Consider the following 56,195-nt stretch of genomic DNA (forward strand, 5'->3'; position numbering starts at 1 on the left):
GGGCAACAACAGCGCATCGCGCTCGCGCGTTCGCTCGCGCCCGAACCCGATATCCTGCTGCTCGACGAACCGTTCTCGAACCTCGACGTGGACCTCCGGGTCGAGATGCGCGAGGAGGTCCGGCGGATCCTGACGGAGGCGGGCGTCACGGGGATTTCGGTCACGCACGACCAGGAGGAGGCCATGTCGATCTCGGACCGCGTCGCCGTGATGCACGACGGGGCGCTGATGCAGGTCGGCGACCCGGCGGAGGTGTTCCAACACCCCCAGTCCCGGTTCGTCGCCGGTTTCCTCGGGCACGCGAGTTTCGTTCCGGGGTACGTCACGGACGACCTGGTCGAAACCTCCCTCGGGAACATCGGCCGGGACCGGATCCACGGGCTCGCCCCCGAGTACGACCGAACGAGGATCGACGTGCTCGTTCGTCCGGACGACGTGCTCGTCAGGCCGGCCGACGGGGGCGAGGCCGACGGTCGCGTCACTTACCGGCGATACCTCGGCCCGACGGTGTTGTATCGGGTGGAACTCGAGGACGGGACTATCGTCGAGGCGATGCACAACCACGCTCAACGCGTCTCGCTCGATACACCCGTGACCGTGGAACTCGCGGCCACACACGACCTGTCGTGGTTCCCGACCGAGGATCACTAATCGCGTTTCTGTCCCCAGAACCCGCCGTATTTCGTGACCTCGACGTCGCCCTCGACCCGAGTCTGACAGGCCAGTCTGAGCCCCGAATCGAGGTTGTGGGGCCACTTCGAGAGCCGTGAGCGTTCCTCCTCGCTCATCTCGCTTACGGGCCCCTCGACCTCGACCGCACAGGTTCCACAGACCGCCCGGCCGCCGCAGTTCGCGTAGTTCGCCGCCCCGTTGTGTGGCGAGAGCCCCACTTCGAGGAGAGCCTCCCGGAGTTCGTCACCCACCGTACACTCGATGCGCTCGCCCTGATACGTGATCGTGGGCATAGATCTCATACGACACCGACCGACAAAACCGTTGGCACGCCGTCGATCGACGTGTTCGTATGGCTCGCCGCCGTCGGGACCGCTATGCAGGCAGTCGTCCTCGAGTCACACGGCGAACCGCTCGAACTCACCGAGGTGCCGACACCCGATCCCGCTCCCGACGGCGTGGTCGTCGACGTCGAGGCCTGTGGGATCTGTCGCTCCGACTGGCACGCCTGGAAGGGCCACGGCGAGTGGGTCGACGACGTCCCACCGGAGGGACAGATCCTCGGCCACGAACCCGCAGGGGTCGTCGTCGAGGTCGGGGACCGGGTCCGCACGCTCGAAGCGGGCGATCGCGTCGCGGTCCCGTTCAGTCTCGGCGACGGCACCTGCTCGCGGTGTCGAAACGGCCACGGGAACGTCTGTCCCAATGGAACGGCATTGGGGTTCGAACCCGCCGGACAGGGCGCGTTCGCTGACCGGGTCGCGGTGCCCCACGCCGACTACAACCTCACAGTCCTTCCCGAGGGACTCGACGCGACGACGATGGCCGCGCTCGGCTGTCGGTACATGACCGCCTACCACGGACTCGCCCACCGTGCGGACCTCACGCCCGGCGACTGGGTCGCGGTCCACGGCTGTGGCGGGGTCGGACTGTCGGCGATCCAGATCGCCCGCGCGCTCGGTGCGCGCGTGCTCGCGGTCGACATCCGAGAGGAGGCTCTCGAGAAGGCGGCGGAACTCGGCGCGCAGGCGACGGTTCACGGCGACGGAGACGTCCCTAGGACCATCCGCGAGCGGACGAGTGGCGGGGCGGCGATCTCGATCGACGCGCTCGGGATCGAAGAGACCTGTCGGAACTCCGTCGATTGTCTTGCGAGCCTCGGCCAGCACCTCCAGATGGGACTGACGACGGGGGCTGAACGCGGCGAGATCCCCCTTCCGACCGACTCGATGGTCGGCCGCGAGATCGATTTCCTCGGGTCGCGTGGCATGCCGCCGACCCGCTACGACGAACTCCTTCGATTCGTCGAGAGCGGCGCGATCGACCCCGCTGAACTCGTCACCCGGACGGTTCCGCTTCGGGAGGTTCCCGACCGAATCGCCGCGATGGACGAGTACGATGCCGTCGGGATCGAGGTGTGTGAGCCCTGATTCGAACGGCAATTTGATATACCATAATAGAGTTTAATTGGTGTGTGGTAAATTAACATTGGTATCAACCGCTGTAACTAGCCGTCTCCGATCGAAACGGTTCTACAGTCCCTCTCGCGGGCCACAGCGACTCAGGCTGCTCGGCCGCTGGTGTAATCGGTTCGGATCGGTTCCCTCGATTGTCTCCGGGAGGATAGCGACTACACCGAAAGACGGAATACTCGAGAGGACGAATATAATTATTTGGAGTCCAAGACGACGCTATGACCAAACTCGACGCGATCCCGGCCGCCGATCTCCGGGAGGCACTTTCCGAGACGACCGACCACAAGGCCGTCAGACGGTTAATGGTCGCCCTCGCATACAAGGACGGCGACTCGGTCGACCGACTGAGCGATCTGTACGGGATCCCCAGTTCGACGGTCTACTACTGGCTCGATCGGTTCGAAGAGCGCGGGATCGAGGGGGGTCTCGAGGACGAATCGAGGCCCGGCCGGCCACCGAAACTCGACGAGGGGGACCGGAAATCGCTTACGGCGGATCTCGCGTTATCGCCCACTGATCTCGGCTACGACGCCGACGAGTGGGGACCCAAACTGGCCAGAGACCACATCCACCGGGAGTACGGGATCGAGTACTCACTCGGTCACGTTCGACGCCTCCTCCGAGCGGGGGAGTAATTACAACGACTTCTGCTAGATCTCGGTGATCCGTGTGTACTTCTCGTCGAGGGCGGCGGCGTCCTCGGGGAGGAGTGCGACGACGATGTAGGGAGCGTACTGTTCGAGGTACTCGACGAGTGCGGCGATCCGCTCGGAGTCGAGCGCCTCGAGCGAGTCGAGCAGCATGAACGGAACGTGCTCGTGGACATCGTGGACGAGATACCCCGCGAGCGCAACGATCAGCCCGGTGACCTCGCGTTCGCTCTCGCTCAAATGGGCGACGGAGTCCTCGTATGTGGTGCCCGATTCGGTGCTGCGCGTGACGTGGAGTTCGAAGGTCGCCTCCTCGCCGGTCGCGAGGCGCTCGATCCAGATCCGCTCCAAGTTGGCGTATTCGAGCAACCCGAGGACGGTCTCCATGTGCTCGTTGAACGCACCGATCGCCTCGCGTTCGAGGCGCTCGATCCGGGTGCGCTGGGTCTCTAGCTCCTCGGTGATCTCCTCGCGGCGCTCCTCGAGGTCCTCCTGCGTCGCGAGTCGGTCCTCGATCTCCGCGAGGTCCTCGTCGATGGCGTCGAGTTCGCGTCGGAGTCGGTCGCGCTCGACCTCGTGTCGCGTGAGGGATTTCTGGGCGTCGAGCGTTTCGTCCTCGTCGGTTTCGATCTCCGTTTCGAGCTCCTCGACCGTCGAACGCAGGGACTCGCGGCGCGCTTCGAGGTCGTCGATCCGTGCACGGCGGTCCGCGAGTTCGTCCTCGATATCCGAGAGGGTACGTTCGAGGCGATCGCGCTCCTCGCGTCGCTGGCGGTACTCCGCGCGCTCCTCGGTCAGCGAGTCCAGTTCCGAGGAGACCCCGTTTCGCCGCTCGACCTTCTCGCGGCGCAGATCCCGGAGGCTCGACAGCGTCTCCTCGATTCGGTCGGTCTCGACGGTGCTCCCGCAGGTCCAACAGCTGACCTCGCGGTCGGCGAGCAGCTGGTCGGTGACGGGTCCGTCGTCCGAATCGAGCAGTTCGGGGTACTCGGCCTCGACCATGTCCTCGTTGAACTGGATCACGGTCTGGAGCTGCGAGACCGTCTCGTCGAGTTCCCGTTTCCGTCCCCTGAGTCGTTCGATCTCGCGCGCTACCTCGTCGATGTCGTCCGATTCGACCGAGAGCTCTGAGAGTTCCTCGCGGACATCCTCGCGCTCTGCTTCGAGGGACTCCACGCTCGCGCGCTCGGTGTCGAGGTCGAACGTGACGTCCTCGAGATCCGTTCGCGTCTCCCGAAGGCGGTCGAACCGGTCAGATCCCGTCTCGGTTTCCTCCTCTGACAGCGCCTCTCGGGCGGCTTCCAGCGCCTCCTCGGCGGATTCGAGCTCGTGTTCGAGGCGGGCGCGTTCCTCCTCGAGCGACCCGCGTTCGCGTTCGACCGCCGAGAGCTTCGAGAGCTCCTCGTCGATCTCGCGTTTCTCGGCCTGCAGGCGCTCGATCGTCGCCTCGATCTCGCCGACGTCGACGGGCCGGAGGATGAGCTCCCGGAGGTCGTCGTCCCGGACGACCGCACGACGGGCCTCGTTCGATTCGAGCAGGAACGCAAAGAGGTCCGCGAGCTGTGACTGATCGAGATACGGCTCACCGCCGAAGGCGAGCGTGCCGTTCTTCCTGGCGAGCGTCCGCGTGTAGGTCCGACCCCCGATATCCATCTCGACACGGCCACGTTCGGCATCACCCTTGAGCGAGGCCCGGTCGCTTCCGAGTGCGGCCATGATCGCCTGCAGGAAGGAGGTTCGGTTCGTCGCGTTGCGTCCGGAGAGGGCGGTCACGCCGGCGTCGAGTTCGATGCTCGTCGAATCGATCCCGCCGATCTTCTCGGCCCTGACGACGACGGACTCACCCGACGCTTCGACTGATGACATACGTCTCCTATCGCGGCGTTCGCTCATAAGCCTTCATGATCGCTGTCCCGCGGGTTACACACGTATTCGCGTAAACGTCAGTTTCGACAGGAACAGCCACCGTCCTCGAGGAAGGTCGTCACGGGGGTCGACCGGCCGCAGTTCTCACAGGTCACCTGCACGTCGACGAAGACGTCCGAGATCCCGCCCGAAAGCGCCTCGGAGTTGGCGAGACGCGTAATCGAGTCCTCGGTGACGACGCTGGTTCGGGTCATCAACGCCCCGATCTTGTCGAGTTCGCGTTCGCGCCGTTCGGCCGGGGTGCGCTCGACGCTCGAAGGATGGGTCGCCTCGCGGTACTCGGTCAGGTAGGTGTAGATCGACTGGTGGGAGACGAAGTCCGATTCGAGGTCCTCGACGTCGAGTCCGGCGCGGTCGAGTTCACGGTGTGTCTGTTCGCGCATCCCCGTACTGACCTCCTCGTCGGTGAGCAGTCGATACCGGTTCTCGACCTCGCCATCAAGCGAGCGCATCCCCGCCTCCTCCATCGCCGCCTCGAGTACGCGCCGGTTGAACAGGTCCGCGAGCGCACGGAGGCTGTACTGTTCGCCCCGATCGCCCGTCCAGTAGGCCTCTAACTCCGCGCCGAACCCGTCGAGACTGTACTTCTCGATGACGCGCCCGACCTTGCCCTGAGAACGTCCTTCGCTGGCCATCGAGTACCGGTTATCACCCCACACCAATAAACGCACGGCTCGACCCACAAGCGGGCGCGGATCGTCCGTCGGTCCTCGTCGGCCCGCTTACCATTCCGCGACGCTGCCATCGTCGTGGCGCCAGACGGGGTTGTGCCAGTCGACGGTCTTTTCGGCCTGTTGTTCGATGTACTCCTCGTTCAGCTCGATCCCCAGCCCCGGCCCGTTGGGTGCGGCGACGTACCCCTCCTCGTACTCGAAGACGCCCGGATCCGCGAGGTAGTCGAGTACGTCCCCGCCCCGGTTGTAGTGGATGTCGAGGCTCTGTTCTTGGATCAGCGCGTTCGGCGAACAGATATCGACCTGAATGCACGACGCCAGCGCGATCGGCCCCAACGGGCAGTGCGGCGCGATCGCCACGTCGTAGGCCTCGGCTATGTCCGCGATCTTCTTGACCTCCGTGATACCGCCCGCATGCGAGAGGTCCGGCTGGATGACGTCGACGCTGCCGGACTCGAAGACCTCCTTGAAGTCCCACCGCGAGAACATTCTCTCACCCGTCGCGATCGGGATCGAGGTGTGGGCGGCGATGGCCGGAAGGGAGTCGTTGTGCTCGGGAAGCACGGGCTCCTCGATGAACATCGGGTCGTAGGGTTCGAGTGCCTCCGCCAGTCGCTTGACCATCGGTTTCGTGACTCTGCCGTGGAAGTCGACCCCGATGTCGATCTCGGGGCCGACGGCCTCACGGACCTCCCGGAGCCGGTTTTCGGCCGCCCGGACGGCGGCGGGGGTATCGACCCGGCGGAGTTCGCTCGTCGCGTTCATTTTCAGGCCGGTAAAGCCCTCCTCGACCTTTTCTGCCGCTGCTTCGCCGACCTCGCTGGGACGGTCGCCGCCGATCCACTGATAGACCCTGATCCGGTCGCGCGCCCGGCCGCCCAATAGCTCGTAGACCGGCGCGTCGAATCGCTTGCCCTTGATGTCCCAGAGCGCCTGGTCGACCCCGGCGATCGCGCTCATGAGGACCGGGCCCCCCCGATAGAAGCCCCCGCGGTACATCGCCTGCCAGTGGTCTTCTATTCTACTCGGATCCTCGCCGAGCAGGTAGTTGTCGAGCAGTTCCTCGACTGCCGCGCGGACGGTCTTTGCGCGCCCTTCGACGACGGGCTCGCCCCAGCCCACGAGCCCGTCGCTCGTTTCGAGCCGGAGGAAGAGCCAACGCGGCGGTACTTCGTACAGGTCGTAACCGGTTATCGCTGTCATCGGGGTTCGGGGAGGTGTTCTCGGTTCGTCTGGATCAGTTCTTCGGTTCCCCTCAGAACGTCGTTCGATGGGAACCGCTACGTACCGAGCACGGTGGTCCCGATAGCAGGAACGCAGTGGAGCCCGTTGATAGGGTCCGGTCGACCGGAAGCGCTCGAAGGATAGTGTTCTACCGGATCTTCCCGCGAGGCTTCAACGACTCGACCGACGACGGTTTTCGGACTGTCGGTTCGACGGGAAAACAGGAACGTTATCGACTCCCGGGTGACGGGACCGGCGACATCGCTTCAGGCTTCGATCATCTCGACGAGGTTTCCCTCGGGATCGCGAACGAACAGGATTCGGGCTCCGCTTTCGGTCGTCCGGGGCTGGCTTCGCGTCTCGACGCCCTCCGGCAATCCCCGGTAGAATTCCTCGATGTCTTCGACTGCGAGTCCAACGTGTTTCGTTCCGGGCTGGTTCACGTCGTCGGTGTGGGCGCGTCCCGCGGGATCGTATTCGACGAGTTCGATACGGCCGTCGCCAGCGTCCAAGTGGACGAAATTCCCGGTCGCGTTCTCGATTCCGACGGCGACCGAGAACCCCTCCCCCGAGACGGTAAAGCGGTCGATAACGTCCAATCCGAGAACGTCGCGGTAGAACTCGACGGCCCGACCGAGGTCGGCTACGGTCACGCCGAAGTGGTGTGCGTTCATACGAACCGATGCCAACGCCACCACCAAATCCCTTCCGTCTCACTGGAACACGACCGAGCGAGGAGCCGACACGGTTAACTCCCGTCGTTGTGGGCGCTTTGACATGGCACGAACGGCGATCCAGTTATACACCCTCCGCGGGATCGACCAACCGTTGCCGGACGTCCTCAGGGCGGTCGGAGAGACCTCGTTCGACGCCGTCGAATTCGCCCACCGAGTCGGCGACGCCGACCTGAAAGCGGTCGTCGAAGCGCTCGAGGAGACCGACCTCGAAGTCGCTGCCGCCCACGTCGGCCTCGATCGGCTTGAGTCCGAGCACGAGGAGACGACCGCGTTCTATGCGGAACTCGGCTGTACGGACCTCGTCGTCCCGTGGCTCGATCCCTCGAACTTCGAAAGTGAGGAGGCGGTTGGAGCGGTAGCCGAACGCCTCAACCAGACGGCGGCGGCGCTCGATGGGAGGGGTTTTTGCCTCCACTATCACAACCACGATCAGGAGTTCGTCGACTGTGGCGACCGCACGGCGGTGGACGAACTGCTCGAGCGAACCGACGATTCGATCGGTTTCGAGATCGATCTCGGCTGGGCGAACGCCGCCGGTGGGGACCCGGTCGATCTGTTCGATCGGTACGGTGATCGGATCACCCACGTCCACTTTGCGGACGCCGACTCGGAGTCGATGTCGTGTGTCGAACTCGGCGAGGGCGACCTCGACCTCGACGCTTGTGTCGAGGCCGCCCACGACGCAAGTATCGAGTGGCATATATACGAACACGATGAACCGACGAACCCGCACGAATCGCTGCTCTACGGGGCCCAAACGCTCGACTCGTTCCGTTGACTCGAACGGGCGAACACGGGTTCGTGTCGGACACGAACCTTCGATATCGTACTTATCAGTTTATGTTGGTTATGGACGGACTCATTCATAGGGTTCAACTACGAACTCACAGGAACGTGAACAGACTGGATAGCGGCGCCTCGTTCCTTCCGAGGATACCATCGCTCGCAGCTTTTGATGATACTTATCGGAGCGATCGTAGCGAGGGTACACGACGGGATTCCCGGTTTTCGAGGAAGCCCTCGAAAACGCGAGTATCGCAGCCCTTGTCACGCTCGCAGTCATCGGCTTCAGTATCTCGGCTTCATCCGTGTAGCGATGATCCCCGACAGGAGCGTTTACTCTTCGTAGTTCCCGTGTATCGGATATCTGGCGTACAATGATCGTGTCCGAGCGTTCGATCGGGACCTGGTCCGTGTCAACGGGTAGCGATTCGTCCTTCTCCTGCATCCGCAGAAGTAGTCAGTACGACGAGAGGCGAGACGCTCGTCGATGTTCCTCCATTGCTTCCATCCAGCTGTTCGTGGCGAATCAAAGCGGGATTCCGTCGGATACGTCCCGCTGAGGGTCGACTCTCAACGAGAGACGAGCATCGTTCACCACGACTGATGATGGCACGACTCATTGAAATGTGTTCTCTCGCGAACGTAGTCCCGTGAGGAATCCGTAATGTATCGTCTCGGACACGACTATGCGTTTACCGCTGGACTCGGAGGGAGGTCTTTCGGGGTCTTACCCCCTGGGTAATCCAGCGAAGAGAGGTACCCGTAGAGAAAGGAGGTTCAACATTGACTGTCAGCGTGATCCCTACAGAATATGATTATTTTCATAACTAGGACAATACTGGTCTCAGTTGTGTACCGACAAAGAAGGTAATAGATCTCAACCACCGGGCTTGTAGTGCTTATTGTTCAAATAAATACTCTTATTTTCTCTGTTGGGGCATATTGAAGTGGGTGGGCCACGATCGGGGACATATGCCGGATCAGGACGGTGAGACCTCGCGGACGGTAGTGAAGACGCACGTTCCCGCGTATCAAAAGCGTATCTGGGTCGATCACGCCGACGAATTGGGGATGAGCCAAAGCGAGTTCCTCAGAACGATGGTGCAGGCGGGTCGTCGCGGATTCGATCCGGGTAGGACTGTAGAGGGACGCTCGTCGGAGTCCACGAGCGAAACCGGCGAGATGACCGGTGAACTCGCAACGCGGATCGAAGCCGTCCTCGCAGACTCCGGGCCGCTTTCGTGGGACGAACTCGTCACAGCCCTGACCGACGGCCTCGAGGACCGGTTGGAGGACACGCTCCAAACCCTCCAAGAGGAAGATCGCGTGCGTTACAGCGGCCGGGACGGTGGGTACACGCTGAACGAGGGTCGGTCGTGAGCACGACGGATCGGGAGCAGGTCGACGATCCCATCGCGTACTTCCTTCAGGACATCGAATATCAGGGGAAGACTGAGCGCACACGGTCGGCCTACGAGCGTGTCCTTCGGGATTTCGAGGCGTTCATCGAGGAGGAATACCCGCACGTGAATACGCTCTCGGGAACGACACATCGGGCGTGTATGGCTTGGATCCACGGCCAGCGCGGCGAAGTCGCCGACAGCACGCTTGCGACGTACGCCTCGTATCTCCACCGCTTTTACGCCTATATGGCTCAAGTCGGGGAGTTCGAGGAGAACCCAATGGCACTCGTCGTCGAGCAGATGGACGAGTCGATCGACGTCGATCCGACGCGCCGGGAGATCAGCGTCCCGGAGATGCGCGAGTTCGTCGCTTCGATCCCCCACCCGCTCTCACGGGCAGTGATCTTCACGCTCCTGAAGACCGGTATCCGTGCAGGAGAGCTGTGTAACCTCGATCTGCGCGACGTTCATCTCACGACCGATGCGATCGAGATCGAGACACCACCCCGTCCCCAACTCAACGGTAAGCCCGATTCGATCTACGTCTCACCCGAACCCGCCCGCGGGCAGACGGTAAACGGTGAGGAACGCACGGCATCGAACAAACGCCGTCGACCGACCGTCCTCCCGGTCGACGACGAACTCCGCGAGACGCTCGTCCGGTGGCTCGCCGTCAGACCCGACTGTCGATCCGATGCCGAGCCGTTTTTCGCCAACACGGCCCGCGAGTGGGGGAGTCGAATCACACCAACCGCGGTCCACCACATGGTCGAACGACACGCCCGTGAGCGAGGGTGGTACCGAACCGGCGGCGGCGCGAGCGAGAACGTCACTCCTCACTACTTTCGGCATTTCTTTACGACCTACCTCCGGGGCCAAACCGGTGAACGAGGGATCGTCAAGTACCTCCGAGGCGACGTCGCCGACGACGTCATCGACACCTACACCCACAACTGGGGTGATCGTGTTCGAGACACCTACGAAATGAATATCTATCGGCTCCTTTGATGCCCTTCTCAAAGGACATAAATTTCATACTGCTATATTAAATCGACCCCTCCAAAGGGAGTGGCGTTACAGAAGTACGAACGTAATATATCGGCCGTTCCTACGCGTAGGTACTGTTGATCTCGATTACGTTCGCCGTACTCACCGTTAGCGCGGGGAGCTCGTCGGTGTACCACTCGCCCGTCATCCGGCTTTTCGGGCCCGAGACGCTCACCGCACCGAGCACCTCGTTGTCGACGACGATCGGTGCGGCGATACACCGAAGCCCCTCGAGGCGTTCTTCGTCGTCGTAGGCGTATCCCTGCTGGCGGACTTCTTCCAGTTCGGCCATAAGCCGATCCCGATCCGTGATCGTATTCGGAGTGACGCGCGGAAGCCCGTGACGGTCGAGGATCGCCTCGACGCGCTCGTCGGGGAGGTGGGCGAGCATCGCCTTTCCGAACCCGGTCGTGTGGAGATAGACGCGTTTTCCGGCGTGGGTGTCCATGTGGACGGCGTCCGCCCCTTTCGCCCGGTAGAGGAACACCCCGCGGCCGTGTTCCTCGACCAGCAGGTTCGCCATCTCGCGGGTCTCCTCCGCGAGTTTGTCGATCTCCGGCGGGGCGATCGTCGCGACACCCCGTCTATCGCGTGCGTACTCGCCCAACTGGAGGAATCGCAGGCCGACGTCGTACTGCGAACCGTGTTTGGTGACGTACTCGTTCCGTCGGAGGGTCTGGAGGTGGTTGTGGACCGTACTCTTCGGGAAATCGAGGTGACTCGCGAGTTCGGTGACGCCCGCCCCGTCGAGGACCCGAAGCGCATCGAGGATCCGGAAACTCGTCTCGGTCGCCCGTACCGTCGTGGATTCGTCGGTAGTCATGGGAGGGACTATCGCGTCATAGATAATAGTTCTACAGGCCGGATATATATTCACTTCTACTGAACGTCCTGTTCTTTCGTGGGGACGAACGATCGGATTCGATTCTGAGACGACCATCGATCCGGTCTCCGGCCACAGTGTTCATTGAGAGAGCGATTACTTCCCATCTACAAAAGTATTTGTTCATGCAGACCGAACGAATTCTAGCTGTCATTCCGGTTCCGAATCACGCTCGAAATCGGGTGACGGACTACTTATCCAATATATATCGGATATTCAGTAACTAATATACCTCTTAGGAGGATATTCGACAGTATTTTCTGCGTTCCAGAGCCATGAATAGGGTAGAAGGGGACGAAAAACGTGTTTCTGCTGTGTTTCGGGGGATATCTTTATGGGTTGTCCTCGTCCAGTACCGAGTGGAGTGAACCAGCTATGAGCGACGTGACACTACGACGGACACAGTTAGCGACACCGGCGAGCGACGAGAAGTTCATGGAAAGCGCCTCGAACAGCGCCGCCGACGAGGTCTTTCTCGATCTCGAAGACAGCGTCGCACCGAACGCCAAACCCGACGCCCGCGAGCCGCTGATCAACGCGGCTCAGAACCACGACTGGAGCGGTAAGGTGCTCTCCTACCGGATGAACGGGATCGACACCGAGTGGTGGTACGACGACGTCATCGACGTCGTGAGCGCGGCCGGCGAGCATATCGACGACATCATCATCCCGAAGGTCAAGGGCGCAAGCGACATTCACACCGTCGAAAACTTGCTCGCGCAGGTCGAGAAGAACGCCGGCCTCGAGGTCGGCGCGATCGGCCTCGAACCCCAGATCGAGGACGGCGAAGGGATGCACAACGTCCACGAGATCGCCCACGCGAGCGATCGCCTCTCCAGCATCATCTTCGGCCCCGGCGACTACTCGGCGGCGATGGGCACACCGGGATTGGACATCGGGCAGTTCCCCGACTACCCCGGCCACTACTGGCACCACGCGCTCTCGGAGTGCAACGCCGCCGCCAAAAGCGCCGGTCTCCCCTGCTTGGACGGCCCGTACGCCGACATCGAGGACGAACAGGGCTTCCGCGACTCGTGTAACAACGCGAGTATGATCGGCTGTGACGGCAAGTGGGCGATCCACCCCAGCCAGATCGAGATCGCAAACGAGATCTTCGCGCCCGACCCGGAGACCGCCGAACGCGCCCAGCGCATCGTCGAGGAGTACGCCCAAGCGATGGAAGAGGGCAAGGGTGCAGTGAAAGTCGACGGCCAGATGGTCGACGAGGCGACCAACAAGATGGCCCAGGACATCGTCGACAAGGCGAAAGCCGCCGACATCCTCTAAGACGCGGCGTCCAGTTTTCGATTCTTTTAGCCGTCCTCAGTCCAGCGATTCGACGAGTTCGACGCGTCGACCGTCGGGATCGCGCACGAACGCGGTGCGAGCACCCGCTTCGGGCTGGTCGCCGGGCTCCTTGTCGACGCCGTAGTGGTCGATCCCCTCGAAGACCTTGTCGACGCTGTCGACGCCGATGGCGAGGTGGTCCCACATGCTGCCGGCGTCGAACTCCGCTTCGCCGTCGGTATCCGAGAGCTGGAGTTCGGTCCCGTTCTCGTCGGCGATATACCTGTTATGGGTCTCGCCGTCGGGCGTCTCGAACTCCCAGGACTTCTCGAAGCCGAACTGCTCGTAGAAGGCGATGGTCTCCTCTGCGTCCGCGACGTTGATATTGATATGGATGAGTTCCATGCCTTCTCTCGCGGCGAGGGCGCTATTAAAACCGTGGGTCACCGAGTCATGTGTGGGTTCATCGAACACAGTATTTATCACGATCAACCCCCGACCGGAAGCTAATGGCCGTCGAAAAGCCCCACGGCGATATGAGCAACTTCGAAGTGTATAGGGAGGCACGCGGGCACGACAATCCGGATGCGAGCGAGTACGAGGAACTCGCCGCGGACCTGCGTGCGGTCGTTGACGGCGAGGTCCGGTTCGACGAGTACGCACAGGTCCTGTACGCGACCGACGGCAGCATCTACAAGGCAAAACCCGCGGGAGCGGTGATGCCCCGCGATCGGGACGACGTCAGGAACGCGATCAAGATCGCCTTCGAACACGAGGTGCCGATCATGGCCCGCGGCGCGGGCTCCTCGCTGGGCGGCCAGGGCGTCGGCCCGGGCTGTATCGTCCTCGATATGACGACCTACATGGACGAGATCCTCGAGATCGACCCCGAGAACCGACGCGCGCGCGTCCAGCCGGGGGTCGTCCAGGACCACTTCGACGACGCTGCGAGAGAATACGGCCTGAAGTTCGCGCCCGATCCGGCCTCCTCGAACCGTGCGACCATCGGCGGCGGGATCGGTAACAACTCGACGGGGGCGCACTCGGTCCGGTATGGGATCACCGACGCCTACACCGAGGAACTCGACGTGATCCTCTCGGATGGCACCGAGATCCACACTCGCGAAGTCGTCCTCGATTCGCCGGAGTACCAGGGTATCGTCTCGAAGGACGATCGGGAAGCCGAGATTTACCGAACAGTCCGGGGACTGGTCGAGGACAACGAAGAGGAGATCGAGGACCGATACCCGAACCTCAAGCGGGTCGTCTCAGGCTACAATCTCAACCGAGTGATCTACGAGAACGAGGCCGGAGAGGAGGTCATCAACCTCTCGAAACTGCTGGTGGGTGCCGAATCCACACTGGGAGTCGTCGTCGAGGCCGAGATCTCGTTGGTGAGCGTTCCCGAGGAGACGGCGCTCGCGCTGTACTTCTTCGACGACCTCGTCGACTCGATGAAGGCGGTCCCGCAGGCCCTCGAATACGACGTCAGCGCCGTCGAGCTGATGGACGACGAGGTGTTCCGGATGGCCGCCGAATCGGATGGCTACTCGCAGTACGTCGAGCCGATCCCCGAGCGTGCGAAAGCCGCGATCATGCTCGAGTACGACTCGGAGATGGTCGAGGACTTCGAGGACGCGATCGGTGAGACCAACGACCGGTTCGTCGAGAACGGCGACGCCTTCGACGTGCTCGAAGCGTATACTGAAGAGGATCAGGGGAAGATCTGGAAGCTCCGCAAGGCAGCGATTCCGCTGCTGATGAGCCTGGAGGGCGACCCGAAACCGTACCCGTTCATCGAAGACGCGACGGTCCCGCCGGAGGAACTGGCCGAATACGTCCAGTCGTTCAAGGAGGTCCTCGAGGACCACGGCACCTCGGCGGCGTATTTCGCGCACGCGGGCTCGGGGACGCTCCACATCCGGCCGATCCTCAACCTCAAGGACGGCGAGGGCATCGAGACGATGCACTCGATCACCGACGAGATCACCGACCTCGTCGTCGAGCACCACGGCGCCTTCTCGGGCGAACACGGCGACGGGATGGCCCGCACGGAGTTCAACCCGAAGATGTTCGGCAACGATCTGTGGGGCGCGTTCAAGGAGCTGAAGACGGCCTTCGACCCCGAATGGCTGATGCACCCGGGCAACGTGGTCTATCGGGACGGTCCCGAGGACCCCGGCCCCGAGAACGAACGGGGCGTCGGCGCGGACAACCGCGAGCATCTCCGCTACGGCGCGGGCTACCAGTCGATCGAGCCCCAGACGAAACTGGACTTCACCGACGAGGGCGGGTTCTCCCATCTCGTCGAGCTGTGTAACGGCTGTGGGACCTGCCGACAGACCGACGACGTGATGTGTCCCACCTACCGGGGAATGAAGGACGAGATCGCGACCACCCGCGGGCGCGCGAACATGCTTCGGGCCGCGATTTCGGGGGACCTCCCCGAAGAGGAGCTGTACTCCGAGCAGTTCCAAGAGGAGGTGCTCGACCTCTGTGTGGGCTGTAAAGGCTGTAAGAGCGACTGTCCCACCGGCGTGGATCTGGCGAAGCTCAAAGCGGAAACCAAACACCAGTACCACGAGCGCGAGGGGGTCGGGATCCGCGATCGGGTCTTCGGCAACATCGACACGCTCTCGAAACTCGGCAGCGCGCTCGCGCCGGTCTCGAACCTCGGGACGAAGGTGCCGGGCGCGCGGAAAGCGATGGAGAAAGTCGCCGGGATCGCCCCAGACCGGGAGCTCCCGATGTTCCGCCGTGAGTCCCTCGAGGACTGGTACGACGCGCGCGGCGCGCGTGTCAGCGAGGCTGAAGCCGACCGGAAGGTAGTGTTGTTCCCCGACACCTACACGAATTACAGCTATCCCGAACCGGGGAAGGACGCCATCAGAGTGCTGGAGGCCGCAAACACCCACGTGAAGATCCCCGACGACCTCGGCCCCAGCGGCCGGGCGGCCTACTCGAAGTCGATGCTCGACAAAGCCGAGAAGCGCGCCCGGCACAACGTCGAGCGCTTCGAGGAGTACATCGACGACGGCTACGAGGTCGTCGTCGTCGAGCCCTCCGACGCGGTGGTCTTCCAGGACGAGTACCTCGACCTGCTCGCTTCGCCGGAAGCCGAGCGCGTCGCCGCCCACTCGTACGGAATCTGTGAGTACCTCGACGTCCACCGGCTGGTCGAGGAACTCGACCTGAACGAGAGCGGCGAACCGCTCACGTATCACGGCCACTGTCACCAGAAAGCCACGGGAAAGGACCACCACGCCGTGGGTGTCCTCCGGCGCGCGGGCTACGCGGTCGACCCGCTGGACTCGACGTGCTGTGGGATGGCGGGTTCGTTCGGCTACGAGGCCGAACACTACGACCTCTCGAGGCAGATCGGACAGCGCCTGTTCGACCAGATCGACGCGAGCGGCGGGACGCCCGTCGCGCCCGGCGGCTCGTGTCGCAGCCAGATCGGAGAGGAGTACGAGGGCAACCCGCCCCACCCTATCGAGAAGGTCGCGGCGGTCGTCCGATAGCGCGATCCCTCCCCTGTATTCGACAGACGGAGAAGCGAGTTTATCCATCATATTTATTAGCCACCGTTGAACACGTAGGCGTGAGTCGTTCACAATGATCACGAGGGTACGGAAAAACGGTGGTCGAGTATGGTATTAGAGATCGTCCTCGCGGCGTTGCCGCTGTTGGTCGTAGCGGTGTTGCTTGTCGGCCTGCTGTGGCCGGCGACGCGGGCGATGCCGATCGCGTGGATCGTCGCGCTCGGCGTGGGGTTTTTCGCCTGGAACATGCCACCGAACTGGCTCGCGGCGGCCTCGATTACCGGTGTAATGACCGCCCTCGAGATCCTCTGGATCGTCTTCGGCGCGCTCTTGCTCCTGTACACGCTGATGCAGGCCGGCGCGTTCGATCGGATCAACCGGGGATTCGCCACGATCAGCGACGATCGCCGCGTACAGATCGTTCTCTTGGGATTCTTCCTCGCGACGTTCATCGAGGGAGCGGCGGGCTTCGGGACGCCCGCCGCGGTCGTCGCGCCGCTGTTGCTCGGACTCGGATTTCCGGCGCTCGCGGCGGTCATCGCGGCGATCATCGGCCACGTCATCGCCGTCACGTACGGCGCGGTGGGGACGCCCATCATCGTCGGCATCCAGGACCCGCTGGCCTCGGCCGGCTTCCAGGACGAGATCGCCCAAGGGGGCTACACCGTGCCCGAGTACTCGACGGAGGTAGCTGCTTGGGCGGCGACCTATCACACGCTCGTCGGCTTCGTGATGCCGCTGTTCGCCGTGGGAATGGTGGTGTACTTCTTCGGCGACCGTGACGAGCGTTCGCTCTCGCCCGCCTGGGAGGTCGCGCCGTTGTGTCTGGCCTCGGGAATCGCCTTCGCGGTTCCGTACTGGCTGTCGGCGTGGTTCTTCACCGCGGAGTTCCCGAGCCTCATCGGGTCGATGGTCGGCGGGGCGATCATCGTCAGCGTGCTGAAGGCGGGCTACCTCCTCCCCGACTCCCACTGGGATTTCCCGCCGCGTAGCGAGTGGCCCGACCACTGGGTCGGAACCATCGAGCCCGGTGAAAACGGCGCGACGACGGGCCGGCCAGACAAGGCGACGGCCACCGACGGCGGTATCCCAAGCAGCCCGGAGATGTCGCTCGCTCGCGCGTGGTCGCCGTACGTCCTGGTCGTCGTGCTGCTCGTGGTCACCCGTGCGGTCGACCCGATCTCGTCGTTCATCAACCGACCGGCCTTCATCGTCGAGTGGCAGGAGATCCTCGGCACTGGGATCTCCGGTAGCATCGCGTGGATGAACGTTCCCGGGTTCTGGCTGATCGTCAGCGCGGTGCTCGCGATCCCGATCTTCGGCATGAGCGGCGGACAGGTCTCGGCGGCGTGGCGCGAGGCCGCGGAGAAGATCGTCTCGCCGCTCATCGCGCTGGTGTTCGTCATCGCGATGGTGCAAGTGATGATCAACTCCGGCGCCCACCCCGGCGCCCCGGAGGGCGGCAGCATGATCGTCGTGCTCGCGACGGCGACCGCGGACCTACTCGGCCCGGTCTACCCGGCGGTCGCGGCGCTGATCGGCGCGCTCGGCGCGGCGATGGCCGGTTCGAACACCGTCTCGAACATCACCTTCGGCGGCTTCCAGTTCGAGGCCGCCCAGCAACTCGGCCTGCCGACCCAGATCATCGTGGGTGCGCAGGCCGTCGGCGGCGCGATCGGCAACCTCGTCGCGATCCACAACGTCGTCGCGGCGCTGGCGACGGTGGGTCTGGTCGGCCAAGAGGGCCGCGTCATGCGCCTGAACCTGATTCCGCTGGTCTATTACTCGATCTTCGTCGGGTTCTGGGCGCTGCTGTTCTCGTACGTGCTGTTCCCGAGCGCCTTCTGAAACGCCGGCTCGCTGCCGGCGGTTTTTTATCCGAGGTCCGGCGCGATCAGTTCGATCGGATGATGCGGTTTTCGTTCCAACAGCACGTCCAACTGATCCGTACAGGAGGTACCGCTCGCCAGCACCGTTCGATCCCGTTGACCGGCCGCCTCGAACTCGTCTTCGAGTTCGTAGCCCACGTCCATCGAGAGCTCGTAGTACTGCTCTTTGTAGCCGAAGGAGCCGGCCATCCCACAGCACTCGACGGTCGAAGTCAGCACGTCGTAGTTCAGGTCCTCCAGTAGTGTCTCGGTGTACTCCCCGAGCCCCATCGTGCGCTGCTGGCAGTGGCTGTGGTACGCGACCCGGCCGGGACCCTCCGTAAGGACATCGGTCTTTTCGGGGTCGTTCGTCACCAGCCCGTAGACGTACTCGCAGATCTCGTAGCTGGCTGCCGAGAGTCGGTCGAACGAGGCCTCAGGCAGAAACTTCTCGTACTCGCCGCGGAACATCGCCAGGTCGCTCGGCTCGATGGCAATCACGTCCCGCCCGGCATCGAGGTGCTCGGCGAGGCCAGCGTAGGTTTCGTGAGCCTGCTCGCGCGCGGTCGAGAGCATCCCCTGACTAAGGGGGGCTCGACCGCTCTCGGGCAGGTCCGGAAGGAGGACCCGAACTCCGAGCGACTCCAGGGTGCGGACCGCGGCCTTCCCGCGTTCGGGACTGATGTAGTTCGTGTAGGTGTCGGGATACAACACTGCCTCGCGGTCGGCCTCCGTCGGGGAAAGCCCCTCGCGGGCGAGGAACCACTCCTGGAGGGTTTCGTCCGCGAATTTCGGGAGGTCACGACGTCTGTCGATCTGTAGTACCTTCTCCATCGCCCAGCGGCTCGGCGGCAGTTCCGCGAGCCAGTTCGAGACCGGAGCCGTCTTCGAGCCGAGTTTGGCGACCGTCCCGAAGTTGCCGAAGAAGCGTTTCTGGAGGGAAACACCACCGGGTTCGGCGTCCGGGGTCAGCCCCTCGACGAGGAAGTCGAACTCGCTGGGGGCCTCGCCGCGGTTGATCCGATCCCTGACTACCTCGTTGATCCACGGGATGTCGATCTTCACCGGACACTGATTGACACAGCGCGAACACCCGGTACAGAGGTCGTTGAACTCTCCTGCACTCTCCTGGCCGTGAACGCCGGCCTCCCAGCCCGTGGCGATACCCCCCGAGTAGGTCTCGCCGCCGAAGGCGTGGCCGCCGACGTGCTGGAAGTTCGCACAGACGTTCGCACACGCCCCACATCGGATGCAGTAGAGCGTCTCGCGTAGTTCGGGATCCTCCCGCATTGCCATCCGGCCGTTGTCGATCAACACGAGATGGAAGTCGCGGTCGCCGTCGGCCTCCGAGAGGGGCGCGTCGCTCCCGAACTCGATCGTCGGCGTCGAGACCGGCGGCGTGAGCAGCGACATGTAGGAGGTGAGGTCCTGACCCGTCCCCGACCGCGCGATCAGTTCGATGAACGGTTGGAGGTCCTCGAAGTTCGGGAGGACCTTCTCGACGCCCGATACGGCGATGTGGGTGTCGGGGGCGACCGCACACTTCCTCGCGTTGCCCTCGCTGGTAACGAGTAACATCGTCCCGCTCTCGGCGACGAGGAAGTTCGCGCCGGTCATCCCGACGTCGGCTTCTTTGACCCGTTCGCCGAGGTACTCGCGGGCGAACATGGTCAGCTCTTCTGCGGTTTCTAAGGGCTCGTCGGTCTCGAACTCCCGGTTGAACAGCTCGGCGATCTCCTCGCGAGACTTGTGGATCGCCGGCCCGACGATGTGGGAGGGTGACTCCTCTGCGACCTGGATGACGAACTCCCCGAGGTCGGTCTCGTAGACGTCTACACCTGTTGCTTCGAGCGCTTCGTTGACGTCGATCTCCTCGCTGGTCATCGACTTGCTCTTGACCAGCGTTTCTGCGTCGTCGGCCACCTCGGTGATGTAGCGGTTCGCGTCCGCGGCGTCCGAGGCGAGGTAGACGTGCCCGCCGTTCTCTTCGACTGCTTCGGTAAGTTCCTCGATGAGTTCGGGCAGGCGGGAGATGGCCTCTTCCTTGATTTCACGGGCCCGATCCTTCAGTTCCTCGTAGTCCTCGAGGTCCTCGGTCGCGGCGTACCGGCCCTGATTGAAAACCCTCGTATTGGCCTGGACGCTGTCGCCCTCGGTGTCGAGCAGTCGCCGGATGTGGGCCGCTTTGTCGTCGGTGCTCATTGCTCGATCACGAGGACGTGAACGCGTTTCGGGCCGTGTGCGCCTCGTACCAGCGCGCCCATGTCGGCCGTGGCGCTCGGACCCGTCGCGATGATCGCGCTCTCGCGACCGTCGGCGAGGGTCGTCGCCATCGTCCCGACTGCGGTGGGCATGTCGGGGACGATGTCCTCGGCACTGACGACGACGACGTGCAGGTCACAGAAGAGGCTGACCGGTTCAGCCCCTCCAGAGGTCGAGGGCAGGACGACCGAACCGTACTCCGCGATCCCGAGTGATGCACCGGTGACGCCGGTGACGGATTCGGTGAGTTGGTTCGGCGTCGGGTCGGTAGCGACGGGCGTCCCCTCGAGCGAGACCGATTCCATCGAGAGCGTCCCGACGGCGGGCTTCTCGATGACCTCTTCTAGTACGCCCTCGAACGCCTCCGGTGCGAGGCGCGTGGTCTCGACGGCTAGCCCGTCGAGGGCGTTCTCGAACGTGTCGACAGTGGACATACCGAGTGGTCCGTTCCCACGGACATCGGTGTTTTCATCGCTCCCATTCGTCGATCGTCGAAATGTATGATCTGCCCCTGTCGATACCTTTTTACTGATCTCGGGAGACGCTCCGGTATGACGCTGGAGGACGACTCCCTTGAGTACCACGAGGCAGACCCGCCGGGCAAGATCGAGATCGCGACCACCAAACCCACCAACACCCAACGGGACCTCTCGCTGGCGTATTCGCCCGGGGTCGCCGGGCCGTGTCGCGCCATCGACGAGAACCCCGATGACGTCTATCGGTACACCGCGAAGGGCAACCTCGTGGGAGTCGTCTCGAACGGGTCTGCTGTACTGGGACTCGGCGACATCGGTGCGAGTGCCTCCAAGCCCGTCATGGAAGGGAAAGGCGTACTGTTCAAGCGGTTTGCCGACATCGACGTCTTCGACATCGAACTCGATCTGGAGGATCCCGAATCGATGATCGCCGCGACGAAGGCGATGGAGCCGACCTTCGGCGGGATCAACCTCGAAGACATCAAGGCGCCCGAGTGTTTCCAGATCGAGGAGACGCTCAGGGAGGAGATGTCGATCCCGGTCTTCCACGACGACCAGCACGGTACCGCCATCATCAGCGGGGCTGGACTGTTGAATGCCGCCGAACTCGCCGGCAAGGAACTCGACGAACTCGATGTCGTTTTCTCGGGGGCGGGCGCGAGCGCGATCGCCACGGCCCGCTTTTACGTCTCGCTGGGCGTACAGCGAGAAAACATCACGATGTGTGACTCCTCGGGGATCATCACCGAGTCCCGTTCGGAAGAAGTCAACGAGTACAAACGCCAGTTCGCCCGCGACCTCCCCGAGGGCGACCTCGCGGACGCGATGGAGGATGCGGACGTGCTCGTGGGCCTCTCGGTCGCCGGCATCGTCTCCCCGGAGATGGTCCGGTCGATGGCCGCCGATCCCATCATCTTCGCGATGGCGAACCCTGACCCGGAGATCACCTACGAGGACGCGAAATCCGCCCGCGACGACACGGTGATCATGGCGACCGGGCGCTCTGACTATCCCAATCAGGTCAACAACGTGCTGGGCTTCCCCTTCATTTTCCGCGGGGCGCTCGACGTGCGGGCGACGGAGATCAACGAGGAGATGAAGGTCGCGTGTGCGGAGGCGCTCGCGGACCTCGCGAAACAGGACGTCCCCGACGCGGTGCGGAAGGGCTACGGCGACCAGCCCCTGCAGTTCGGCTCGGAGTATATCCTCCCGAAGCCGATCGACCCCAGAGTCCTCTTCGAGGTCGCCCCCGCGGTCGCGCAGGCGGCGATCTCGAGCGACGTCGCACGCCGCGAGGTCGAACTCGACGAGTACAAAGAGCAGTTGGAGGCTCGTCTCGGGAAGTCCCGTGAGATGATGCGGGTCGTCCTGAACAAGGCCCGTAGCGACCCCAAGCGGGTCGCGCTCGCCGAAGGGGAGGACGAGAAGATGATCCGCGCGGCCTACCAGATGGAGGAGGAAGGGATCGCCCAGCCCGTTCTCATCGGCGACCGCGAGGAGATCGAGACGACGATCCGGCAACTCGGACTGGCGTTCGACCCGGACGTGGTCGATCTGTCCGAAGCCGAGTACGACGAGTACGCAGAACGCCTCTACGACCTGCGCCAGCGCAAGGGCTTCACCCGTAGCGAGGCGGCCGACATGATCCGCCGGGACTCGAACTACCTCGGAAGCGTCATGGTCGAGGCCGGCGACGCCGACGCCCTGCTGACGGGACTGACCCATCACTACCCCTCGGCGCTGCGCCCGCCGCTACAGACCATCGGCACGGCCGAGGACGCCAACTACGCCGCCGGGGTCTACCTGCTGGCGTTCAAGGACCGCGTGGTCTTCTGTGCGGACGCGACCGTCAACCAGAACCCCGACGAGGACGTCCTCGCGGAGGTCACGCGCCACACCGCACAGTTGGCCCGCCGGTTCAACGTCGAGCCGCGCGCGGCGATGCTCTCCTATTCGAACTTCGGGTCGGTCGACAACGAGGGGACCAGAAAACCTCGCGAGGCCGCCCGGATCCTGCGGCGGGATCCTGACGTGGACTTCCCGGTCGACGGGGAGATGCAGGCAGACACCGCCGTCGTCGAGGAGATTCTCAACGGTACCTACGACTTCGCGGAGCTAGAGGAGCCGGCGAACGTGCTCGTCTTCCCGAACCTCGAGGCGGGCAACATCGGCTACAAACTGCTCCAGCGACTGGGCGGCGCGGAAGCCATCGGGCCAATGCTCGTCGGCATGGACAAGCCGGTCCACGTCCTCCAGCGCGGCGACGAGGTCAAGGACATCGTTAACTTGGCGGCGGTCGCGGTGGTCGACGCTCAGCAGCAGTAACGAGCCACATCTCTTCTGCCCGGATTCGGCGAACACCTGCCCGAACGCGACCAGTTAAGCGGGCTCGCGACAGTCCGTTCATCACATGAGACGAGTACACGTACGACACACTCGACGGTGGGTGGGATGAACGACAACGACCGCTCCATTACGGGGTTTACGATGCTCGCACACGGCGTGTTCCACACCTACGAGCTGTCGATTCCCCTGTTTATCGTCATCTGGCTCGACGTCTTCGACGTCTCGGCGTTCGTCCTCGGGATCGTCGTCAGTATCGGCTACGGGTTGATCGGTGTCGGCGCGCTTCCGAGCGGCGTGCTCGCCGACCAGTACGGCTCGCGCCGGCTGATCGTCGCCGCGGTCGTCGGCATGGGCGGGGGCTTCTTTCTGCTCGCACTCGCTCCGAACGTCTACACGCTCGGACTGGCCATCGTCGTCTGGGGCGCTGCGGCGAGCATCTACCATCCCGCCGGGCTCTCGCTGATCAGTCGCGGGGCCGAAGAGCGGGGCACCGTCTTCGCGTACCACGGCGTCGGCGGCAACATCGGCACCGCGTTCGGCCCCTTGCTCGCCGCTTTCCTCCTGATCTTTCTCGACTGGCGGTTCGTCATCGTTGCGCTCGCGGTTCCGGCGATCGCCGTCGTGATCCTCGGCTCCGCCATCGAGTTCGACGAGACGGCCGCGACCGCGACGGACGGCGGCGAACGACAGGACGCCGATACCGAGGACGAAAACACGGACGAGGGGTTCGACCTCCGGGGGATCGTCGCCGACTCCCGCTTGCTCTTTACGACGGGCTTTACCCTCGCGTTCGTGATCGTCATGCTCTATGGCACCTACTACCGCGGTTTGCTGACATTCATGCCCGACATGATCGCGAACCTCCCGCAGTTCGGCACCTACACCGTCATGGGCCAGTCTGCCGAACCCGCCCAGTACATCTACACCGGTCTGTTGATGGTGGGCATCCTCGGTCAGTACGCCGGCGGACGGGTCACCGACCACGTCAGAACCGAGTACGCGCTGTTGGCGACGCTGACGTCGCTGGCGGTCCTCGCGATCCTCTTCTTGCCTGCGGCGAGCGTCGGCGTCGTCGCGTTCCTCGCGGTCTGTGCGGTGCTGGGCTTCTGTCTGTACGCCACCGCACCGATCTACCAGGTCGTGATCGCCGAGTACGCCGCCGAAGACGTCCACGGTCTCTCGTACGGCTACACCTACCTCGGGATGTTCGGCGTCGGCGCGGGCGGGGCGGCACTCGCGGGTGCACTGCTGACGTACTTCAGCGCCCCCGTGCTGCTCGGAGCTCTCGGGGCCATCGCGCTCCTCGCCGCGGGACTGGTAGTGGTCGTCCTCCTGCGACTGTAGGAAACGGACCGCTCAGGCGACGCGGTTTCGCAGCTCCTCGCCGGACTGATACCGCTCGACGTTCCCCGTCACTAACTCCGCGATGTCGAGGTGGTACCGGTTGGTCGCAGATCCCTTATGCGGCATGACGATGACCTCCTCCATGTCCCACAGCGGCGACTCCTCGGGGAGCGGTTCGGTCTCGAAGACGTCGAGCGCTGCGCCTGCGATCTCGCCGTCCTCGAGTGCGGCGATCAGAGCGTCCTCGTCGACGATCGGGCCGCGCGCGACGTTCACGAGGTAGGAATCCTCGCGCATCGCCTCGAACTCCGCCGTCGAGAGCAGGCCGTCCGTCTCGGGGGTGTGGGGCAGGGTGACCGCGACGAAGCGCGCCTCCGAAATGGCTTCGTGGAGTTCGTCTGGGTCGTAGATCTCCGAGACGCCCGGGACGGGCTCGTTCGAGCGCCGCACGCCGACGACCTCCATTCCCAATCCATCGGCCCGCGTGGCGATCCCCTCACCGATGGTACCCAGTCCGAGCACACAGAGGCGCTCGTTCTCGACGGTGAAGGGACGCTCGTACTTGGGGGTGTACCACTCCGTCGCGTTCTGGTGATCGCGATAGACGTGTAGCAGGCGCGCGAGCGAAAGCATACAGCCGATCGCGACCTCACCGACGGTCGCGCCGTGAATGCCCGAACTGTTCGTCAGTGGGATCCCCGCTGCGGCGTACGCCTCGGTGTCGAAGGCGTCGTAGCCCGCCCGGGCGCAGTGAACCCAGCCCGCATCGAGGAACTCCGGGCGGGGGACGTAGGTGACGACGGCGTCTGTTTCGGTATACTCCCGTCCGTCGCCGACGAGTTCGGCCGGGATCGAGAGATCGGAGAAGGCCTCGACGAACGCTTCCTTGGGAATCACGTTCTCGACGGATTCGTGGACGTACAGCTGCTCGAGGTCGGCTGCGGACATGCACGTCACTGTGTCACATTTAGGATTGAAGCTTTCGGAACACGGCGTCATAGAAGTTCATGATCTATCGTCGTCGATTCGGTGTTCGAGCTTGACAGAATTGGTAACTCTTATCACATAGTCGGACAGCATATGTGATAGTCACCGTACCGGTGAGGACATCATGGACGTCAACGAAGCGATCGCACAGACGCTACGAGAGGAGGGTGTAGAGTACCTGTTCGGGTTCCCGAGCAACCCGTTGTTCGACACGGATTCGGCCGAAGAAGCCGGGATCCGAAAGATCATCACGAGACAGGAACGGACCGCGGTCCACATGGCCGACGCGGTCGGCCGGCTGACCTCGGGCGATCGGGTCGGTGCGTTCGCCTGCCAGCACGGGCCGGGCACCGAGAACTCCATCGGGGGGGTCGCCCAGGCCTACGGGGAGTCCGCGCCGATCGTCGCGATCCCGGCGGGCTACGACCTGGCGAAGACCGACGTCGATCCCAAGTTCAACTCGCTGGTGAGCTACCAGTCGATCAGCAAGTCCTGCGAGCAACTGGCGGATCCCGAGGCCGTCGGCGAGACCATGCGCCGGGCCTTCAGCTCGGCGCGAAACGGCCGACCCCGCCCTTCCGTGGTCGAGGTCCCCAAGGACGTCTTCTATACGGATCTCGAGGAGGAGTTCGAGTACACCCCCTCGAAGGCGCGTCGTTCCGGGCCGGACCCGGCGGACGTCGAGACGACCGCCGAGATGCTGGTCGACGCCGAGCGCCCGGTGATCTTCGCCGGGCAGGGCGTCCACTACGCGAAGGGCTGGGACGCCCTCAAGGAGCTCGCAGAGACCCTCGAAGCGCCGGTGGCGACGAGTCTCAATGGCAAGAGCGCGTTCCCCGAGGACCATCCCCTCTCGCTGGGCGCGGCGAGCAAGAGCGAGCCCGGCCAGCTGACGCATTTTGTCCGGGAGGCCGACGTGCTCTTCGGGATCGGCTGTTCGTTTACCGACACCGCCTACGGGCTGACGGTGCCCGACGGCCCCGAGATCGTCCACTCGACGCTCGACCCCACGGACATCGACAAGGACGAGGTCTCCTCGCACTCGCTCGTGGGCGACGCGAAACTCACCCTCGAAGCATTGGTCGAGGAACTCGACGGCCGGGTCGAGGCCGACCGCGGGCGGGCCGACGACGTGGCCGCGGAGATCGAGGAGGTTCGCGAGGAGTGGCTCGCCGAGTGGGAGCCGAAACTCACCTCGGATGACACCCCGATCAACCCGTATCGAGTGGTCCGGGAGCTCGACGAGATCGTCGACAAAGAGGAGGTCGTCATCACCCACGACGCAGGCAACCCGCGGGACTTCCTCGCGCCGTTCTTCGAGGTAACCGAGCCGCTCTCCTATATCGGCTGGGGCAAGACCACCCAGTTGGGCTACGGGCTGGGGCTCACGATGGGCGCGAAGCTCGTTCACCCCGAAAAACTCTGCATCAACGTCTGGGGCGACGGCGCGATCGGGATGACGGCCCTCGATCTGGAGACCGCGGCCCGCGAGGACATCCCGATCCTCTCGATCCACCTGAGCAACTTCGAGATGGCCTCCTACGACACGCCCTTCGGCGGACACTGGGCGGACGTCGCGGAGGGGCTGAACTGTTACGGCGAGCGCGTCGAGGACCCCGACGAACTGGGGGCCGCCATCGAACGCGGGATCGAGAAGACCGAGGAAGGCACGCCCGCGCTGATCGAGGTCATCACCTCGAAGGAGACCGAACTCTCGCGGCCGGATCTCGAATAAGCACCTCGCCCTCCAACGGCGACGGGAACGTTTAACATCGACAGCTGAAACCACTACATCATGGAATCCGATAGCACGAGTCAGGAGAAGATACTCGACGGGATCACGGTCGTCGATCTGACGACGTTCGTCACCGGCGGCTTCGCGACGCTGATGCTCGCGAACCAGGGCGCGGAGGTCATCAAGGTCGAACGCCCCGAACTCGGCGACGACAGTCGCCACTCGGGCCCGCCGTTCGTCTCGACTGAGGACTACGAGGGACCGGGCCGCTCGGCCGCCGAGCAGGGCGAATCGCCCTACTTCTGGACGGTCAACTACGACAAGCAAAGCGTCGAACTCAACCTCAAAAGCGAGGAGGGCCTTTCGATCTGCAAGGAGCTGATCGAGGAGGCCGACGTCCTCGTCGAGAACTTCCGACCCGGTACCGCCGAACGGCTGGGGTTGGGCTACGACGACCTCCGCGAGCTGAACCCCGAACTCGTCTACTGTTCGATCTCCGCCTTCGGCGAGACGGGTCCGTGGAGCGACCGACCGGGGTACGACCTGCTCGTTCAGGGTATGAGCGGGATCATGAGCGTCACCGGCGAGGACGGGGGCGACCCGGTGAAAGTCGGCCTTCCCCAGACCGACCTCATCACGGCGATGTGGGCGGCCTTCGGCATCGTCGGCGCGCTGTTTCGGCGCGAACGCACGGGCGAGGGCGAGCGCGTCGAATTGGGAATGCTGGATGCGGCGCTCCCGTGGCTCACCAAACAGGCTGCCAAGGCGTTCGTCGGCGAGGAAACGAGCAGAATGGGGACGAAAGACCCCGTGCTCGCGCCGTATCAGAGCTATCCCACCAGTGACGGCTATCTGAACGTCGCCTGTGGCAATCAGAAGCTCTGGGAAGGGTTTTGCACCGAGATCGAGCGGGAGGACCTGCTGGAGGACTCGCGATTCGCGGAGAACGCCGATCGGGTCGAGCACATGGACGAACTGGAAGACGAACTGTCAGCAACGCTCACCGACCGCACGACCGACGAGTGGGTCGAGACGCTGGCCGAGGAAGCCGGCCTCCCGGTCGGCCCGGTCTACGAGGTCGGCGAGGCGCTCGAGAGCGAACAGGTCGAGGCCCGCGGGACCGTCGGGTCGCTCGATCATCCCGCGGCGGGCGAGATCCCCTCGCTCGAACACCCGCTCAACTTCGCGAGCGCCGACAGCGGATTCGAGGACGCACCGCCGCTTCTGGGCGAGGACACCGAGGCGATCCTCGACCGGCTCGGCTACTCGGAGGAACGGATCGCAGAACTGCGCGAATCGGATGCGATACCCGACGCGTAGACGGGAACGGCCCGGACGCAACACATTTATTCGTGTGTTACTACCACACATTCGAAATCGACCGGCGACGTTCGACCGTCCTGAGTCCCGGGCTAGGGCGGCTCACGACCCCGGGCGTGCGCCGGGCGGACACGGACCGGAACAGCGGCGACGACCACGGAGGAGACACGCTTTACAATGGCAACAACCGACCGACACGACCCCGCGACCGACGACCGAGCGAACTACGACTACACGAACGGCGACGTCGAGCGACCCGACCTCGTGGCCGACCTCGAAGCCCGCGTCGAGGGCGACGTGCGCTTCGACGAGTACTCGCGGGAGCTGTACGCGACCGACGCCAGTGCCTACGAGGTCACCCCGATCGGCGTGGTCTTTCCGGCCTCGGCCGAGGACATCGCCGCGGTGATGGGCTACTGTGCTGACCGCGAGATCCCGGTCCTGCCACGCGGCGGCGGGACGAGCCTCGCGGGCCAGTCGGTCAACGAAGCGGTCGTGCTCGACCTCTCGCGATACATGACCGATATCACCGGGGTGGACCCCGACGCGATGCGGGCATGCGCCCAGACCGGGATCACGCTCGGCGAACTCAACCGCACCCTCGAACCCGAGGGGATCAAGTTCGCGCCCGACCCCTCGACGGCCGACCGCAGCGCTCTCGGGGGTGCTATCGGCAACAACACCACGGGCGCCCACTCGCTGCTGTACGGCAAGACCGACGCCTACGTCGAGGAGTGTGAGGCCGTCCTTTCCGATGGTTCGGTCCATACCTTCGGCGAGGTGAGCGTCGAGGAACTGCGCGAAAACGCGGACCCCGAGGGCGAGCTGATCGAGCGGATCCACGCCGAAGTGGTTCGCATCATCGACGAGGAAAGCGACGCCGTCGCGGAGCGCTACCCGAGCATGAAGCGAAACGTCTCGGGGTACAACCTCGACGTGCTCGTCGAGGAAGCCCGCGGGGAGGGCGCCACCGAGGAAGGGACAGTGAACCTCGCGCGCCTGCTAGTCGGCAGCGAGGGGACGCTGGCCATCGTCACCGAGGCCGAGGTAGCGCTCGAAACCATCCCCGAGACGAAGTCTATCGGACTTCTGACCTACCACAGCCTGCTCGAGGCGATGGAGGACGTCGGGCCGATCCTCGAACACGAGCCCGCGGCGCTGGAGGTGCTCGACGGCGTGCTGGTCGATCTCGCCCGTGGGCTCGACGAGTTCAAGGACGTCATCGGAATGTTGCCCGACGAGACCGACACGTTCCTCCTCGTCGAGTTCTACGCCGACTCGGACGAACAGCGCCGCGAGAAGGTCGAAACCCTGCTCGAAGATCGGGTGGGTGAGATCGCCTTCGACGGCTACGAGGCCTACGACGAGGAGACCCAGAAGGACTTCTGGAAGATGCGCAAGGCCTCGACGCCGATCCTCCTGTCTCGAACCGGCGACGAGAAACACATCGCCTTCATCGAGGACGTCGCGATCCCGCCCGAACACCTGCCGGAGTACACCGCCGACTTCAAGCAGGTCTTCGAGGACCACGACACGTTCGGGAGTTTCTACGCCCACGCCGGCCCGGGCTGTATGCACGTCCGCCCGCTGATCAACACCAAGACTGCGGAGGGCGTCGAAACGATGGTCTCGATCTCGGACGCCGCCACGGATCTCGCGGTCAAATATGGGGGCAGCGTTTCCGGGGAGCACGGCGACGGCAGAGCCAGAACCCAGTGGAACAGGAAGCTCTACGGCGAGCACCTCTGGAACGTCTTCCGCGACCTGAAGACGGCGTTCGACCCCGATTGGTTGTTGAACCCCGGCTCGGTCTGTGGCGACTTCGACATGAGCGAGCACCTCCGATTTGGCCCGGGCTACGAGTTCGAGGCGGGCTTCGAACCCCAACTCAACTGGGAGAACGACAACGGCTTTCAGGGGATGGCCGAACTGTGCCATGGGTGTGGCGGCTGTCGCACGAGCCAGGACGGTGCGGGCGGAGTGATGTGCCCGACCTACCGTGCGGCCGACGAGGAGATCACGAGTACGCGGGGGCGGGCGAACATGCTCCGGCAAGCGATGAGCGGCGACTTACCCGAAGAGGAGCAGTTCGACGTCGAGTTCATGCACGAGGTGATGGATCTCTGTGTGGGCTGTAAGGGCTGTGCGCGGGACTGTCCCTCCGAGGTGGACATGGCGAAGATGAAAGTCGAGGTCGAACACGAGTATCAAAAGCGCCACGGGGTCGACCTGCGCTCGCGCGTCTTCGCGCGGATCGACTGGCTCTCGGACCTCGGGAGCGCGACCGCGCCGCTCTCGAATCTCGCGAGTTCGCTGCCCGGCTCGGGGCTCGTGACCGAGAAAGTACTGGGGATCGCCCGCGAACGGGAGCTCCCAGCCTTCGAGCCCGAGACGCTCACCGAGTGGTACGAGAAGCGCGGGCCGCAGGTAAGCGAGGAAGAGGCCGACCGGAAGGTGCTGCTGTTTCCTGATACGTTCACCGACCACAACAACACGAAAGCCGGGAAAGCCGCGATTCGGGTGCTCGAGGCGGCGAACGTCCACGTGCGGATTCCCGAAGGGGTTACCGGGAGCGGGCGGCCCGCCCACTCGAAGGGAATGCTCGATCTGGCTCGCGAGAAGGCAGACCGCAATGTCACCGCGCTCGCGCCCGACGTCAACGCCGGCTGGGACGTGGTCGTCGTCGAGCCATCCGACGCCGTGATGTTCCAGCTCGATTACCTGGATCTCCTTTCGGGCGATGCTGTCGAACGGATCGCACAGAACACCTACGGCGTCATGGAGTACGTCGACCGGTTCCGCCTCGACGAGTCGATGCACTTTGCCGCGCTCGACGAATCGCTCACGTATCACGGCCACTGCCACCAGAAGGCGGTCAAGAAGGACCACCACACCGTCGGCGTCCTGCGGCGAGCCGGATACCGGGTCGACCCGCTCGATTCGGGCTGCTGTGGGATGGCCGGCTCCTTCGGCTACGAGGCCGAACACTACTCGATGAGCCAGGCGGTCGGCTCCGTGCTGTTCGGACAGATCGAGGAAAGCGCTGGAGAAAGCGTCGTCGCCCCCGGGTCGTCGTGTCGCAGCCAGATCGGTGATGAGTACGGCGAAAAGCCGCCCCACCCGGTCAGAAAGCTCGAAGCGGCGCTGGCCTGATCAGTCGCCCGCGCCGAATGCGCCGCCGTCCGTCCACTCTTCCAACGTCGTCTGGTCGTCCGCGATTTCCGAAAAGACGTCTTCTGTGTGCTCGCCGAGTCGGGGAGCGGGCTCGCGGATCTCGGGTTCGTAGCCCGCGAAGTCGATCGGGTGGCCCGGCAGCAGGCACTCGCCCCAGTCGGGGTCCTCGTGGGGAATCGTCAGATCGCGCGCCGCGGTCTGCTCGTGTTCGACGACGCCCGCGACGTCGTTGATCGGTCCACAGGGGAAGCCGGACTCCGTGAGCGCGTCGAGCCAGAACGCCGTGTCCTCCTCCTCGAACTCTGCCTCGATGATCCCCAGCACTTCCCCGGCGTGTTCCCGTCGGTCGTCGTTGGTCGGATATTCGAGGAGCTCCTCGCGTCCGAGCAACTCGACGAAGTCCTCCCAGCGGTCGTCGCTCGGCACGCCCGTGACGAGCGCACCGTCCGACGTTTCGAAGCGCTGGTAGGGCACGAGCGTTTGGTGGCTCGTCCCCTGTGGATCGGGAACGCTCCCGTCCATCGAGTACTCGGTCAGATACTCGTTCATGAGCGTCACGATCGAGTCGAACAGTCCGACGTCGAACTTCCCGACGAACTCTTCTCCCGTGTGCTCGCGCTCGTAGAGCCGCGCGAGGACGCCCATCGCCGCGAACATCCCTGTCGTCAGGTCGCCGATAGCCTGGCCGACCTTTACGGGCTCGCCACCCTCGGGACCAGTAACGCTCATGAGCCCGCCCTCAGCCTGCAGAATGAGGTCGAGGCCCGGTTTCTTCCTATACGGCCCGCTCTCGCCGTAGCCCTTGATACTCGCGTAGACGATCCCCGGGTTCTCCTCGCGGAGGTCCTCGTAGCCGATGCCGAGTTTGTCGGTGACGCCGTAGCCGAAGTTTTCGACGAAGACGTCGGCCGCTTCGAGCAGCGACCGTGCGGCCTCGACGCCCGCCTCGCTCTTGAGGTCGAGCGTCACCGACCGCTTGTTCCGGTTGTTCGCCATGAAGTACCCCGACTTCCCCTCGGGGCCGACGCCCTGCGAGCGCGCGGGATCGCCGACGCCGGGGCGCTCGATCTTCACGACCTCCGCGCCCATGTCCGCGAGCAGCGCGCCACAGAACGGGCCCGCGCGGTGGGCGGTCATCTCGACGACCGAGACGCCGGCGAGGGGGCCCTGATTCCCAGTCATTCTCACTCGCCCTCGTTGAACTCGTCGACCAACTCGCGGCGCTCGTCGCTGGCGAACTGCTCCCACCAGAGATCGGCCTCGAACTCGCGGGCGTCCGCCGCGTCGGTCGCGTCCGCCGCGTAGTTGAGCGCGCGCTTCGAGTTCTTGACCGCCTTCCGCCCCGTATCTCGGATCCCGTCGATGATTCCCTGTACCGTTTCGTCAAGCTCCTCGCGCGCAACGGCGTGGTTGATCAGCCCGATCCGCTCGGCCTCGGCGGCGTCGATGAACCCCGCGGTGAAGACCAGTTCCTTTGCCTTGGCCTCGCCGACGAGTTCGATCGCGCGCTTGTTCGATCCTCCAGTCGGTATTTGCCCGATGTTCGCGGTCGGTACGCCGAACTTCGCGCCCTCGACGGCGACGCGCATGTCACAGAACATCGCGAGGATCAGCCCGCCGCCCACGCAATAGCCGTTGATCTTCGCTATCACGGGCGCGTGACAGTGCAGGGCCTTTTGGTACATCTCGTAGAACAGTTCCTGACGGTCCTCCTGGTGGGCGTGTTCCTCCGCGGGACCGGCGTACTCCGTTATATCCGCGCCCGCCGAGAAGGCGTCCTCGCCCTCTCCGGTGATGACGACCGCGTCGATCCCCCTGTCGAGTTGGATCTCGTCGAAGGCTCTCGAAAGGTCCAACATCACCGCGTCGTTGAGGGCGTTGTACACCTCGGGACGGTGGAACTCGATCGTGGCGACGCCGTCTGCGATGTCGACGCTGATGCTCTCGTAGGCCGTGTAGCTGACCATGTGGAGTCACCGCACACCCGGGGCAAAAGTCTTCCCAAGAAAGCCCTCGGCTGACCTTGGCAGGTCAGCCTCGCCCTTTGCATGACCACCAGGCCAGCGGAGTCGCGGCGCGCGATTACGCGCCGCTTCCGGGGACGCCAGCCCTCCCCCGCCCCACTCGCACGGGCGGCACGTTTGCCGCCCGCGCTCGTACCGGCCACAGCGAGAACAGTCCTGAATCCACACACCGCCACTCCGTAACGGCTTAATCCTCTCCCCTGATGTGTGCGAGTACATGTCTTACGAGATCACCACGATCCCCGGCGATGGGATTGGGCCGGAAGTAGTGGACGCGACCCTCCCGCTGTTCGAGGAGGTCGCGGGGAACCACGGCGTCGAAATCGAGTTCACGAGGTATGACTGGGGAAGCGACCGTTACCTCGAAGAGGGCACGATGATGCCCGAGGACGGCCTCGACCGGATCGAGGGAAGCGACGCGATCCTGCTGGGCGCGGTCGGCCACCCGGAGGTCCCGGACCACGTCACGCTTCACGGCCTCCTCCTCCCCATCCGCAAGGAGTTCAACCAGCAGGTCTGCGAGCGCCCCTCGATCCTCTTCGACGGGGTCGAGAGCCCGCTCAAGGGCTACGAGGGCGGGGACGTGGACTTCGTGGTCTTCCGGGAGAACACCGAGGGCGAGTACGCCGACGTTGGCGGGCGCGAGCACATCGGCTTCGACCACGAGATCGCGGTTCAGAGTTCGGTGTTCACCCGCCAGGGTACCGAGGCGATCCTCCGGGCGGCCTTCGAGGCCGCAGAGGAACGGGAGGGTCACCTCACGAGCATCACGAAGTCCAACGCCCAGGCCTACAGCATGGTGTTCTGGGACGACGTGGTCGAGGAAGTTCGGGAGGACTACCCCGACGTCGAGGTCGAGAGCCTGCTGGTCGACGCCGCCTCGATGGACTTCATCCGCCGACCCGAGGAGTTCGACGTGGTCGTCGCCTCGAACCTCTTCGGGGATATCCTCACCGACATCGGCGCCATCGTCACTGGGAGCATGGGCCTCGCCCCATCGGGGAACGTCAACCGCTCGGGCGAGTACCCATCGATGTTCGAGCCGGTCCACGGCAGCGCCCCCGATATCACGGGCCAAGGCGTCGCCAACCCGATCGCGACGGTGCTCTCGGGGGCGATGCTGTTCGAGAACGTCGGCGAGGAGGAGGTCTCTGCGGACCTCTGGAGTGCGGTTCGCGAACTGCTCGCCGACGAGTCGGCCCCGACACCGCCGGATCTGGGCGGGTCAGCGGGAACCGAGGAGATGGTCGCGGCGCTTTCGGACCGACTCTAATCCGATTCGATCCGAAGCGAGACGACCGGGCACTCGGCACTGAGGAGAATGGATTGGACGACACTGCCGAACAGCGCCTTTCCGACCGCGGAGCGCTTCCGTCCGGCGGCGACGATGTAGCGTGCGCCCTGCTCGTTGGCGTACTCGACGATCTCGTCCGCCGGATCCCCCATCAAACCCACCGCGGTCGCGTCGACGGCCGCCTCTTCGATGGCCTCCGCGGCGATGTCCTCGGCGGTCCCGATGATCCCCTCGACGGGGACGGCCTCGCCGGTCTCGCTCACGTTCGTCCGTTCGAGCGAGACGAACTCCTCACGCGTGAGGACGTGAACGACCGCTACGGGTTCGTCGAACGCTTTTCCGAGCGTGGCGGCCTCACGAACGACGGCGCTCGCCCGCTCGCTCCTGTCGACGGCTGCGACGACTACCATGATTCGTGTTGACTGGCACCACTATTAAAGGATCCGGACGTATTCGATCGCTGGTAGAACGAGGTCCCGTTTGCGATCGGCGTCGACCGTCTCCATGCCACTAACCCACCCCCAGCGCGGGGACGGTCGGGCGGTTTCGTCAGTCGTCACGCGGCTCGGGAGAAACGTACGGAAAGATTTATGTATCTACTCTATAATCATGATAGTGAGACCCTAACGTACGGTATCGCGACAGTAAGACTCCGCGCGTTCGGGCGACGATTCGGGTGACTGCACCTGCCCGGCGGGGCTGGGTGTGCGCGATCCGATACGTCGGCCGGGGTCGAAAACGAGAAAGCATGAGCAATCAAGACACCGATTCGACAACACGGGAGGGAGCGAACCGAGCAGTAGCTGGACGCCGGCGATTCCTGCAGGTGGCCGGTGCGGGATCCGTTGCCGCGCTCGCGGGCTGCCTAGCTGGCAACAACGGCGGTGGCGGCGGCGAAAGCGAGGGCGACTGGGAGCCGAGCCAGTCGATCCGCTATATCGTCCCGTACGACCAGGGTGGCGGGACGGACGTCTACGCCCGCGGGATCCAGGAGGGGCTCGCCGAGGCGACCGGCCAGTCGATCCAGATCGACAACGTCCCCGGCGCGGGTGGCCTGAACGGGTACGGCGAACTCATGGGTGCTCAGCCCGACGGCCACACCATCCTCGGGAGCGCCACACCCCTCGAAGTCGCCCCGCAACTGCTGGAGGATCCCGGATTCGACCAACGCGACGCCGAAGGTGTCGCGATCTTCGGGCAGTCGGTGTGGACGCTCGTTGTGAACGAGCAGTACCAGGGTGAGGTCGAGACGTTCGACGACGTTATGCAAATGTACGACTCCGGCGAGTGGGAGTCGATCGGCGTCCAGTCACCCGGCAGCTCACAGGACATCATCGTCCTGTTGGCGAGGTACCAGTACCCCGACGAGTGGGGCTGGAACTGGACCGAACGCGTCCAGTACACCGGGACCGGCCCGGTCTCGCAGGCGGTCGCGAGCGGCGAGGTCCCAGCCGGTATCGGGACCGACGCGGGGACGCAGTCGGTCGTCGATAACGGCCGGATCTACCCGGTCGTCACGTTCGTCAGCGAAGGGTCACAGGTGTATCCCGACGTCCCCTCGGTGACCGACGAGGGCTATCCCGAGATCGACTTCGTCGGCGGACTGAGCCGCGGGGTGTTCGCCCCACCGGAGACCGAGGAAAGCCGCAGGCAGACGCTCTCGGATATGTTCGCGGAGGCCGTCGAGGCCGACAGCACCCAGAGTTGGTCCGACGAGACCGGTAACCCCGTCTTCCACGAGGGGCCCGAGGCGGCGAACCAGCTCCTCGACGATGCCTTCGCGGCCTACGAGGAGAACAACGTCGTCCAACTCGTCGAAGAAAACGCCTGATCGGTACCATCGCGGCGAATTTTTCCCAACATGTCAATAAAAAATAAATACGAACAGGCGACGCCAGAGCACGTGATGCTCGTCGTCCTCCTCGTTCTGAGTGTGGTGTTTCTAATCGAACCGATCGTCTCGAACTACCCGGACGACGCCCGAGTGTTCCCCCAGATGACCGCGGCGGTCGTTTTCGTGGGATCGCTGTTGTTGCTCGTGCGGAACTACCTCCCGGGGGCGCTCGGGACGGTCGTCAACGAGAGTATCAACATCACGACTAGCGACTCGTCGGCCCAAGAACAGGTCGCCCAGCGCGAGGCAGAACAGACCGGTTCGGCACCCAAGCGGACGCTCGGCCGGGAGTACGGCTACGAGGTGAACGACACCGTGTTCATGGTGGTTTCCTCGACGATCTACTTCTTCGCCGGGTGGGCGGCTGGGTTTCTGTTCGTCACGCCGTTGTTCGTGCTGGCGTACACGACCTGGTTTCGTATTCGGACGGCCGTGGGCGTCGGGCTCGCGGTGCTGTCGACCGTCATCGTCTACCTGTTCATCGAGTTCCTGCTCCTGCCGTTGGATCAGGGCCAGATACTCGACTTCAGTCCGTTTCTCGAACCGATCGGGTTGGTCGTCGGGGTGATCTAGATGGTCGTCGAAGCCGTCGTCGAGAGCCAGCTGCTCCTCCAGCTCGACACCATCACCGAGGGACTACAGATCGCGCTGAGTTGGCCCGTGATCGGGTGGATGGCCGTCGGGCTGCTGTTGGGGATCGTCCTCGGGGCGCTGCCCGGCATCGGCTCGCCGGTCGGGATGGCGATCGTCTTGCCGCTGACCCTGCCGCTCGATGCGACCTCCGCGGTCATCCTGCTGGTCGCGATCTACAGCGGGGCGATGTTCGGCGGCTCGATCGCCGCGATCCTGATCAACGCCCCCGGGACCGAGTCGGCGGCGGCGACCACGCTCGACGGCTACCCGATGGCGAAACAGGGGCTCGCGAAGAACGCGCTGGCGATCGCGACGACCGCCTCGGCGCTCAACGGCTTCCTGGCCGCGATCGTGCTCATCCTGATCTCGCCGATCCTGATCGGGGTCGTCCTCGCGTTCGGTTCGCCCGAGTACTTCCTGCTCGCGATCCTCGGCATCTCGCTGATCACGATCGTCACACAGGGCTCGCTCGTCAAGGGGCTTGTCGCCGGCGCGCTCGGGCTGATGATCTCGACGATCGGGACCGGGATCCTGAGTCCGACGCCGCGGTTTACCTTCGGCCAGTTCGGCCTCTACAACGGCATCAGCTTCGTCGCCGCACTGATCGGGATGTTCGCGTTCGCGGAGATGATGAAACTCGCCGCCAGAAGCCAGATCGCGGAAAGCGACATCGAACTCGGCGGCAGCATCAAGGACGGCATTCTGACCGTCTTCAAATACCCGAAGACCGTGCTCAAAGCCGGACTGATCGGCATGGGAATCGGGATGATCCCCGGATCGGGCGCGACGACCTCTACCTTCGTCGCCTACGCCGAAGAGGCGCGCTCGTCGGCCGCAGACGGCCGCTTCGGCGAGGGCGATCCCCGCGGCGTGATCGCTCCCGAGGGGGCGAACAACCCGACCGTAAGCGGGTCGCTCGTTCCGACGCTCTCGTTCGGGATCCCCGGCAGCGGCTCGACGGCGGTCCTGCTCGGTGGCCTGTTGATGCACGGTCTCCAACCCGGTCCGACGCTGTTCGGCGATCAACTGCAGATCACGTACGCGATCTTCATCTCGCTGTTCCTCAGCAACATCCTCATCGTCCTCGTCGGGCTCTCGGTCATCCCGTATGCGAGCCGGCTCACCGAGATCGACACGAACATCATCATCCCCGTCGTGGTGGTGCTCTCGTTTATCGGCGCGTACACGCTGAACCGGAACTGGTTCGACGTCGCTGCGGTACTCGCACTCGGCGTGCTCGGGTTCTACATGGTGCGGTACAACTACTCGGTGATCGCGTTCGTCCTCGGGATCGTCCTCGGGCCGATCGCGGAGGAGAACTTCTTCCGATCGCTACAGATCTCCGGCGGGAGCTACGACATCTTCTTCGATCCGATCAACCGCCCGCTGTCGTTCATGCTCGTCCTCGGGATCGTCTTCATCCTCGTCGGGCCGTTCCTCAAACCCTACGTCGAGCGCACCCTCGACCGCACCTGAGCGGCCCGTATCTCTATACCCCTGGCGACCCGTTCCGGTGTATGCATCCCACCGGCATCGATCACCTCGTTCTCACCGTCGACGACATCGACGAGACCTGCGCCTTCTACGGGGACGTCCTCGGGGCGACCGTCGTCACCTTCGGGCCCGAGGACAGGACTGCCCTCGAGTTCGGCGACCAGAAGATCAACCTCCACGAGGCGGGTGCGGAGTTCGACCCCCACGCCCGCGAACCGACGCCCGGTTCCGGGGACTTCTGTCTGCTCGTCGAATCGCCCATCGAGGGTATCGCCGACCGACTCGACGATCACGGCATCGCAGTCCACGGCCCGGTCGAGAAACACGGCGCACGGGGTTCGATGCGCTCGATATACGTCCACGACCCGGACGGCAACCTCGTCGAACTCGCGTCCTACGAGGAAAGTGATTAGCCGACGCACACCGTGCCCCCGGTATGGCTGATGGATGGCAGCACGTCTCGCTTTCGGATCTGGCTACGAACCCCGAGAAACCCGGCGAGCGCTGGGAACTCTCGACGGAACTCGGGATCGAGGCGTTCAACTTCAACGTCGCGATCCTCGAGGCCGACGACCGACTCTCGCAGAACCACTTCCACTACCACGAGAACCAACAGGAGCTGTTTTTCGTCGTCGAAGGGAGGTGTCGCGTCGAGACGACCGAGGAGGGCTTCGAGATGGGCGTCGACGAGGCCGTGGCCTTCGAGAAGGGCGAGGCGGGCGCACACGTGATCTACAACCCGTTCGAGGAGCCGTGTCGGGTCGTCGCGGTCGGCTGGCCCGCCGACGGACGCTATCCGGTCCACCAACTGGAGACCACGGCTGACGCCGTCGAGGACGCTACCGATCCACAGAGTAATGGGCCATCACCGGGGAACTAGGGCCATGGCGACGAACCCCACGACGAACGCTCCCCCGGCGCGCGACGAGCGCGCCTCCTACGACTACGCCGATATCGACGAGGCGGTCCCGGCGGCACTGTCGGCGCTTCCCCGGCTGGTCGGCGGCGAGGTCCGCTTCGACGAGTACTCGCGAGAGCTGTACGCGACCGACGCGTCCGCCTACGAGATGACGCCCATCGGCGTGGTCTTTCCGACCTCGACCCGTGACGTGCAGGTGGTGATGCGCCACTGTGCGAGAAACGGGATCCCAGTGTTGCCCCGCGGCGGCGGGACGAGCCTCGCGGGCCAGTCGGTCAACGAGGCGGTCGTACTGGATTTTACCCGCTACATGGACGGCGTCCTCAATATCGACCCCGAGGGCCGGCGCGCCCGCGCGGAGGCCGGCGTCTATCTGGGCGACCTCAACGCCGACCTCGCGCCCCACGGTCTGAAGTTCGCGCCCGACCCCGCGTGGCGCGATAAGAGCGCGCTCGGGGGCGCGATCGGCAACAACTCGACGGGTGCCCACTCGCTGAAGTACGGCAAGACCGACGCCTACATCGAGGAGTGTGAGGTCGTGCTCGCCGACGGGACGCGCACGACCTTCGGGGAGATCACCCTCGAGGAACTCGCCGAGCGGGCCGATCCCGACGGCGACCTCGAGGCGCGGATCCACGCCGAAGTTCGGAGGATCGTCGAGGAGGAGGCCGAGAACGTCGATGAAGCCTACCCCGACCTGAAGCGCAACGTCTCGGGGTACAACCTCGACATGCTGATCGAGGAGGCGCGCGGCGAGGGAAGTACGGAGGAAGGGGTCGTGAACCTCGCGCGCCTGCTGGCGGGCAGCGAGGGGACGCTGGCCATCGTCACCGAGGCCGAGGTGAGCTTGGAGCCGATCCCCGAGACCAAGGCGATGGCGCTTCTGACCTACGACACCCTGATCGACGCGATGGAGGACGTCGCGCCGATCCTCGAACACGACCCCGCCGCCGTCGAGGTGATGGACGACGTGTTGCTCGATCTGGCTCGCGAGACCGAGGAGTTCAAGGACGTCGTCTCGATGCTGCCGCCCGAGGCGTCTTCGGTCCTCATCGTCGAGTTCTACGCCGAGGACGACCCCGAGGGACTGGAGAAGGTCGCGGGCCTGCTCGCGGATCGAGCGCCGGAGGCCGACCGTGAGGGTGCACCGGGCGAGAACCGAGTGAAAACGGACGCCCCGCTCAACGCGACGGCGGCGATGGAGGCCCACGACGACGCCGAGCGCGCGCTGTTCTGGAAGATGCGAAAGAGCGGGCTACCGATCCTGCTCTCCCGCACCAGCGACGAGAAACACATCTCCTTCATCGAGGACTGTGCGGTCCCGCCCGAGCACCTCCCCGAGTACGCCCGCGAGTTCCAGGAGATCCTCGAGGACAACGGCACGTTCGCGAGTATCTACGCCCACGCCGGCCCTGGGGTGCTCCACGTCCGCCCGCTGATCAACACCAAGGACGTCGACGGCGTCGACGCGATGGTCGATATCGCCGACCGGGTGACCGACGCCGTCGCCCGGTTCGGCGGAAGCGTTTCCGGGGAACACGGCGACGGGAGAGCCAGAACGCAGTGGAACGAGAAGGTGTATGGTAAACACCTCTGGAACGTGTTTCGCGATCTGAAGACGGCCTTCGACCCCGACTGGCTGTTGAATCCCGGGTCGGTCTGCGGCGATTTCGACATGAGCGAGCACCTCCGCTTTTCCCCCGACTACGAGTTCGAGATGGGCTTTGACCCGGTGCTAGAGTGGGACAACGAGAACGGGTTTCAAGGGATGGCCGAACTCTGTCACGGCTGTGGCGGCTGTCGGGGTCCCCAGGAGACCACCGGAGGGGTGATGTGCCCGACGTTCCGCGCTAGTGAAGAAGAGATCACGAGTACGCGGGGGCGGGCGAACATGCTCCGGCAAGCGATGAGCGGCGATCTCCCCGACGGCGAGGCCTTCAGCGAGGAGTTCGTCACCGAGGTGATGGACCTGTGTATCGGCTGTAAGGGCTGTGCAAAGGACTGTCCCAGCGAAGTCGACATGGCCAAACTCAAGGCCGAGGTGACCCACGAGTACCACCGACGCCACGGTCCGGACCTCCGCTCGCGGGTCTTCGCGAACATCGACACGCTCTCGAAACTCGGTAGTGCCACGGCACCGGTCTCGAACTGGCTGTCGGAACTCCCGGGGGCCCGCGTCGCGCTGGAGAAGACGCTCGGAATCGCCCGCGAGCGTGACCTGCCGGAGTTCCACCGCGAGACACTCAGAGACTGGTTCGAGGCCCGCGGTCCGGGGGTGAGCGAGGCCGAGGCCGACCGGAAGGCCCTGCTCGTGCCCGACACCTACACCAACCACAACCATCCGGCGGTCGGCAAGGACGCCGTTCGGATCCTCGAGAGCGCGGGAGTACACGTCCAACTCGCCGACGTGGGCGACAGCGGCCGACCCGCCTTCTCGAAGGGGTTTCTCGATGCCGCCCGCGAGCGCGCCGAGGCGAACGTCGCGGAGCTCGCTCCCGAAATCGACGCCGGCTGGGACGTGGTCGTCTGTGAGCCCTCCGACGCGGTGATGTTCCAGTCTGACTATCTCGACCTGCTTTCGGGGTCGGCCGTCGAGTCGGTCGCGATCAACACCTACGGCGTCATGGAGTATCTCAACGCCTTCGACCTCGACCTGCCGGCGGGCGAGGGCTCGCTCGCGTATCACGGCCACTGCCACCAGAAGGCGACCAAGAAGGACATCCACGCCGCGGCGGTGCTCTCGCGGGCGGGCTACGACGTCGATATCCTCGATTCGGGCTGCTGTGGAATGGCCGGCTCCTTCGGGTACGAGGCGGATCACTACGCGATGAGCGAGGCGATCGGTTCGATCCTCGTCGAACAGGTCGAGGACAGTCCCGGCGAGCGAGTCGTTGCCCCCGGTGCCTCCTGTCGGGGCCAACTCGAGGACCTCACCGAGGAGGAACCACCCCACCCGATCGAGGTGCTCGCGGGGGGGCTGTAACGACTCCCGGAAGGGCTCTTGCGGCCCCTCGGTTCGAACGGGAGGGTCGTCTTCACCGACCACGGCGAACAGATGATGTGAATCGGTTGCGTCGGAAGTCATCGAAATTTCGAATAAAAGTAATTGGAACAAATGTCTCACAGAACCGTTCCGTTCTGGAACGAAGGCCGTCCAGTGACGTCTTCGACCGGTTCTAGTGTACCAATCATCGGAAATAAGAGGCAGACGGATGTCGGTGGCACCCGACACCGAAGCGAGAGACGCGACTGGTACGGCGATATGGCCGTAGAAACGCTGCTCGATGACCAGTTTGTCGGTTACAAGGACTTCTATACGCGGATCGCCGTTTCGATATCGGCTTCCGTAAACAGCGACTTCGCCCGCCCGACGGCGTTGGTGCCGGCCTCGGGGATGTTCTCCATGAGGACCGTCTCGCTGGGGAAGAGCCGCTCGCCGACCTCGAGGCCGTGATCGCGGGCGGTCGATCCAGTGACGGTGAGATAGACCCCGAGACCGGTGTCGGCGATGTCGGCCTCCTCCTCGCGTCCGGAGGTCGGATATCGGAACTCGAGGTCCTCGACGACGTCGGTCCCGAGTACGGCCCGGACGAGCCGCTCGTACCGCGGCGAGATACACAACGGCCCCTCGTAGTCCCGGAGGAACTCGCGGGACGGGCTCCATCCGTCGCCCGCCTCCGACACGACATCGGGCCGGCCGAGCAGGGTGTGATAGACGGTGTCCCCGAGGCCGGACACGACCCGAACGTCCGTGTCACGGGGGTCGATCCGCTCGTTGATATCGTCGATCGTCGAAAGCGGTTCGGGTTCCAGTGAGACGACCTCCTCGAGGACGAGATCCGCGCTGTCGAAGCCCAGCGCGAACTCGTGGGTGCGAAGCGCCCGAAACGGCTCCTCGCGCCCGATCAACTGGAGTCGGAGGTCCCCGTGTTCGAGGGTGAGGCTGTCGAAGACGACGCGCCGTGGCTTCCCGTCGCGGTCGTCCCGAAGCAAAGTGTACTCCGGACGGGTCGAATCCGAGAGGTCGCTGTAGTCGGCGAGTCGGTCGTAGACGTCTTTCTCGGTCGTTTTCTTCCCTTTGGTAATCGATTTCTCGTATCGAAGCGTCGAACAGACCTCGTCGGCCACCGTCGCCGCGTCCATCCGGGCGGCGAGCCGATCGAGTACGGCCTCCAGCGGTCGGCCCTTGCGTGGGACGGCCACCGGGATCGTCGCTGTCATTGTCCGTACAACGACCCTCTTCGATAAACGGATTACGGCTCGTCTGTTTATATGTTACCGAACGACATGATTAGCTCAGAGGTCGATCCGGTCGCCGATCTCCGCGAGTTCGAGTCGCCGGGGGTACTCGAAGCCCTTTGCGTGGTGATGGAGGTTCTTCGGATCCGCCGTCAGTCCCTTCCACATGTCCCAGTGGCTGGGCAGGAGCCGGTCGAGTCGGAGGTCGTTCGCGCCCTCGATGATCTGGGTCTCGTCGCTGTACCACTTGGTTCGCACCGGCTCGCCCGTCTCTTTGTCGGGGATCGTTCCCACCGTTCCGAACGCGAGCACTCCGAGGTCGATATCGTAATCCTCGCCGATCGCCTCGAACTCGCCGGGACGGGCGTCGCCGCCGTGGAAGAACGTGCCCGCCTCGTGGTCGATGACGTAGCTAACGGGATGGGAGGCATCGGGATCGTTGGCGGGTTCGACGTTAATAGTGAACGGGCCGACTTCGTGACTCTCGTCCTCGTAGACGTCGACGAACTGCTCGTCGTCGAGGTCCCACGCCTCGTGCCACGCCTCCTCCTTGCGGGCGACCGCGAGGCTGTCGTCGGGGGCGTACATCGTTGCCCCCGTGTTTTCGAGGATCGGGGCCTGACTCTCGCCGTGGACGTGATCGACGTGCTCGTGGGTTGCGAGCAACGCGTCGGCTTCCGTGACGTCTTCGGGGGAAAAGGGGATCGGGATCATTCTCACCGTTCGCGGCGGGTCGCCCGTTCCGAGATACGGGTCGATGAAGAGGGTGGTTCCATCGCCTGCTTTGAGGACGAAGCCGTTGCAGCCGAGATACCAGATCGCGACGCCCTCCGGAGAGCTTTCCTCGATCTCGCGCACGAGCCAGTCGCCCCAGTCGCTTCGTGTCATGACCGGATATGCACAAGACAGCGCCCTAATTGTACCGGTCGCTCCCGATGACCGGAAGTATGGTGGCCGGTTCGATCGGAGCCGCCACCCTCGGCGGCTCCGTGAGGAGGGCGGGGAAGGGCAGGCCTACTCGAGGGATTCGACCGTGAACGACTGAAAGGAACGACCGCAACAAAAGGTGGGTGGCTAGTCCTGACAGCAGCCGCCGGCCTGCTCGCCGAAGTCGACACTCAGTGGTTCGGAGATCGCCTCGTTTACCGCTTCGAGCTTCGCATCGAGTTTCGCCTGCGCTTCGAGGTACTCGGCCATTACGGGGATTTCGTGGAGCTCCTGCTGGGCTGCCTGGAGGCGCTGGAGGTCCTCTTGGGTGGCGTCGCCGGTCTGGCGCGCGAGCATGAACTCCTGGCGCAGCGACTCGAACTCGTCGATCTTGTCCTGGGCGTGCTCGCTCTCTTTGACCCGCTCTTGGGCCTCCTCGTAGGCGGCGTACTCCCCGCTTCGAGCGATCAGCTCGCCGAGTTCGCCTGCAAGTCCCTCGATGCTGGCTTCCTCGGCCGCCGTCGGCTCGGTTTCGACGCTCATACCCGCCGTTAGGTTTCGCGTCGTTTCAATCTGCCGGAACCCGCCCCGAAGCGCCGACGTTAAACGCCCACAGCGGCTAACCGGGATAATGAGTCAGAACGAGTTCTCCAAGGGCGATCTGCGGAACACGGGTATGGCGTTGAAACACGACCGGGAGTGGGACTACGAACTCGACCGGATCGTCGAGGCCGTCCACGAACGCGACGCGACAAAGGTTGGCCTGCAGTTCCCCGAGGGACTGAAACGCCGCGGCCCGAAAGTCACCGACGACCTGCGCGAACTCCTGCCCGAGGACGTCACCGTGATGATGTCGGGCCAGCCCTGTTACGGCGCCTGCGATCTCGATACCTACATGATGCGCCGAACCGACGTCTTCGTTCACTTCGGGCACTCCCCGATGAAGGAGTCCGAGAAGATCATCTACGTCCCGCTGTTCTCGAACGTCGAAGTCCTCCCCATCATCGAGGAGTCCCTCGAGGAGATAGAGGGAGAGGAGGTCGGACTGGTGACGACCGCCCAGCACATGAACCGCTTCGAGGAGATGCGCGAGTATCTCGAAGGACAGGGCTACGAGGTCCACACCCGCAAGGGCGACGACCGGCTCACCCACGAGGGGCAGGTGCTGGGCTGTAACTACGCCTCGGCCGATATCGATGCCGACAACGTCCTCTACGTCGGCGGCGGGAAGTTCCACCCCCTTGGCTTGGCGATGGAACACCCCGAGAAGAACGTCGTGATCGCCGATCCCGTCAACAACGTCGTCACGATCGCGGATACCGAGAAGTTCATGAAACAGCGTTACGGGGCGGTCCACCGCGCGATGGACGCCGAGAAATGGGGCGTGATCTTCTGTACGAAAATCGGGCAGGGCCGGTGGGACCAGGCCGAGCAGATCGTCGACGAGAACGACGACGCCTACCTGATCACGATGGACGAGGTCACCCCCGACAGACTGCGAAACTTCGACATGGACGCGTTCGTCAACACCGGCTGTCCCCGGATCACCACCGACGACGGCCCGCAGTTCCACAAGCCCATGCTTACCCCCGGCGAGTACGAGATCGCAGTAGGGAACGAGCCCCTCGATTCCCTCGAATTCGACACTTTCCACGGAACTTGGTAGTGAATTTCATATACCAACGGTGAAGCATTCATAGCTTCTCAGAAACAAACACCGATGAATGTATGTTGATTGTCGTTCCCTTATTCGTCTTCGTTGGAACGAAAAACGGCAAAGTAGCTCGTATTCTATTGATCGCCCCTCTATATGACGTATTTCGGCCAGTAATTCGGGTTGATGGTGGCATATCTGTGTCACCTCCCGACTCAGTAGAAATCGTAGAACGTGCCAAAGAATGGTTATCCCACTTTATTCTTGAAACCGGTAAAACGGGTTGGACAATTACTGTTTCAATCCCATTGATTCTGTGTACGGCAGCTCGCAATCGAATTTTCATCGGTAAATTCGCCTACGAAACTCGACGGCTCGGATTTGAGGAAGATGGATTCAGGGTAGGTCCTTTTAGCGGCAATGAAATTACTGAAATCATCGAATATCCTGTGAGAGAGTAATTACCGCTCAAGCGCTGTCTTGAGATCCGCTCCGAGCGCATCGATCGCCTCGCCTGCGGCGTCAAGGTGGTCGAGCAGGTTCACGAACCCGTGGATCATTCCCTCGTACTCGTGGCGAGTGACCGAAACGCCCGCCGACTCGAGCCGGTCGGCGTACTCCCGCCCCTCGTCGCGGAGCGGGTCGAATCCTGCAGTGAGAACGGTCGCCGACGGCAAGTTCGAGTAGTCCCGGGCGAGTAGCGGTGCGGCGTAGGCGTTTCTGTGGTCCACCGGATTCGGGAGGTAGCGTTCGAGGAACCACTCGATGCTCGCGGCTTCGAGCAGGTACCCCTCGCCGTTTTCCTCGTGGCTCGGAAACTCGTGGACGGCAGGCGAGGCGACGGCGGGGTAGATCAGCGACTGATGTGTGATCTCCGGGCCGTCCCGATCCCGGCTCATCAGCGAGACGGCCGCCGCGAGGTTGCCCCCGGCGCTGTCGCCGCCGACGGCCACCCTCCGAGGATCGCAGTTGATCCGTTCGGCGTACTCGGCGGCCCACTCCAAAGCGGCGTAGGCGTCCTCGACGGCGGCCGGGAACGGGTGTTCCGGCGCGAGTCGATAGTCCACCGACAGCACCGCGCAGTCGGCGGCGTTCGAGAGGGCGCGACAGACCGGATCATAGGTCCCGACGTCCCCGATGACCCACCCGCCCCCGTGATAGAAAACCAATAACGGATGGTCCTCGCCCGTGGGCGCGTAGAGCCGAACGGGGATCGACTCTGCGGGGCCGGAAATCGAGAAGTCCTCGACGCGGTCGACGGGTTCGCCCTCGCTTGCGAACAGTTCGGCCAGCTGTTCGCGGGCACTTTCGGGCGAGAGCGCGTACGTCGGGGGTCGCCCCATCGTCTCGACGGTTTCGAGCAGTGCCTCGGCCTGCGGGTCGATCTCCGACATGTCGGGGCCTTCGAACGCCCGACGCTTATCGTTCAGCCTACCGGTTATTGGGACAGTAAAATTACTACTGAGCATTTACAAAGGTTTTTGTATATCTACTATGTATACGTGTACGAGATGAGCACGCTACAGCGTCCCGCGGTCGAACCGTGTCGACCCGAGGAAGCCACCCCGGTTCGAGTGGACGGCGATGCGCTCGATTCGACCGCACCCGACTACCTGCGCGACCTGAAAGCGGAACTCGCCTGCGAGCGACTCGTCCCGGCCCGCCTGACCGTCGAGGCCTGCTTCGAGGAGGACTGCTCGCTTTCGACCCAGCGGGAGGCCGAACGGATCCGCGACCACATCCGTGCTGCGACCCTCCTCGGGGCCGGGACCCTCACTGTCGAGTTCGATTCCGTCGCCGACGAGCGGAAGATCCGCCCGGCATTGGCCGCCTGTGCCGAGCGCGCCCGGCGCGACGGGGTGACCCTCGAACTCGACGGCCCGCTCTCGCTCGAATCCTAACGTTTCTCCCTTCCGGCCCCTTCCTCCCGACATGGACACGAAGCGGGCGCTCGAACGGCGTCTCTCGCGGGTCCGAGGGTTCGACGAGCCGCGTGTCGAACTCGAACAGTACCCCACTCCAGCCGACATCGCCGCCCACCTCGTCCACATGGCGGACCTCCGGGGCGACCTCGACGACACGGTGATCGACCTCGGAACCGGCACCGGGATGCTGGCGCTCGGTGCCGCACTCCGGGCCCCAGAACGGGTGGTCGGTCTCGACGCCGATCGAGCGGCGCTCACGACCGCCCGCGAGAACGAACGGCTCGTCGATCCTTCTATCGGGATCGACTGGCTGCTCGGCGACGGCGGTCGTCTCCCGCTGTGTCCCTCGGAGGCGACCGTCCTCATGAACCCGCCCTTCGGCGCTCAGAAGGGACACCGGGGTTCCGATCGGCGGTTTCTTGCGAGCGCCACCGGGATCGCGGACGTGGTCTACTCGATTCACAATGCCGGCAGTCGCGAGTTCGTCGAATCGTTTCTTGATGATCGCGGCTGGGAGGTGACTCACGCCTACGAACTCGCGTTCGACCTCGAGCGCCAGTTCGACTTCCACGAACGGGGACGAAAGACGATCCGCGCCGAGTGTTATCGATCCGTTCGCGGCGTGTAGCGCTCCTCGTGGGCGATCGGAACGACCGTCCGCCCGTCGCTCGCGACGAGCGTTCCCTCGTCGTTCTCGATCGAGAGGCCGTCGATCGTTCGCTCCTCTCCGGCCTCCGGAACCGGAGCGCGCTCGGAGCCGGTGTCGCCTTCGACCTCGACGAGGAACGTTCCCGATTCGGAGACGAGGGTGATCGTCCGCCCGTCGACGACGGCGTCCGCGCTCGCGGGTGCGGAGTCGTAGGCGTGGGTCCGTTCGCCGTCGCTCTCGAAGCCGACGGCGTACACCGTCTCGTTTCCGACCACCCAGCCCGTCCGCTCGACCTCGATGGTCTCGCTCCAGGTCAGCCCGCCGACCCGGATCATGGCGTCTCCATACGTCTCGAGTTCCGTCGCCGAGACCTCCTGGCCCCAGATATGTCGCTCGGGACTGGTGACGATCACGCCGCTCGTGGTCACCTCGGTGGTCTCGCCGAACGCCTCGATATCGACGACCGAGAACATCCGGTTTTCGACCTCCTCGTCGTAGAAGACGGTGTAATCGCCGGTCGTCATCGACGCCTCGCGGGGCTGGCTGTCGACGACCGCGAGGTTCAGCGGGACCGCAACGAGACACATGGCGAGAACGGGGACGACGAGCGCCGCGCTCGCGGCCTGTCTACGGGTCACGCCTCCCATCAGTGGACGCTCGCTCGCGGCGAGCGCGGCGGTGATCAGCACCGAGAGTGCGACCACGAGGGCGACTCCTAACCCCCGATAGAGGACGTAGGTCGTCGCGCCACGGATCCACCAGATCGCCCACAGGGACACCGAGAGCGTGGTGAGGAGGGCTCCGAACCAGAGCCTGAGCGGGTTTGGCTCGACGCCCCGACGCCGAAGCAACACGACGCCTGCGAGCACGCCGACGAGAAAGCCGAGCGCGTGGCCCTGAATCGCGATCCCGTACCACCACGGCGAGGAGACGCTCGCTGTCACTTCGACGACGGCGACCGGCTCGCCGAGCGCGGTGGTGACGGTACGGACGGCGCTTCTCGTCGCGAGCGCGACGACGGTGAGGATCGGATAGCGAACGAGAACGAACCCAATGAGCACGAACACGACGCCCGAAAACCCGATCACGGGCCCCCACGAGAAGAGGCTCATCAGGACGCCCGCGCCGAAGACGGCGAGCGGGAAGACCACGAACGCCCGAACGCGTGGGTTCGAGACGCGCGAGCGTCCGGGTTCCGGGAAGTGTCCCCAGACGTACTCCGCGAGCGGCGCGAACACGAGGGCGGTTGTGAGGTTTCCGAGCAGGTGATCCGGACCGACGTGGGCGAACCCGGCGAACAGCACCCCGAGTGGATAGAAGTACGACCACGCCGAGAACGGGATCGCGAGGGGATCGTGCCAGTGTCGGAGCCCGCCCTGTACGAACAGGTAGACCGCGAGGACGCCGCCGAGGGCTAGCAGCGAGCCCCACGGAACGCCGAAGTAAAACCGCTCTCGGAGGAGCGATCCGACCTGCCGGTCGGGTCCGCCGAGCCGGAAGGCGAGCCACAGGGACCCGACTAGCGTACTGACAACGAGGAGTTGCCACGCGAGGACGACGAGGGTGTCCGCGACCGCCATACGCGTGCCACGGGACGGGCTGAATTGAGGGTTGTGATCGTTCACCCACCCCCATCGTCCCACTGGGTGGCGATTCGGTACGGGCGGTGGCCGGTCCGAGCGCGGGCGCCACTCACGCCGCCCGCGTGAGGAGGGCGGGGAAGGGCTGGTTTCCGGAAGCGGCACGCGGTCGCGTGCCGCGACTCGGCGGTGTCTGGTGGTCACAGAAAATCGGAGATTTTCTTGGGTCATGAAGAAGGCGAGGAATGCACGTCCCAAGGAACGCTTCGCGTTTCTTGTGGGCCCGAAAATCGCGGATGCGATTTTCGACCGCCAGTACAGTCCGAGGGCTTTCGAAGGCTTGAAACGCGCCACACGCCAATCGAGCGCCATGGAACTACGCGTACTCTCGCGCGAGGACCGGGAACTGGCGCTCGAGATCGCCGGTGAGGACCACACGTTCATGAACGTCCTCAAGGGGGCGCTGCTCGAGACCGACGGCGTCACGGCCGCGACCTACGACATGAACCCCGAGCAGTCGGGTGGCCAGACCGACCCCGTTCTGACCGTCACGACCGAGGAGGGCGTCGACCCGCTCGAGGCGATTTCCGAGGCCGCTTCGGACATCCAAACGACGACCGACGCCTTTCGGGACGCCTTCCGGGACGCCTCGGCCGCCGCCTGAGCCTCAGATCCGGACGGGGACGTCCCGCTCGTCGAGGTACTCTTTGACCTCCGTGATCGAGTACTCCCCGAAGTGGAATATCGAAGCCGCGAGCGCGGCGTCCGCGTTCGCATCCTCGAAGACCTCGTAGGCGTCCTCGGGTCCGCCACAGCCCGAGGAGGCGATCACTGGGGTTGAGACGGCCTCACAGACCGCCCGCGTCACGGGGATGTCGTAGCCCTCCTTCGTGCCGTCGGTGTCGATGGAGTTGACGAACAGCTCGCCCGCGCCACGGGACTCGGCCTCCGTAGCCCACTCAATCACGTCGATACCGGTGCCTTCCCGACCGCCCTTGACGGTGCACTCGAACCAGCAGGACTCGCCGTCGATCTCGGTGTAGTGCTCGCCCCGCTCGTCGAATCGGCGTTTGGAGTCGACGCTGATGACGATACACTGGCTGCCGAAGGCTCGGGCCCCCTCGGTGATGAGTTCCGGGCGTTCGAGCGCGCCGGTGTTGATCGAGACCTTGTCCGCGCCCGCCCGCAGGGTCTCCTTGATGTCTTCAGTAGTCCTGATCCCGCCGCCGACGGTCAGCGGAATGAACACCTCGTCTGCGACCCGCGAGACGGTATCGAGCATGGTCTCCCGGCCCTCGGCCGAGGCGGTGATGTCCAGAAAGACGAACTCGTCTGCGCCCGACTCGTTGTAGGCTTTCGCCATCTCGACGGGGTCGCCGGTGTATTCGAGGTTCTCGAAGTTGACGCCGGTGTAGACCGCAGCCTCTCCGTTCTCGTCGACGTCCACGTCGATACAGGGGATAATCCGTTTCGTGAGCATTCGTTACCGGGGGTTCGCGCGACGCCGGGTTGAGCGTTTCGACCCTTACAAACTGTAGACCCACGCCTCGTAGGGCCGAAGCTCGCTCTCGGGTTCCCCGGCATCGGGGTGGTTCCCGAGTAGGAGCCTCGCTCCGTCGTACTCCCCGCCGGCCTCGAAGCGCTCGTGCTCACCGGAGACGTTCAGGATCACCAGCGCCCGCGCCCCGTCGAGCGCCCGGGTGTAGGCCCACAGGTGTTCGTGGTCGGGCAGCAGGTCCTCGTAGTCGCCGTAGACGAGCACGTCGTGGGTGTCACGGAGCTCGATCAGCTCCCGTACTGTAGTACCGAGTCGGAGTCGACCCGGGCGCGCTCGACGTTGATCTCGGTGTGGTTCTCGTTGACCCCGATACGGTTCCTCCTCGGAAAAGACGGCGTTCTCCCCGTCGGTCCACTGCATGGGCGTCCGGGCGTTGTCCCGGCTCGCGGCCTCGAGGGCCGGGCGGGCGTCTTCGAAGGAACCCCGTTCGTCGACGAAGTTGTGCGCCCAGACGTCCCGCACGTCGGAGGGGTCCCTGAACGAGGTGTTGGTCATCCCGTTGAGGGCGCGGATACGATGGGTGCGTTTAAGAGCCGCGCGAAACGAGACGTGGGCATGAGCGATCAGGACGACCGGCCGCTTGACGACCCGGCGGGCCAGGCCGATGCCCCCGGCGAGGAGGCCGGCACGATGGGCGACGAGGAGGCCGGCACGCAGGAGGCCGCCGTCAGCGCCCCCGAGAAGGAACAGCAACCCGTGAAAACGCCCCTTGCCGAGCGCACGACCGCCCCGCAGAGCCCCTACTCGATGCGACAGGCCGGAATCGGCGTCGCCGTCCTCCTCGTGGGCCTTCTGGTCACGTTTGCGGTCCCGATCCTGCTTTAATCGAGCGGTTCGAGCGGTTCGCGGTTCCCGAACTCGGGATCCGGGCCCCCCGTAGGTGCGGCCCACTCGACGGCGTTTGCGAGCACTTGTTGGATTACGGGCTGGCGGTAGATCGGATAGGTCTCGTGGCCCGGCCGGAAGTAAAACACCTTGCCGGCACCCCGATGGAAACAACACCCCGAGCGGAAGACCTCCCCGCCCTCGAACCACGAGGTGAACACGAGGGTGTCCGGTGCGGGGATATCGAATCGCTCGCCGTACATCTCCGAGTCGGGGAGTTCGATGTACTCGTCGATTCCCGCAGCGATCGGGTGGCTCGGTTCGACGACCCAGAGGCGTTCTCGCTCCTCGTCCTCGCGCCACTTCAGCGAGCAACTGGTCCCCATCAGACGCTTGAATATCTTCGAGTAGTGTCCCGAGTGGAGCACGAGCAGCCCCATTCCCTCGAGGACGCGCTCCTGTACCCGGTCGACGATCTCGTCTTCGACCTCGTCGTGGGCGATATGACCCCACCACGTCAGGACGTCCGTCTCGTCGAGGACCTCCTCGGTTAGCCCGTGTTCGGGTTCGTCCAGCGTTGCCGTTCGAGTGTCGAACCCCCGTTCTTCGAGGAATCCCGCGATGGCCTCGTGAATGCCATCGGGGTACTGTTCGCGGGCGGCCTCGTCCTCTCGCTCGTGGCGGAACTCGTTCCAGACGGTGACGCGGACCATACGCGAGCCTCGCCGCGGAGCGAAAAGGAACTACCGATCAGTCAGCGCACGAAATACAGCTCGTCGCTGCCCAGAAACCGGCTCAGATCCGCCGTCCGGCGGTAGTCGCTGCCCCGAATCGTCGAAAGCGAGTCGATCAGCCGCCCCCCGTCGCCCTCGGTCCACTTGGTTGGCTCCCTGATGGGAACCACCAGAAAGCCGCTACCACGGATCTCGCTCGCGTGAAGCGCCTCCATGTCGATTTCGATCCGCTCGACCTGTGCGGTGTAGTTCTCGATGACGTGCTCGGTCGCCCGCGCTCCGACCGGCAACAGGACGTGGGCCGCGATCGCCCGGAGCTCGGCGTCGAAAAAGCGCTCCATCTCGGCGTAACTCGAAGGCGAGGGGTCCCCGCCGTCGGGCGGACAGCACATGTGGAGGTAGCTCAGAAAGCACTCCTCCAGTTCGGGTGCGTCGCTGTATGGCTCGTCCGCGAAGCCGGTCTCGAAGAGGGTCCGTTGGATCGCCTCGCCGACGGGCGAGTCCGTAAACGGGACGCCGGTCCGTGCGCCGCCGTGGACCCCGGGATGGTCGCCGATGACGTGAAAGTCGGCGTTGGCGTCGCCGTAGCCGAAGACCGCCTCGGTACTCGCAGAACAGGGCGTCTCGCAGGCGGGGCGCATCCCGAAGGGGTTGCTCGTCCAGTCGGTAACGTTCTCCACGCACCCGGATACTCTGCTATCGAGTAAAACGCTCGCGGTTTCGTCCTCACTCCGTGACGGCGACCGCCCCGCGCATCCCCTGTGCGTCGTGTGGGATGCAGGTGTAGCGCGAAGTTCCCGGCTCCTCGAAGGTGTGCTTGAACGTAAAGCCCTCCTCGGTCTCGATTGGGCTCTCGTAGGCCCCCTTTTCTTCGGCGACGTTGTGTCCGCCGCCGTCGCCGGTCCATTCCCAGACGACGGTAGTACCGGGATCGACCATGATCGCGGCGGGCGAGAACGACTGGCCGCGGCTGCCGGTTCCCACCTCGACGGTGACCTCGCTTTGGCCGCGGCGGTCTGCGGTTCCCTCGTAGTTCGACGCGGGGTCGAGCCATCCCCCGTAATCCGGTTCTTCCTCGTCGGGGACCGTCTCGTAGTCGGGCCCGTCGTCGCCGCCGTTTCCACCGGTACAGCCCGCGAGCGCGGCAATAGAGAGCGTACCGACGGTTCGCAGGACGCCCCGCCGGTCGAGGGAAGGCTCGGGTGTCATTTCGTGTCCCACTAGGGAGTCGACGGCCAAAAGCGGCCTGAAACCGCCAGCCCCCTGTCGCGTGCTACCACCCGAGCGTTTCCGAGGGCGATCGTGACGGTCGGCGGTCAGGGCGCGCCGACGAGAACGAACCGGCTCTCGGCGTCGCCGTTCTCGATCCGCCGTGTCGTCTCGCCCGGGATCCTGACCGCGTCGCCTTCAGTCATCGCTACCTCCTCGTCCTCGACGACGACGGTCGCCTCGCCCTCGACCAGCAGGTAGACCTCCTCCTCCTCGCCGTCGTCGGCGTGGTCGTGTTCCTTGCCCGTCCATCCCGGTTCACACTCGAGGACCGAAACCCCGAGGTTCTCACAGTCGAGTTCCTCCCGCAGGAAATACAGCGAGTCTGCGACCGGGTCGACGTCGGTGTAGTTGGCCTTCGTGTGCGACATCCGCCCGTGGTTCGCTTTCCGGGCGTAAATAGCTCCGGTCCGTGGGATCCGATCGGACCGCCAGCACGGCTCAGAGGTATTGGAGATACCCACAATCCGTACAGTGGAGTTCGTCGCCGTCGTGGACGATCCACCCGCTGGGACAGTGATCGCACTCCCACTCATACCCGATCGCCGGAGCGAACACGAACCGACGCTCGATCCGTTCTAGCTGTTCGATCCGGTGTTGTTGGGCGGCGAGCCGACGCTCTAGCTGACGGAGTTTATATACGTCCGATTGGACGGGTTGAGACATCATCGGTCACCGAATACGGTACGCTATCGAGTAGCATGAACGTATCGTCGGCCTGCGCAAGGTCACGCATAAGGGAACGGGGTTGGGTTCGTACCG

53 protein-coding genes (1 of these 53 only partly in view) are annotated in these 56,195 nt (G+C 64.3%); 27 read left to right on the plus strand and 26 right to left on the minus strand.

All coding sequences use genetic code 11. The features are described 5' to 3' along the window. Positions 1-651: the 3' portion of an ABC transporter ATP-binding protein gene (locus HAPAU_RS10025; RefSeq protein WP_066382204.1), read on the plus strand. Its footprint begins 510 nt before the window's first position; only the last 651 of its 1,161 coding nucleotides appear in the window; the start codon falls outside the window, past its left edge; it ends in the stop codon at positions 649-651. Here the strand turns inward: HAPAU_RS10025 and HAPAU_RS10030 are convergent. Next, positions 648-965, minus strand: coding sequence for a 2Fe-2S iron-sulfur cluster-binding protein (locus tag HAPAU_RS10030; protein ID WP_066382205.1), 318 nt, complete (start codon positions 963-965; stop codon positions 648-650). The genes HAPAU_RS10025 and HAPAU_RS10030 overlap by 4 nt on opposite strands. An 84-nt stretch (positions 966-1,049) precedes the next feature. Between HAPAU_RS10030 and HAPAU_RS10035 the strand changes: the two genes are divergently transcribed. Then, positions 1,050-2,102 (plus strand): zinc-dependent alcohol dehydrogenase family protein, encoded by a 1,053-nt coding sequence (locus HAPAU_RS10035; RefSeq protein ID WP_066382206.1) that lies wholly within the window; start codon positions 1,050-1,052, stop codon positions 2,100-2,102. Positions 2,103-2,365: 263 nt separating this feature from the next. Next, positions 2,366-2,782 (plus strand): helix-turn-helix domain-containing protein, encoded by a 417-nt coding sequence (locus HAPAU_RS10040; RefSeq protein ID WP_066382207.1) that lies wholly within the window; start codon positions 2,366-2,368, stop codon positions 2,780-2,782. Between the two features lie 15 nt (positions 2,783-2,797). Here the strand turns inward: HAPAU_RS10040 and HAPAU_RS10045 are convergent, their stop codons facing one another. The 4 genes from HAPAU_RS10045 to HAPAU_RS10060 all read right to left on the minus strand — a co-directional run bounded on the left by HAPAU_RS10045 (position 2,798) and on the right by HAPAU_RS10060 (position 7,295). Beyond that, complete coding sequence (locus tag HAPAU_RS10045) at positions 2,798-4,663, minus strand: archaea-specific SMC-related protein (protein WP_066382209.1); 1,866 nt, start codon at positions 4,661-4,663, stop codon at positions 2,798-2,800. A 77-nt stretch (positions 4,664-4,740) separates the two neighbouring features. Next, entirely contained in the window at positions 4,741-5,358 is a 618-nt protein-coding gene (gene rdfA / locus HAPAU_RS10050; RefSeq protein ID WP_066382211.1) for a rod-determining factor RdfA, read from the minus strand. 87 nt (positions 5,359-5,445) lie between these two features. After that, the gene (dgoD, locus tag HAPAU_RS10055) at positions 5,446-6,600 is read right to left on the minus strand and encodes a galactonate dehydratase (RefSeq protein WP_066382213.1); all 1,155 of its coding nucleotides are present in this window, start codon (positions 6,598-6,600) and stop codon (positions 5,446-5,448) included. A 287-nt stretch (positions 6,601-6,887) separates the two neighbouring features. Further along, positions 6,888-7,295, minus strand: coding sequence for a VOC family protein (locus HAPAU_RS10060; RefSeq protein WP_066382215.1), 408 nt, complete (start codon positions 7,293-7,295; stop codon positions 6,888-6,890). A 103-nt stretch (positions 7,296-7,398) separates the two neighbouring features. Here HAPAU_RS10060 and HAPAU_RS10065 point away from each other — a divergent pair, with 103 nt between their 5' ends. From HAPAU_RS10065 to HAPAU_RS10075, 3 genes are all read left to right on the plus strand, one after another. Then, positions 7,399-8,136, plus strand: a complete 738-nt coding sequence (locus tag HAPAU_RS10065; protein ID WP_066382217.1) for a sugar phosphate isomerase/epimerase family protein — start codon at positions 7,399-7,401, stop codon at positions 8,134-8,136. A gap of 977 nt (positions 8,137-9,113) precedes the next feature. Continuing rightward, positions 9,114-9,521, plus strand: a complete 408-nt coding sequence (locus HAPAU_RS10070) for a DUF5805 domain-containing protein (protein ID WP_066382219.1) — start codon at positions 9,114-9,116, stop codon at positions 9,519-9,521. After that, positions 9,518-10,552 carry a tyrosine-type recombinase/integrase gene (locus tag HAPAU_RS10075; RefSeq protein WP_066382221.1) on the plus strand — a complete coding sequence of 345 codons (1,035 nt, stop codon included), beginning with the start codon at positions 9,518-9,520 and terminating at the stop codon, positions 10,550-10,552. The genes HAPAU_RS10070 and HAPAU_RS10075 overlap by 4 nt, the downstream gene beginning before the upstream one ends. Positions 10,553-10,652: 100 nt before the next feature. Here HAPAU_RS10075 and HAPAU_RS10080 read toward each other — a convergent pair whose 3' ends face one another. Beyond that, positions 10,653-11,414 (minus strand): IclR family transcriptional regulator, encoded by a 762-nt coding sequence (locus tag HAPAU_RS10080; protein ID WP_066382222.1) that lies wholly within the window; start codon positions 11,412-11,414, stop codon positions 10,653-10,655. Between the two features lie 435 nt (positions 11,415-11,849). On the opposite strand from HAPAU_RS10080, the gene HAPAU_RS10085 reads away from it, so the two are divergent. Beyond that, positions 11,850-12,761, plus strand: a complete 912-nt coding sequence (locus HAPAU_RS10085; protein WP_066382224.1) for an HpcH/HpaI aldolase/citrate lyase family protein — start codon at positions 11,850-11,852, stop codon at positions 12,759-12,761. Positions 12,762-12,797: 36 nt separating this feature from the next. Here HAPAU_RS10085 and HAPAU_RS10090 read toward each other — a convergent pair whose 3' ends face one another. Next, positions 12,798-13,166 carry a VOC family protein gene (locus tag HAPAU_RS10090; RefSeq protein WP_066382226.1) on the minus strand — a complete coding sequence of 123 codons (369 nt, stop codon included), beginning with the start codon at positions 13,164-13,166 and terminating at the stop codon, positions 12,798-12,800. A gap of 104 nt (positions 13,167-13,270) precedes the next feature. Between HAPAU_RS10090 and HAPAU_RS10095 the strand changes: the two genes are divergently transcribed. Beyond that, positions 13,271-16,282, plus strand: a complete 3,012-nt coding sequence (locus HAPAU_RS10095; protein ID WP_066382228.1) for an FAD-binding and (Fe-S)-binding domain-containing protein — start codon at positions 13,271-13,273, stop codon at positions 16,280-16,282. Positions 16,283-16,411: 129 nt separating this feature from the next. Continuing rightward, on the plus strand, positions 16,412-18,151 hold the full coding sequence (locus HAPAU_RS10100) for an L-lactate permease (protein WP_066382230.1): 1,740 nt from the start codon (positions 16,412-16,414) through the stop codon (positions 18,149-18,151). Between the two features lie 26 nt (positions 18,152-18,177). Here the strand turns inward: HAPAU_RS10100 and HAPAU_RS10105 are convergent, their stop codons facing one another. Further along, positions 18,178-20,373, minus strand: a complete 2,196-nt coding sequence (locus HAPAU_RS10105) for an LUD domain-containing protein (RefSeq protein ID WP_066382231.1) — start codon at positions 20,371-20,373, stop codon at positions 18,178-18,180. Further along, positions 20,370-20,867 (minus strand): LUD domain-containing protein, encoded by a 498-nt coding sequence (locus tag HAPAU_RS10110; protein WP_066382232.1) that lies wholly within the window; start codon positions 20,865-20,867, stop codon positions 20,370-20,372. Before HAPAU_RS10110 ends, HAPAU_RS10105 begins: the two co-directional genes overlap by 4 nt. A 117-nt stretch (positions 20,868-20,984) precedes the next feature. Here HAPAU_RS10110 and HAPAU_RS10115 point away from each other — a divergent pair, with 117 nt between their 5' ends. Together HAPAU_RS10115 and HAPAU_RS10120 are read left to right on the plus strand one after the other, a co-directional pair. Further along, a complete protein-coding gene (locus HAPAU_RS10115; protein WP_066382234.1) occupies positions 20,985-23,234 on the plus strand; it encodes an NADP-dependent malic enzyme in 2,250 nt (749 codons plus the stop codon). A gap of 126 nt (positions 23,235-23,360) precedes the next feature. Then, positions 23,361-24,599 carry an MFS transporter gene (locus HAPAU_RS10120; protein ID WP_066382236.1) on the plus strand — a complete coding sequence of 413 codons (1,239 nt, stop codon included), beginning with the start codon at positions 23,361-23,363 and terminating at the stop codon, positions 24,597-24,599. 12 nt (positions 24,600-24,611) lie between these two features. Here HAPAU_RS10120 and ddh read toward each other — a convergent pair whose 3' ends face one another. Continuing rightward, positions 24,612-25,547: a D-2-hydroxyacid dehydrogenase gene (ddh, locus tag HAPAU_RS10125; protein ID WP_066382238.1), complete on the minus strand. Its 936-nt coding sequence runs from the start codon at positions 25,545-25,547 to the stop codon at positions 24,612-24,614. Positions 25,548-25,710: 163 nt separating this feature from the next. Between ddh and HAPAU_RS10130 the strand changes: the two genes are divergently transcribed. From HAPAU_RS10130 to HAPAU_RS10140, 3 genes are all read left to right on the plus strand, one after another. Beyond that, entirely contained in the window at positions 25,711-27,321 is a 1,611-nt protein-coding gene (locus HAPAU_RS10130) for a thiamine pyrophosphate-requiring protein (RefSeq protein WP_066382240.1), read from the plus strand. A gap of 60 nt (positions 27,322-27,381) precedes the next feature. After that, positions 27,382-28,641: a CaiB/BaiF CoA transferase family protein gene (locus HAPAU_RS10135; RefSeq protein ID WP_066382242.1), complete on the plus strand. Its 1,260-nt coding sequence runs from the start codon at positions 27,382-27,384 to the stop codon at positions 28,639-28,641. Between the two features lie 177 nt (positions 28,642-28,818). Continuing rightward, entirely contained in the window at positions 28,819-31,794 is a 2,976-nt protein-coding gene (locus HAPAU_RS10140) for an FAD-binding and (Fe-S)-binding domain-containing protein (RefSeq protein ID WP_066382243.1), read from the plus strand. On the opposite strand, the gene HAPAU_RS10145 is transcribed toward HAPAU_RS10140, so the two are convergent. Both HAPAU_RS10145 and HAPAU_RS10150 read right to left on the minus strand, forming a co-directional pair. Beyond that, positions 31,795-32,997, minus strand: coding sequence for a CaiB/BaiF CoA transferase family protein (locus tag HAPAU_RS10145; RefSeq protein WP_066382251.1), 1,203 nt, complete (start codon positions 32,995-32,997; stop codon positions 31,795-31,797). 2 nt (positions 32,998-32,999) lie between these two features. After that, positions 33,000-33,782: an enoyl-CoA hydratase/isomerase family protein gene (locus HAPAU_RS10150; protein WP_066382253.1), complete on the minus strand. Its 783-nt coding sequence runs from the start codon at positions 33,780-33,782 to the stop codon at positions 33,000-33,002. A gap of 274 nt (positions 33,783-34,056) precedes the next feature. Between HAPAU_RS10150 and HAPAU_RS10155 the strand changes: the two genes are divergently transcribed. Beyond that, entirely contained in the window at positions 34,057-35,112 is a 1,056-nt protein-coding gene (locus HAPAU_RS10155; protein WP_066382257.1) for an isocitrate/isopropylmalate dehydrogenase family protein, read from the plus strand. Here HAPAU_RS10155 and HAPAU_RS10160 read toward each other — a convergent pair. Together HAPAU_RS10160 and HAPAU_RS22785 are read right to left on the minus strand one after the other, a co-directional pair. Then, positions 35,109-35,543 (minus strand): universal stress protein, encoded by a 435-nt coding sequence (locus tag HAPAU_RS10160; protein WP_066382259.1) that lies wholly within the window; start codon positions 35,541-35,543, stop codon positions 35,109-35,111. The genes HAPAU_RS10155 and HAPAU_RS10160 overlap by 4 nt on opposite strands. A gap of 24 nt (positions 35,544-35,567) precedes the next feature. Further along, positions 35,568-35,693, minus strand: a complete 126-nt coding sequence (locus HAPAU_RS22785) for a hypothetical protein (RefSeq protein WP_281177880.1) — start codon at positions 35,691-35,693, stop codon at positions 35,568-35,570. A 188-nt stretch (positions 35,694-35,881) separates the two neighbouring features. On the opposite strand from HAPAU_RS22785, the gene HAPAU_RS10165 reads away from it, so the two are divergent. Genes HAPAU_RS10165 through HAPAU_RS10190 form a run of 6 tightly spaced genes read left to right on the plus strand, consistent with a single transcriptional unit; the run spans position 35,882 to position 43,056 of the window. Further along, a complete protein-coding gene (locus HAPAU_RS10165; RefSeq protein WP_245634071.1) occupies positions 35,882-36,964 on the plus strand; it encodes a Bug family tripartite tricarboxylate transporter substrate binding protein in 1,083 nt (360 codons plus the stop codon). Between the two features lie 30 nt (positions 36,965-36,994). Further along, positions 36,995-37,600, plus strand: a complete 606-nt coding sequence (locus HAPAU_RS10170; protein ID WP_245634072.1) for a hypothetical protein — start codon at positions 36,995-36,997, stop codon at positions 37,598-37,600. Further along, entirely contained in the window at positions 37,601-39,136 is a 1,536-nt protein-coding gene (locus HAPAU_RS10175; protein WP_066382263.1) for a tripartite tricarboxylate transporter permease, read from the plus strand. A 41-nt stretch (positions 39,137-39,177) separates the two neighbouring features. Next, positions 39,178-39,567 carry a VOC family protein gene (locus tag HAPAU_RS10180; RefSeq protein ID WP_066382264.1) on the plus strand — a complete coding sequence of 130 codons (390 nt, stop codon included), beginning with the start codon at positions 39,178-39,180 and terminating at the stop codon, positions 39,565-39,567. Positions 39,568-39,590: 23 nt separating this feature from the next. After that, positions 39,591-40,034, plus strand: a complete 444-nt coding sequence (locus tag HAPAU_RS10185; protein WP_066382266.1) for a cupin domain-containing protein — start codon at positions 39,591-39,593, stop codon at positions 40,032-40,034. 4 nt (positions 40,035-40,038) lie between these two features. Beyond that, positions 40,039-43,056: an FAD-binding and (Fe-S)-binding domain-containing protein gene (locus HAPAU_RS10190; RefSeq protein WP_066382268.1), complete on the plus strand. Its 3,018-nt coding sequence runs from the start codon at positions 40,039-40,041 to the stop codon at positions 43,054-43,056. 329 nt (positions 43,057-43,385) lie between these two features. On the opposite strand, the gene HAPAU_RS10195 is transcribed toward HAPAU_RS10190, so the two are convergent. The 3 genes from HAPAU_RS10195 to HAPAU_RS10205 form a co-directional block, all read right to left on the minus strand. Then, positions 43,386-44,294 (minus strand): hypothetical protein, encoded by a 909-nt coding sequence (locus tag HAPAU_RS10195; protein ID WP_066382270.1) that lies wholly within the window; start codon positions 44,292-44,294, stop codon positions 43,386-43,388. 75 nt (positions 44,295-44,369) lie between these two features. Beyond that, on the minus strand, positions 44,370-45,200 hold the full coding sequence (locus tag HAPAU_RS10200) for an MBL fold metallo-hydrolase (protein WP_066382272.1): 831 nt from the start codon (positions 45,198-45,200) through the stop codon (positions 44,370-44,372). 186 nt (positions 45,201-45,386) lie between these two features. Beyond that, positions 45,387-45,782, minus strand: a complete 396-nt coding sequence (locus HAPAU_RS10205; protein WP_066382273.1) for a YlbF family regulator — start codon at positions 45,780-45,782, stop codon at positions 45,387-45,389. 88 nt (positions 45,783-45,870) lie between these two features. On the opposite strand from HAPAU_RS10205, the gene dph2 reads away from it, so the two are divergent. Both dph2 and HAPAU_RS20920 read left to right on the plus strand, forming a co-directional pair. Next, on the plus strand, positions 45,871-46,905 hold the full coding sequence (gene dph2 / locus HAPAU_RS10210) for a diphthamide biosynthesis enzyme Dph2 (protein WP_066382274.1): 1,035 nt from the start codon (positions 45,871-45,873) through the stop codon (positions 46,903-46,905). A 62-nt stretch (positions 46,906-46,967) separates the two neighbouring features. Next, positions 46,968-47,354 carry a hypothetical protein gene (locus HAPAU_RS20920; protein WP_157078448.1) on the plus strand — a complete coding sequence of 129 codons (387 nt, stop codon included), beginning with the start codon at positions 46,968-46,970 and terminating at the stop codon, positions 47,352-47,354. Here the strand turns inward: HAPAU_RS20920 and HAPAU_RS10215 are convergent, their stop codons facing one another. Further along, complete coding sequence (locus tag HAPAU_RS10215) at positions 47,355-48,287, minus strand: alpha/beta hydrolase (protein ID WP_066382276.1); 933 nt, start codon at positions 48,285-48,287, stop codon at positions 47,355-47,357. 117 nt (positions 48,288-48,404) lie between these two features. Here HAPAU_RS10215 and HAPAU_RS10220 point away from each other — a divergent pair, with 117 nt between their 5' ends. Together HAPAU_RS10220 and HAPAU_RS10225 are read left to right on the plus strand one after the other, a co-directional pair. Further along, positions 48,405-48,794, plus strand: coding sequence for a hypothetical protein (locus HAPAU_RS10220; protein ID WP_066382277.1), 390 nt, complete (start codon positions 48,405-48,407; stop codon positions 48,792-48,794). 31 nt (positions 48,795-48,825) lie between these two features. After that, positions 48,826-49,446: an METTL5 family protein gene (locus HAPAU_RS10225; RefSeq protein ID WP_066382279.1), complete on the plus strand. Its 621-nt coding sequence runs from the start codon at positions 48,826-48,828 to the stop codon at positions 49,444-49,446. On the opposite strand, the gene HAPAU_RS10230 is transcribed toward HAPAU_RS10225, so the two are convergent. After that, positions 49,422-51,047: a rhomboid family intramembrane serine protease gene (locus HAPAU_RS10230; RefSeq protein WP_066382281.1), complete on the minus strand. Its 1,626-nt coding sequence runs from the start codon at positions 51,045-51,047 to the stop codon at positions 49,422-49,424. The genes HAPAU_RS10225 and HAPAU_RS10230 overlap by 25 nt on opposite strands. A 370-nt stretch (positions 51,048-51,417) precedes the next feature. On the opposite strand from HAPAU_RS10230, the gene HAPAU_RS10235 reads away from it, so the two are divergent. Further along, positions 51,418-51,711, plus strand: a complete 294-nt coding sequence (locus tag HAPAU_RS10235) for a DNA-directed RNA polymerase subunit L (RefSeq protein ID WP_066382282.1) — start codon at positions 51,418-51,420, stop codon at positions 51,709-51,711. A gap of 3 nt (positions 51,712-51,714) precedes the next feature. On the opposite strand, the gene hisF is transcribed toward HAPAU_RS10235, so the two are convergent. Both hisF and HAPAU_RS10245 read right to left on the minus strand, forming a co-directional pair. Next, complete coding sequence (gene hisF / locus HAPAU_RS10240) at positions 51,715-52,527, minus strand: imidazole glycerol phosphate synthase subunit HisF (RefSeq protein WP_066382283.1); 813 nt, start codon at positions 52,525-52,527, stop codon at positions 51,715-51,717. Between the two features lie 45 nt (positions 52,528-52,572). After that, positions 52,573-53,100 (minus strand): alpha-amylase family glycosyl hydrolase, encoded by a 528-nt coding sequence (locus HAPAU_RS10245; RefSeq protein ID WP_066382284.1) that lies wholly within the window; start codon positions 53,098-53,100, stop codon positions 52,573-52,575. 60 nt (positions 53,101-53,160) lie between these two features. On the opposite strand from HAPAU_RS10245, the gene HAPAU_RS10250 reads away from it, so the two are divergent. Beyond that, a complete protein-coding gene (locus HAPAU_RS10250; protein ID WP_066383188.1) occupies positions 53,161-53,430 on the plus strand; it encodes a DUF7550 family protein in 270 nt (89 codons plus the stop codon). On the opposite strand, the gene HAPAU_RS10255 is transcribed toward HAPAU_RS10250, so the two are convergent. The 5 genes from HAPAU_RS10255 to HAPAU_RS10275 form a co-directional block, all read right to left on the minus strand. After that, the gene (locus HAPAU_RS10255; protein WP_066382285.1) at positions 53,427-54,143 is read right to left on the minus strand and encodes a ThuA domain-containing protein; all 717 of its coding nucleotides are present in this window, start codon (positions 54,141-54,143) and stop codon (positions 53,427-53,429) included. The two genes, HAPAU_RS10250 and HAPAU_RS10255, sit on opposite strands and share 4 nt — an antisense overlap. A 41-nt stretch (positions 54,144-54,184) precedes the next feature. Next, on the minus strand, positions 54,185-54,844 hold the full coding sequence (locus tag HAPAU_RS10260; protein ID WP_066382287.1) for a uracil-DNA glycosylase family protein: 660 nt from the start codon (positions 54,842-54,844) through the stop codon (positions 54,185-54,187). A 46-nt stretch (positions 54,845-54,890) separates the two neighbouring features. Then, the gene (locus tag HAPAU_RS10265; protein WP_066382289.1) at positions 54,891-55,373 is read right to left on the minus strand and encodes a halocyanin domain-containing protein; all 483 of its coding nucleotides are present in this window, start codon (positions 55,371-55,373) and stop codon (positions 54,891-54,893) included. 107 nt (positions 55,374-55,480) lie between these two features. Continuing rightward, on the minus strand, positions 55,481-55,804 hold the full coding sequence (locus tag HAPAU_RS10270; RefSeq protein ID WP_066382290.1) for a cupin domain-containing protein: 324 nt from the start codon (positions 55,802-55,804) through the stop codon (positions 55,481-55,483). A gap of 70 nt (positions 55,805-55,874) precedes the next feature. After that, on the minus strand, positions 55,875-56,099 hold the full coding sequence (locus HAPAU_RS10275; protein ID WP_066382291.1) for a hypothetical protein: 225 nt from the start codon (positions 56,097-56,099) through the stop codon (positions 55,875-55,877). Between the last annotated feature and the right edge of the window lie 96 nt (positions 56,100-56,195).

Origin of the sequence: Halalkalicoccus paucihalophilus (assembly GCF_001593955.1) — an archaeon.
Taxonomy (GTDB): Archaea; Halobacteriota; Halobacteria; order Halobacteriales; family Halalkalicoccaceae; genus Halalkalicoccus; species Halalkalicoccus paucihalophilus.

Bases quoted from the DNA above. Each gene is read 5' to 3' on its own strand.
- HAPAU_RS10030 (WP_066382205.1), bottom strand. From the start codon at position 965: ATGCCCACGATCACGTATCAGGGCGAGCGCATCGAGTGTACGGTGGGT.
- HAPAU_RS10035 (WP_066382206.1), top strand. From the start codon at position 1,050: ATGCAGGCAGTCGTCCTCGAGTCACACGGCGAACCGCTCGAACTCACC.
- HAPAU_RS10040 (WP_066382207.1), top strand. From the start codon at position 2,366: ATGACCAAACTCGACGCGATCCCGGCCGCCGATCTCCGGGAGGCACTT.
- HAPAU_RS10045 (WP_066382209.1), bottom strand. From the start codon at position 4,663: ATGTCATCAGTCGAAGCGTCGGGTGAGTCCGTCGTCGTCAGGGCCGAG.
- rdfA (WP_066382211.1), bottom strand. From the start codon at position 5,358: ATGGCCAGCGAAGGACGTTCTCAGGGCAAGGTCGGGCGCGTCATCGAG.
- dgoD (WP_066382213.1), bottom strand. From the start codon at position 6,600: ATGACAGCGATAACCGGTTACGACCTGTACGAAGTACCGCCGCGTTGG.
- HAPAU_RS10060 (WP_066382215.1), bottom strand. From the start codon at position 7,295: ATGAACGCACACCACTTCGGCGTGACCGTAGCCGACCTCGGTCGGGCC.
- HAPAU_RS10065 (WP_066382217.1), top strand. From the start codon at position 7,399: ATGGCACGAACGGCGATCCAGTTATACACCCTCCGCGGGATCGACCAA.
- HAPAU_RS10070 (WP_066382219.1), top strand. From the start codon at position 9,114: ATGCCGGATCAGGACGGTGAGACCTCGCGGACGGTAGTGAAGACGCAC.
- HAPAU_RS10080 (WP_066382222.1), bottom strand. From the start codon at position 11,414: ATGACTACCGACGAATCCACGACGGTACGGGCGACCGAGACGAGTTTC.
- HAPAU_RS10085 (WP_066382224.1), top strand. From the start codon at position 11,850: ATGAGCGACGTGACACTACGACGGACACAGTTAGCGACACCGGCGAGC.
- HAPAU_RS10090 (WP_066382226.1), bottom strand. From the start codon at position 13,166: ATGGAACTCATCCATATCAATATCAACGTCGCGGACGCAGAGGAGACC.
- HAPAU_RS10095 (WP_066382228.1), top strand. From the start codon at position 13,271: ATGGCCGTCGAAAAGCCCCACGGCGATATGAGCAACTTCGAAGTGTAT.
- HAPAU_RS10100 (WP_066382230.1), top strand. From the start codon at position 16,412: ATGGTATTAGAGATCGTCCTCGCGGCGTTGCCGCTGTTGGTCGTAGCG.
- HAPAU_RS10105 (WP_066382231.1), bottom strand. From the start codon at position 20,373: ATGAGCACCGACGACAAAGCGGCCCACATCCGGCGACTGCTCGACACC.
- HAPAU_RS10110 (WP_066382232.1), bottom strand. From the start codon at position 20,867: ATGTCCACTGTCGACACGTTCGAGAACGCCCTCGACGGGCTAGCCGTC.
- HAPAU_RS10115 (WP_066382234.1), top strand. From the start codon at position 20,985: ATGACGCTGGAGGACGACTCCCTTGAGTACCACGAGGCAGACCCGCCG.
- HAPAU_RS10120 (WP_066382236.1), top strand. From the start codon at position 23,361: ATGAACGACAACGACCGCTCCATTACGGGGTTTACGATGCTCGCACAC.
- ddh (WP_066382238.1), bottom strand. From the start codon at position 25,547: ATGTCCGCAGCCGACCTCGAGCAGCTGTACGTCCACGAATCCGTCGAG.
- HAPAU_RS10130 (WP_066382240.1), top strand. From the start codon at position 25,711: ATGGACGTCAACGAAGCGATCGCACAGACGCTACGAGAGGAGGGTGTA.
- HAPAU_RS10135 (WP_066382242.1), top strand. From the start codon at position 27,382: ATGGAATCCGATAGCACGAGTCAGGAGAAGATACTCGACGGGATCACG.
- HAPAU_RS10140 (WP_066382243.1), top strand. From the start codon at position 28,819: ATGGCAACAACCGACCGACACGACCCCGCGACCGACGACCGAGCGAAC.
- HAPAU_RS10145 (WP_066382251.1), bottom strand. From the start codon at position 32,997: ATGACTGGGAATCAGGGCCCCCTCGCCGGCGTCTCGGTCGTCGAGATG.
- HAPAU_RS10150 (WP_066382253.1), bottom strand. From the start codon at position 33,782: ATGGTCAGCTACACGGCCTACGAGAGCATCAGCGTCGACATCGCAGAC.
- HAPAU_RS10155 (WP_066382257.1), top strand. From the start codon at position 34,057: ATGTCTTACGAGATCACCACGATCCCCGGCGATGGGATTGGGCCGGAA.
- HAPAU_RS10160 (WP_066382259.1), bottom strand. From the start codon at position 35,543: ATGGTAGTCGTCGCAGCCGTCGACAGGAGCGAGCGGGCGAGCGCCGTC.
- HAPAU_RS10165 (WP_245634071.1), top strand. From the start codon at position 35,882: ATGAGCAATCAAGACACCGATTCGACAACACGGGAGGGAGCGAACCGA.
- HAPAU_RS10170 (WP_245634072.1), top strand. From the start codon at position 36,995: ATGTCAATAAAAAATAAATACGAACAGGCGACGCCAGAGCACGTGATG.
- HAPAU_RS10175 (WP_066382263.1), top strand. From the start codon at position 37,601: ATGGTCGTCGAAGCCGTCGTCGAGAGCCAGCTGCTCCTCCAGCTCGAC.
- HAPAU_RS10180 (WP_066382264.1), top strand. From the start codon at position 39,178: ATGCATCCCACCGGCATCGATCACCTCGTTCTCACCGTCGACGACATC.
- HAPAU_RS10185 (WP_066382266.1), top strand. From the start codon at position 39,591: ATGGCTGATGGATGGCAGCACGTCTCGCTTTCGGATCTGGCTACGAAC.
- HAPAU_RS10190 (WP_066382268.1), top strand. From the start codon at position 40,039: ATGGCGACGAACCCCACGACGAACGCTCCCCCGGCGCGCGACGAGCGC.
- HAPAU_RS10195 (WP_066382270.1), bottom strand. From the start codon at position 44,294: ATGACAGCGACGATCCCGGTGGCCGTCCCACGCAAGGGCCGACCGCTG.
- HAPAU_RS10200 (WP_066382272.1), bottom strand. From the start codon at position 45,200: ATGACACGAAGCGACTGGGGCGACTGGCTCGTGCGCGAGATCGAGGAA.
- HAPAU_RS10205 (WP_066382273.1), bottom strand. From the start codon at position 45,782: ATGAGCGTCGAAACCGAGCCGACGGCGGCCGAGGAAGCCAGCATCGAG.
- dph2 (WP_066382274.1), top strand. From the start codon at position 45,871: ATGAGTCAGAACGAGTTCTCCAAGGGCGATCTGCGGAACACGGGTATG.
- HAPAU_RS20920 (WP_157078448.1), top strand. From the start codon at position 46,968: ATGTTGATTGTCGTTCCCTTATTCGTCTTCGTTGGAACGAAAAACGGC.
- HAPAU_RS10215 (WP_066382276.1), bottom strand. From the start codon at position 48,287: ATGTCGGAGATCGACCCGCAGGCCGAGGCACTGCTCGAAACCGTCGAG.
- HAPAU_RS10220 (WP_066382277.1), top strand. From the start codon at position 48,405: ATGAGCACGCTACAGCGTCCCGCGGTCGAACCGTGTCGACCCGAGGAA.
- HAPAU_RS10225 (WP_066382279.1), top strand. From the start codon at position 48,826: ATGGACACGAAGCGGGCGCTCGAACGGCGTCTCTCGCGGGTCCGAGGG.
- HAPAU_RS10230 (WP_066382281.1), bottom strand. From the start codon at position 51,047: ATGGCGGTCGCGGACACCCTCGTCGTCCTCGCGTGGCAACTCCTCGTT.
- HAPAU_RS10235 (WP_066382282.1), top strand. From the start codon at position 51,418: ATGGAACTACGCGTACTCTCGCGCGAGGACCGGGAACTGGCGCTCGAG.
- hisF (WP_066382283.1), bottom strand. From the start codon at position 52,527: ATGCTCACGAAACGGATTATCCCCTGTATCGACGTGGACGTCGACGAG.
- HAPAU_RS10245 (WP_066382284.1), bottom strand. From the start codon at position 53,100: ATGACCAACACCTCGTTCAGGGACCCCTCCGACGTGCGGGACGTCTGG.
- HAPAU_RS10250 (WP_066383188.1), top strand. From the start codon at position 53,161: ATGAGCGATCAGGACGACCGGCCGCTTGACGACCCGGCGGGCCAGGCC.
- HAPAU_RS10255 (WP_066382285.1), bottom strand. From the start codon at position 54,143: ATGGTCCGCGTCACCGTCTGGAACGAGTTCCGCCACGAGCGAGAGGAC.
- HAPAU_RS10265 (WP_066382289.1), bottom strand. From the start codon at position 55,373: ATGACACCCGAGCCTTCCCTCGACCGGCGGGGCGTCCTGCGAACCGTC.
- HAPAU_RS10270 (WP_066382290.1), bottom strand. From the start codon at position 55,804: ATGTCGCACACGAAGGCCAACTACACCGACGTCGACCCGGTCGCAGAC.
- HAPAU_RS10275 (WP_066382291.1), bottom strand. From the start codon at position 56,099: ATGTCTCAACCCGTCCAATCGGACGTATATAAACTCCGTCAGCTAGAG.